51 protein-coding genes (1 of these 51 running past the window's edge) are annotated in these 56,599 nt (G+C 66.6%); 30 read left to right on the plus strand and 21 right to left on the minus strand.

Annotation, left to right across the window (positions count from 1 at the left end):
* The first annotated feature begins 182 nt into the window (after positions 1–182).
* Genes ACGFNJ_RS14740 through ACGFNJ_RS14770 form a run of 7 tightly spaced genes read left to right on the plus strand, consistent with a single transcriptional unit; the run spans position 183 to position 14,158 of the window.
* Positions 183–1,664 carry an acyltransferase domain-containing protein gene (locus ACGFNJ_RS14740; protein ID WP_393447374.1) on the plus strand — a complete coding sequence of 494 codons (1,482 nt, stop codon included), beginning with the start codon at positions 183–185 and terminating at the stop codon, positions 1,662–1,664.
* Positions 1,665–1,672: 8 nt separating this feature from the next.
* Positions 1,673–7,702, plus strand: a complete 6,030-nt coding sequence (locus tag ACGFNJ_RS14745) for an SDR family oxidoreductase (RefSeq protein ID WP_393447376.1) — start codon at positions 1,673–1,675, stop codon at positions 7,700–7,702.
* A gap of 1 nt (position 7,703) precedes the next feature.
* Entirely contained in the window at positions 7,704–9,083 is a 1,380-nt protein-coding gene (locus ACGFNJ_RS14750) for a cytochrome P450 (protein WP_393447378.1), read from the plus strand.
* Positions 9,080–11,530 (plus strand): KR domain-containing protein, encoded by a 2,451-nt coding sequence (locus tag ACGFNJ_RS14755; RefSeq protein ID WP_393447380.1) that lies wholly within the window; start codon positions 9,080–9,082, stop codon positions 11,528–11,530. Before ACGFNJ_RS14750 ends, ACGFNJ_RS14755 begins: the two co-directional genes overlap by 4 nt.
* 3 nt (positions 11,531–11,533) lie before the next feature.
* Entirely contained in the window at positions 11,534–12,925 is a 1,392-nt protein-coding gene (locus ACGFNJ_RS14760) for a flavin-containing monooxygenase (protein ID WP_393447382.1), read from the plus strand.
* A 23-nt stretch (positions 12,926–12,948) separates the two neighbouring features.
* Positions 12,949–13,377 (plus strand): hemerythrin domain-containing protein, encoded by a 429-nt coding sequence (locus ACGFNJ_RS14765; protein WP_393447384.1) that lies wholly within the window; start codon positions 12,949–12,951, stop codon positions 13,375–13,377.
* On the plus strand, positions 13,352–14,158 hold the full coding sequence (locus ACGFNJ_RS14770; RefSeq protein WP_393447386.1) for an alpha/beta fold hydrolase: 807 nt from the start codon (positions 13,352–13,354) through the stop codon (positions 14,156–14,158). Before ACGFNJ_RS14765 ends, ACGFNJ_RS14770 begins: the two co-directional genes overlap by 26 nt.
* Positions 14,159–14,163: 5 nt before the next feature.
* On the opposite strand, the gene ACGFNJ_RS14775 is transcribed toward ACGFNJ_RS14770, so the two are convergent.
* Complete coding sequence (locus ACGFNJ_RS14775) at positions 14,164–14,523, minus strand: hypothetical protein (RefSeq protein WP_393447388.1); 360 nt, start codon at positions 14,521–14,523, stop codon at positions 14,164–14,166.
* A 167-nt stretch (positions 14,524–14,690) separates the two neighbouring features.
* Here ACGFNJ_RS14775 and ACGFNJ_RS14780 point away from each other — a divergent pair, with 167 nt between their 5' ends.
* Positions 14,691–15,719, plus strand: a complete 1,029-nt coding sequence (locus ACGFNJ_RS14780) for an alpha/beta hydrolase (protein WP_393447390.1) — start codon at positions 14,691–14,693, stop codon at positions 15,717–15,719.
* A gap of 215 nt (positions 15,720–15,934) precedes the next feature.
* Here ACGFNJ_RS14780 and ACGFNJ_RS14785 read toward each other — a convergent pair whose 3' ends face one another.
* From ACGFNJ_RS14785 to ACGFNJ_RS14795, 3 genes are all read right to left on the minus strand, one after another.
* Positions 15,935–17,227 carry a type II toxin-antitoxin system HipA family toxin gene (locus ACGFNJ_RS14785; protein ID WP_393447392.1) on the minus strand — a complete coding sequence of 431 codons (1,293 nt, stop codon included), beginning with the start codon at positions 17,225–17,227 and terminating at the stop codon, positions 15,935–15,937.
* Positions 17,220–17,549 (minus strand): helix-turn-helix transcriptional regulator, encoded by a 330-nt coding sequence (locus ACGFNJ_RS14790; protein WP_393447394.1) that lies wholly within the window; start codon positions 17,547–17,549, stop codon positions 17,220–17,222. The genes ACGFNJ_RS14785 and ACGFNJ_RS14790 overlap by 8 nt, the downstream gene beginning before the upstream one ends.
* Before the next feature lie 186 nt (positions 17,550–17,735).
* Positions 17,736–18,749, minus strand: a complete 1,014-nt coding sequence (locus ACGFNJ_RS14795) for an alpha/beta fold hydrolase (RefSeq protein ID WP_393447396.1) — start codon at positions 18,747–18,749, stop codon at positions 17,736–17,738.
* A gap of 243 nt (positions 18,750–18,992) precedes the next feature.
* Here ACGFNJ_RS14795 and ACGFNJ_RS14800 point away from each other — a divergent pair, with 243 nt between their 5' ends.
* Positions 18,993–19,532 (plus strand): hypothetical protein, encoded by a 540-nt coding sequence (locus ACGFNJ_RS14800; protein ID WP_393447398.1) that lies wholly within the window; start codon positions 18,993–18,995, stop codon positions 19,530–19,532.
* Between the two features lie 203 nt (positions 19,533–19,735).
* Positions 19,736–20,182, plus strand: a complete 447-nt coding sequence (locus ACGFNJ_RS14805) for a hypothetical protein (RefSeq protein WP_393447400.1) — start codon at positions 19,736–19,738, stop codon at positions 20,180–20,182.
* A gap of 99 nt (positions 20,183–20,281) precedes the next feature.
* On the opposite strand, the gene ACGFNJ_RS14810 is transcribed toward ACGFNJ_RS14805, so the two are convergent.
* A complete protein-coding gene (locus ACGFNJ_RS14810) occupies positions 20,282–20,812 on the minus strand; it encodes a CGNR zinc finger domain-containing protein (RefSeq protein WP_393447402.1) in 531 nt (176 codons plus the stop codon).
* A 38-nt stretch (positions 20,813–20,850) separates the two neighbouring features.
* Here ACGFNJ_RS14810 and ACGFNJ_RS14815 point away from each other — a divergent pair, with 38 nt between their 5' ends.
* Positions 20,851–21,795 carry a DMT family transporter gene (locus ACGFNJ_RS14815; protein ID WP_393447404.1) on the plus strand — a complete coding sequence of 315 codons (945 nt, stop codon included), beginning with the start codon at positions 20,851–20,853 and terminating at the stop codon, positions 21,793–21,795.
* A 153-nt stretch (positions 21,796–21,948) separates the two neighbouring features.
* Here ACGFNJ_RS14815 and ACGFNJ_RS14820 read toward each other — a convergent pair whose 3' ends face one another.
* From ACGFNJ_RS14820 to ACGFNJ_RS14840, 5 genes are all read right to left on the minus strand, one after another.
* The gene (locus tag ACGFNJ_RS14820) at positions 21,949–22,878 is read right to left on the minus strand and encodes a carbon-nitrogen hydrolase family protein (RefSeq protein WP_393447406.1); all 930 of its coding nucleotides are present in this window, start codon (positions 22,876–22,878) and stop codon (positions 21,949–21,951) included.
* A gap of 66 nt (positions 22,879–22,944) precedes the next feature.
* A complete protein-coding gene (locus ACGFNJ_RS14825; RefSeq protein WP_393447408.1) occupies positions 22,945–23,349 on the minus strand; it encodes a nitroreductase family deazaflavin-dependent oxidoreductase in 405 nt (134 codons plus the stop codon).
* Positions 23,350–23,357: 8 nt separating this feature from the next.
* The gene (locus ACGFNJ_RS14830) at positions 23,358–23,744 is read right to left on the minus strand and encodes a hypothetical protein (protein ID WP_393447410.1); all 387 of its coding nucleotides are present in this window, start codon (positions 23,742–23,744) and stop codon (positions 23,358–23,360) included.
* 164 nt (positions 23,745–23,908) lie between these two features.
* Entirely contained in the window at positions 23,909–24,325 is a 417-nt protein-coding gene (locus ACGFNJ_RS14835; protein WP_393447412.1) for a hypothetical protein, read from the minus strand.
* 69 nt (positions 24,326–24,394) lie between these two features.
* Positions 24,395–24,961, minus strand: a complete 567-nt coding sequence (locus tag ACGFNJ_RS14840; RefSeq protein ID WP_393447414.1) for a TetR/AcrR family transcriptional regulator — start codon at positions 24,959–24,961, stop codon at positions 24,395–24,397.
* Between the two features lie 104 nt (positions 24,962–25,065).
* Here ACGFNJ_RS14840 and ACGFNJ_RS14845 point away from each other — a divergent pair, with 104 nt between their 5' ends.
* The 3 genes from ACGFNJ_RS14845 to ACGFNJ_RS14855 all read left to right on the plus strand — a co-directional run bounded on the left by ACGFNJ_RS14845 (position 25,066) and on the right by ACGFNJ_RS14855 (position 28,749).
* On the plus strand, positions 25,066–26,088 hold the full coding sequence (locus tag ACGFNJ_RS14845; protein WP_393447415.1) for an NAD-dependent epimerase/dehydratase family protein: 1,023 nt from the start codon (positions 25,066–25,068) through the stop codon (positions 26,086–26,088).
* A 158-nt stretch (positions 26,089–26,246) separates the two neighbouring features.
* Positions 26,247–26,876: a flavin reductase family protein gene (locus ACGFNJ_RS14850; protein ID WP_393447417.1), complete on the plus strand. Its 630-nt coding sequence runs from the start codon at positions 26,247–26,249 to the stop codon at positions 26,874–26,876.
* 154 nt (positions 26,877–27,030) lie between these two features.
* The gene (locus ACGFNJ_RS14855; protein WP_393447419.1) at positions 27,031–28,749 is read left to right on the plus strand and encodes a DUF3556 domain-containing protein; all 1,719 of its coding nucleotides are present in this window, start codon (positions 27,031–27,033) and stop codon (positions 28,747–28,749) included.
* A 54-nt stretch (positions 28,750–28,803) separates the two neighbouring features.
* Here ACGFNJ_RS14855 and ACGFNJ_RS14860 read toward each other — a convergent pair whose 3' ends face one another.
* Positions 28,804–28,998, minus strand: a complete 195-nt coding sequence (locus ACGFNJ_RS14860; RefSeq protein WP_393447421.1) for a hypothetical protein — start codon at positions 28,996–28,998, stop codon at positions 28,804–28,806.
* A 222-nt stretch (positions 28,999–29,220) separates the two neighbouring features.
* On the opposite strand from ACGFNJ_RS14860, the gene ACGFNJ_RS14865 reads away from it, so the two are divergent.
* On the plus strand, positions 29,221–30,093 hold the full coding sequence (locus ACGFNJ_RS14865) for an alpha/beta fold hydrolase (RefSeq protein ID WP_393447848.1): 873 nt from the start codon (positions 29,221–29,223) through the stop codon (positions 30,091–30,093).
* A gap of 193 nt (positions 30,094–30,286) precedes the next feature.
* A complete protein-coding gene (locus tag ACGFNJ_RS14870; protein ID WP_393447423.1) occupies positions 30,287–30,937 on the plus strand; it encodes a serine protease in 651 nt (216 codons plus the stop codon).
* A gap of 17 nt (positions 30,938–30,954) precedes the next feature.
* Here the strand turns inward: ACGFNJ_RS14870 and ACGFNJ_RS14875 are convergent, their stop codons facing one another.
* The gene (locus tag ACGFNJ_RS14875; RefSeq protein ID WP_393447850.1) at positions 30,955–31,506 is read right to left on the minus strand and encodes a TerD family protein; all 552 of its coding nucleotides are present in this window, start codon (positions 31,504–31,506) and stop codon (positions 30,955–30,957) included.
* 249 nt (positions 31,507–31,755) lie between these two features.
* On the opposite strand from ACGFNJ_RS14875, the gene ACGFNJ_RS14880 reads away from it, so the two are divergent.
* The gene (locus ACGFNJ_RS14880; RefSeq protein ID WP_393447425.1) at positions 31,756–32,229 is read left to right on the plus strand and encodes an NUDIX domain-containing protein; all 474 of its coding nucleotides are present in this window, start codon (positions 31,756–31,758) and stop codon (positions 32,227–32,229) included.
* Between the two features lie 108 nt (positions 32,230–32,337).
* Positions 32,338–33,564, plus strand: a complete 1,227-nt coding sequence (locus ACGFNJ_RS14885) for a sialidase family protein (protein ID WP_393447427.1) — start codon at positions 32,338–32,340, stop codon at positions 33,562–33,564.
* A gap of 3 nt (positions 33,565–33,567) precedes the next feature.
* On the opposite strand, the gene ACGFNJ_RS14890 is transcribed toward ACGFNJ_RS14885, so the two are convergent.
* Positions 33,568–34,494 (minus strand): G1 family glutamic endopeptidase, encoded by a 927-nt coding sequence (locus ACGFNJ_RS14890; RefSeq protein ID WP_393447429.1) that lies wholly within the window; start codon positions 34,492–34,494, stop codon positions 33,568–33,570.
* Between the two features lie 392 nt (positions 34,495–34,886).
* On the opposite strand from ACGFNJ_RS14890, the gene ACGFNJ_RS14895 reads away from it, so the two are divergent.
* Positions 34,887–35,345 carry a lytic transglycosylase domain-containing protein gene (locus ACGFNJ_RS14895; protein ID WP_393447431.1) on the plus strand — a complete coding sequence of 153 codons (459 nt, stop codon included), beginning with the start codon at positions 34,887–34,889 and terminating at the stop codon, positions 35,343–35,345.
* A 4-nt stretch (positions 35,346–35,349) separates the two neighbouring features.
* Here ACGFNJ_RS14895 and ACGFNJ_RS14900 read toward each other — a convergent pair whose 3' ends face one another.
* The gene (locus ACGFNJ_RS14900; RefSeq protein ID WP_393447433.1) at positions 35,350–36,948 is read right to left on the minus strand and encodes a carboxylesterase/lipase family protein; all 1,599 of its coding nucleotides are present in this window, start codon (positions 36,946–36,948) and stop codon (positions 35,350–35,352) included.
* 164 nt (positions 36,949–37,112) lie between these two features.
* Here ACGFNJ_RS14900 and ACGFNJ_RS14905 point away from each other — a divergent pair, with 164 nt between their 5' ends.
* Together ACGFNJ_RS14905 and ACGFNJ_RS14910 are read left to right on the plus strand one after the other, a co-directional pair.
* On the plus strand, positions 37,113–37,760 hold the full coding sequence (locus ACGFNJ_RS14905) for a TetR/AcrR family transcriptional regulator (RefSeq protein WP_393447435.1): 648 nt from the start codon (positions 37,113–37,115) through the stop codon (positions 37,758–37,760).
* Positions 37,761–37,913: 153 nt separating this feature from the next.
* Positions 37,914–38,846: an anti-sigma factor RsbA family regulatory protein gene (locus tag ACGFNJ_RS14910; protein WP_393447437.1), complete on the plus strand. Its 933-nt coding sequence runs from the start codon at positions 37,914–37,916 to the stop codon at positions 38,844–38,846.
* A 30-nt stretch (positions 38,847–38,876) separates the two neighbouring features.
* Here ACGFNJ_RS14910 and ACGFNJ_RS14915 read toward each other — a convergent pair whose 3' ends face one another.
* The 3 genes from ACGFNJ_RS14915 to ACGFNJ_RS14925 form a co-directional block, all read right to left on the minus strand.
* Entirely contained in the window at positions 38,877–39,659 is a 783-nt protein-coding gene (locus ACGFNJ_RS14915; protein WP_393447439.1) for a crotonase/enoyl-CoA hydratase family protein, read from the minus strand.
* 69 nt (positions 39,660–39,728) lie between these two features.
* A complete protein-coding gene (locus ACGFNJ_RS14920; RefSeq protein WP_393447441.1) occupies positions 39,729–40,397 on the minus strand; it encodes a TetR/AcrR family transcriptional regulator in 669 nt (222 codons plus the stop codon).
* A complete protein-coding gene (locus ACGFNJ_RS14925; RefSeq protein ID WP_393447443.1) occupies positions 40,394–42,139 on the minus strand; it encodes an amidohydrolase family protein in 1,746 nt (581 codons plus the stop codon). Before ACGFNJ_RS14925 ends, ACGFNJ_RS14920 begins: the two co-directional genes overlap by 4 nt.
* Before the next feature lie 319 nt (positions 42,140–42,458).
* On the opposite strand from ACGFNJ_RS14925, the gene ACGFNJ_RS14930 reads away from it, so the two are divergent.
* From ACGFNJ_RS14930 to ACGFNJ_RS14955, 6 genes are all read left to right on the plus strand, one after another.
* Positions 42,459–43,052 carry a TetR/AcrR family transcriptional regulator gene (locus tag ACGFNJ_RS14930; RefSeq protein WP_393447445.1) on the plus strand — a complete coding sequence of 198 codons (594 nt, stop codon included), beginning with the start codon at positions 42,459–42,461 and terminating at the stop codon, positions 43,050–43,052.
* Positions 43,053–43,083: 31 nt separating this feature from the next.
* Entirely contained in the window at positions 43,084–45,039 is a 1,956-nt protein-coding gene (locus ACGFNJ_RS14935; protein WP_393447446.1) for a primary-amine oxidase, read from the plus strand.
* A complete protein-coding gene (locus tag ACGFNJ_RS14940) occupies positions 45,032–46,423 on the plus strand; it encodes an APC family permease (protein WP_393447448.1) in 1,392 nt (463 codons plus the stop codon). The genes ACGFNJ_RS14935 and ACGFNJ_RS14940 overlap by 8 nt, the downstream gene beginning before the upstream one ends.
* A 135-nt stretch (positions 46,424–46,558) precedes the next feature.
* Positions 46,559–48,031: an AIM24 family protein gene (locus tag ACGFNJ_RS14945; RefSeq protein ID WP_393447450.1), complete on the plus strand. Its 1,473-nt coding sequence runs from the start codon at positions 46,559–46,561 to the stop codon at positions 48,029–48,031.
* Between the two features lie 228 nt (positions 48,032–48,259).
* Positions 48,260–48,739 carry a L,D-transpeptidase gene (locus ACGFNJ_RS14950; protein WP_393447452.1) on the plus strand — a complete coding sequence of 160 codons (480 nt, stop codon included), beginning with the start codon at positions 48,260–48,262 and terminating at the stop codon, positions 48,737–48,739.
* 155 nt (positions 48,740–48,894) lie between these two features.
* Positions 48,895–49,269, plus strand: a complete 375-nt coding sequence (locus tag ACGFNJ_RS14955; protein ID WP_393447454.1) for a DUF1304 domain-containing protein — start codon at positions 48,895–48,897, stop codon at positions 49,267–49,269.
* On the opposite strand, the gene ACGFNJ_RS14960 is transcribed toward ACGFNJ_RS14955, so the two are convergent.
* The 4 genes from ACGFNJ_RS14960 to ACGFNJ_RS14975 all read right to left on the minus strand — a co-directional run bounded on the left by ACGFNJ_RS14960 (position 49,257) and on the right by ACGFNJ_RS14975 (position 53,287).
* Complete coding sequence (locus ACGFNJ_RS14960; RefSeq protein ID WP_393447456.1) at positions 49,257–49,724, minus strand: VOC family protein; 468 nt, start codon at positions 49,722–49,724, stop codon at positions 49,257–49,259. The two genes, ACGFNJ_RS14955 and ACGFNJ_RS14960, sit on opposite strands and share 13 nt — an antisense overlap.
* Positions 49,725–49,846: 122 nt before the next feature.
* Positions 49,847–51,238 carry a family 1 glycosylhydrolase gene (locus ACGFNJ_RS14965; RefSeq protein ID WP_393447458.1) on the minus strand — a complete coding sequence of 464 codons (1,392 nt, stop codon included), beginning with the start codon at positions 51,236–51,238 and terminating at the stop codon, positions 49,847–49,849.
* 90 nt (positions 51,239–51,328) lie between these two features.
* Positions 51,329–51,823 (minus strand): hypothetical protein, encoded by a 495-nt coding sequence (locus tag ACGFNJ_RS14970; RefSeq protein WP_393447459.1) that lies wholly within the window; start codon positions 51,821–51,823, stop codon positions 51,329–51,331.
* A 1,008-nt stretch (positions 51,824–52,831) separates the two neighbouring features.
* Positions 52,832–53,287 (minus strand): hypothetical protein, encoded by a 456-nt coding sequence (locus tag ACGFNJ_RS14975; RefSeq protein WP_393447461.1) that lies wholly within the window; start codon positions 53,285–53,287, stop codon positions 52,832–52,834.
* A gap of 369 nt (positions 53,288–53,656) precedes the next feature.
* On the opposite strand from ACGFNJ_RS14975, the gene ACGFNJ_RS14980 reads away from it, so the two are divergent.
* The 3 genes from ACGFNJ_RS14980 to ACGFNJ_RS14990 form a co-directional block, all read left to right on the plus strand.
* Positions 53,657–54,571 (plus strand): glycoside hydrolase, encoded by a 915-nt coding sequence (locus ACGFNJ_RS14980; protein WP_393447463.1) that lies wholly within the window; start codon positions 53,657–53,659, stop codon positions 54,569–54,571.
* A 381-nt stretch (positions 54,572–54,952) separates the two neighbouring features.
* Entirely contained in the window at positions 54,953–55,450 is a 498-nt protein-coding gene (locus ACGFNJ_RS14985; RefSeq protein ID WP_393447465.1) for a DUF4254 domain-containing protein, read from the plus strand.
* Positions 55,451–55,913: 463 nt separating this feature from the next.
* Positions 55,914–56,599, plus strand: the 5' portion of a protein-coding gene (locus ACGFNJ_RS14990; RefSeq protein WP_393447467.1) for a PucR family transcriptional regulator. Its footprint extends 571 nt past the window's final position; the window shows 686 of its 1,257 coding nt (coding positions 1–686); it begins with the start codon at positions 55,914–55,916; the stop codon falls past the right edge of the window.

Consider the following 56,599-nt stretch of genomic DNA (forward strand, 5'->3'; position numbering starts at 1 on the left):
GGGGGGTGGTGTGGGGGGCGGGGGGGGGGGGCCCCCCCCCCACCCCGGGTGGGGGGGGGTTGTGGTTTTTTTTTCTGCCCCCCCCCCGGGGGGGGGGCCCCCCCGGGGGGGGGGGCCCGACTCCGGGTCTCTTCGACTTCTGTTGCCACGGTGCGTTTTTCGACGCTGGAAAGGATTCGATCATGGTGCAGAGAATGGCCGCGCTCTTTCCAGGGCAAGGGGCATATTTTCCGGGTGCGTTGACCGCTGCGCGGCAGCTGCCCGAGGCCGGGCAGGTGCTCAGGGAAATCGACGCAGTCGCGCAGCGATCGACCGGTGAGACTGTCTCGGATCTGTTGTTCTCGCCGGATGCGCCTGCCATCGACGAACTCTTGGCGTCGAATCCGAATCTGTTGCAGTTGGCGATCTACAGCACTTCGGTGCTCGCCCATCGCGTGCTGCTCTCGCGCGGGCTGCGGCCGGATGTGTTGGTCGGCCACAGCTTCGGTGAAATCGCCGCGCTCGTCTGCGCGGGCGCGTTCTCCGTCGCCGACGGCGCGGAGATGATCTGTCACCGGTGCGCGGCGCTGCGCTCGGTGGGCGAGCTGGACGGATATCAGCTCGCATTGGGTACCGATCTGCTCAGGTCGGAGCGGATTCTGCAGTTGATCGGTGACCCGGATGCCGTTGCGGCAGTGGAGAATCACGAGGGCCAGACGGTCATCGCTGGCCCGCGCGCGTCGCTCGACACCGCGCGCACCATCGCCGGTGCGCTTCGGATCGGGGCGGTGACACTGAAGTCGCCGTACCCGTTCCACAGTCCGATGCTGCGCGACGCGGCCTTCGATTTCGCCGGCCGGATCCGGCATATCCCGCAGTACCGGATGGAGGTCGAGGTCTACTCGCCGATCCTGGGTCGCGCCTATCGCAACAGCGACAATCTGGTTACCGCGCTGGCCGGCCATCTGACCCGGCGGGTGCACTTCGCCACCGCGGTGCGGGCAGTCAGCGACACCGGCGTCGGCACCTTCGTCGAGTGCGGTTCGCTCGATGCGTTGACCAAGATCACCCGACGGGTCCTCGGCGACGGACCATCGGTCGTCCCGTTGCTGCTGCCTGGCGCGTCGCTGACGGAAACGCTTGCGTCACTGACCGAGGACCGGGCCGGGTCGCCGACGGACGCGCCTGATCAGGTGCGGCTGGCACTGGCTCCGGGGCTGGCCACCGCCGAGTTCGAACGGCTGTGGACCGCACGCGTCGACCGCATCGCGCGGCTCGTGATCAGTGAATTCTCGGCCACCGCCGAGCCTGCTCGGACCGAACCGCCTGCCGAGCTACCAACCCCGACAACTGATTTCGAGCTCGATCGAGCAGCAGACCCGCCACCCGCCGGAACCGCTCTCGCCCTTCCGGCCGAAAGTGCCGAACAAGCGCGCGCCGTGCCTGCTCGCGACGAGCTCTTTCAGCAGCTGGTCGGCATCTACGCGGAGGCACTGGAGTATCCGCCGGAGGTTTTCGACGAGCACGCCGATCTCGAGGCGGAGCTCGGCGTCGATTCGGTGAAGCAGACCGAGTTGCTGCGCAAGATCGGCGAGACCTATCGGCTCGGGCCGCTGCCCGCGGATTTCAAGATCGGTGAGCACAACACGCTCGGGCGGATCGCCGACCTGATCAGTGCGGCATAGGCAGCGACATGGCAGGGAAATTCGAAGGGAAGATCGCGCTGGTCACCGGCGGCGCGCGAAATGTGGGACGGGCCATCGCCTTACGGCTCGCCGCCGACGGCGCACTCGTCATCATCAACCACTTTCGCTCGCCCGCCGAGGCGCGGGCCACCAAGGCCGACATCGAGGCCGCGGGCGGATGGGCACACATCATTCGCGCCTCGGTGGCGGACGCGGCCCAACGGGATCGGATGTTCGACGAGATCGCCACGGAATTCGGGGCGCTCGACATTCTGGTGAACAGCGCCGCCGACGGCCGCCTCGCCGGCTATGCCGACGTCGACGAGGTGATGATCGATCGGGCGATCGACACGAACCTCAAAGGCGGGCTCGGGTGTGCGCGCCGAGCGCTGCCGCTGATGCAGCACCGGCCCGGCGCGAGCATCGTGAATGTCTCGACGCTCGGCGGCGGTCAGCTCGTAATGGCCAACTACCTGGCCTGCGGGCCCGCCAAGGCCGCCGTCGAGGCGATGACCCGCTATCTGGCCGTCGAGTTCGCCGAATTCGGCGTCCGGGTGAACACCGCCGCCGCCGGGATGTTGGAAAGCCCTGTGGTCGACCAGTTTCCGGACGCGGTGGCGATGCGGCGGGCGACCATCGCCGCGACACCGTTGCAGCGGCTCGGCACGCCGGACGAGCTCGCCGCCATCGTCTCCTTCCTGGCGTCCTCGGACGCGAGCTGGGTGACCGGGCAGGTCCTGCTGGCCGACGGTGGTTTGTCCACCGGCGCCGCGCTGCTGTCCCCGCCGCGTGCCGCTGGCGCGGAATCGGTCGTTGCACAACCGGTCTCGACGACCACGGCCGACGAGGGTGACGGCGCGAACGCGGCCAACGACTTCGACCAGGCGGGCGACCCCGACTACCCGAACGACCTCGACCATGCGGCCGACCTCGACGATACGAACGACCCCGACCACGCGAACGACCTCGACGACAAGGACGATCTCCACGACGCGGACGACCTGAATCCTGCGGGCGACCTCGACCCCACGGACGGCCTGAACCACGCAGATGACCTCAACCCTGCGGACGCCATTGTCGTTGTCGGCATCGGAATTACGGTGTCCGGCGCCAACAACCCGGACGAGTTCTGGCGCGAACTCGTCGATGGCGATGATCGTTTCACCCGTGTCCCGCCCGATCGATGGGACAACAGCACGTTCTACGCACAGGATCGGACCGCCGAAGACAAGTCCTACTCCCAACATTCGGCGTTCATCACCGATTTCGTTCCGCATCCGGCCTTGGCCGCGGAGTTGGCCGCTGCCGGGAAGACGGCGGGTGATATCGAATCCACCACGCTGTGGTTGCGCAACTCGGTGCTGCAGGCAATGGATTCCGTGGTCCGGCGGCCGTCGGACAAGTTCGGCTTCCTGGTCGGGTACACCGCGGACGGCAATCAGCACGCCGAGGAGGCCGTCGTCGTCGCAGGTTTCCTGCAGCGTGCGCGAAAAGCACTGCGACAGATGGGAGTCGATGATCCGGACGGCAAGCTTGCGGCCATCCGGGCGCGGTTGCGCCAGCGGTATCCGCGCAGTGTCATCGATCGGAATCGGGTGTTCCCGCATCAGGTCGGCGCCGGTGCGATGGCAGGCCTGCTACCCGAGGACACCGAGATGATGATGGTGGACACGGCGTGCTCGTCCTCGCTGTATGCCGTGGATCTCGGCATCAAGGGCCTGCTGGAGGGGCGCTACGACATCGCGGTCTGCGGCGGCGCGTTCGCGGTCGGCCCGCGCGGCTCGGTGCTTTTCGCGAAGCTGAACGGCCTGTCGGAGCGTGGCGCGGTGCGCAGCTTCGACGAGACCAGCGACGGCGTTCTGTTTTCCGACGGCGCGGCGACGGTGGTGCTCAAGTCCCTGCGCCGGGCTCGCGCCGACGACGACCGAATCCTGGGCGTCGTCAAGTCTTTCGGCGCGGCCTCGGACGGCAAGGGCAAGGCGATCTATGCGCCCGCTGCTGCGGGCCAGGAGCTCGCCGTCCGGCGTGCACAGGCACAGCCGCAGATGGCGGGGGTGATCCCGGACTGGATCGTCGCCCACGCCACGGGCACGCCCGCCGGGGATGCCGCGGAGTTTGCCACGTTGCGGGCCACCATGATGGGTCCCGAGCCGGTGCGGGTGACGTCGAACAAGTCGGTCATCGGTCATACCGGATGGGCAGCGGGGACCACGTCGCTGGTGCAGGTGCTGCTCGGGTTCTCGAACGAGCTGATTCCACCGCAGCACCGATTCGACCAGACCCCAGCGGAATTCATGATCGATGCCAGCAATCTGGAGATTCCGAAGACCGCCCTGCGCTGGCCCGCCGGTGGGCAGCAGCCGCGCACCGCGGCCGTGTCGGGCTTCGGCTTCGGCGGCACCAACGCGCATCTGGTGCTCGAGGAACCGCCGGTGTCCGGCCGGTGGGTCCGCGGCAGTGGCACCGAGGGTTCGACGTCCGCGGTGCCGACGCAGGGGCGGCTCGCTGTCGTGGCTGTCGCGTCCAGCCTGCCCGGTGCGACCGACCCGGACGCGTGGTCGGCCGCAGCGCATCCCGCGACCACCTTCGGCGACCAGTACCCGCTGCCGACCATCGAGGAGGTCAAGCTGCCGCCTGCGGTGATGCGCGCGATCGATCGCTGTCAGCTGATGATCCTCGCCTGCGCCCGCGCCATCCACGCGGATCTCGGTGCATTCTGGACCGAGCATCAGGCCGAAACCGGCGTGATACTCGGTCATTTCGGGGAAACTCGCAATGCCGTCCTCTATGCGACGCGCTGCTATCTCGACGATGCCGCCGCCGCCTTGCGCGCCGATCCCGGCTTGGCCGGTCAATCATGGCTCGACCAGCTGCTAGACGACGTCGCGGCGGATATCCGGGCGCTCGTGCCCCCGGCGACCGAGAACACTTTTCCCGGCATGATGCCGAACGTCATTCCCGCACGGGTGGCGAACTACTTCGGGCTCAACGGCTTGAACATGACCGTCGACACCGGCTTCACCGCCGCGATGAGCGCGATCGATGTGGCGTCACGGTATCTGCGCACCGGCGAGCTGCGCATGGCTTTGGTCGGCGGGATCAATGGCAACACCACCGACGAGCAGCGGACGCTGCTCGATGGGCTGCTGCCCGCCGGGGCGTGCCTCGCGGAAGGCGCTTTTCTGCTTGCGTTGACCACCGAGGAGACCGCGGACGCGGCCGGGCTGCCGGTCATCGGATTCCTGGAACCGGTGGCCGCGGAGGCCGGCGCCGACGTCGAATGCGGTGCGCGCAACGACTCTGGGCGACCGAACTTCCTCGGCGGTGAGGGCGCGTTCGGCATCATCTCGGCTCTGCGCGCCGTCGCGTCCGACGGCACGGTGGTCGTGCGGTGCCGCGGCGAGGAGGGCGCGCCGGACGCCGCGATTCGTGTCAGCGGTCCGGAGGCCGGTGTCGATCGGCACTCCGGAGCCGTCGGCGCTGCGGTCGTGCCGGGCGTTGTCGTTCCGCATCCTGTCGAAAGTTCCACGCTTGCCACGGATTTCCTCGACCCGACGCAGTTCCGGGACGAGAACGGCATCCTCGCTCCTACTCTCGTCGACAGTCATGGTTGGGGCCTGGTGCCCGAGGCAGGGGTCGCGGTACGCCCGTCGGTTCGCTTCCTTCCCGACGAGCCAACGCTGTTGCTGGTCGAGGATTCAGAGCTGTTGCACGGCATCGCAATACCGGCTCAGACCACCGTGCTGTCGCTGCGGCCCGGTGCGGGTGTCCGGCATGTGCCGGAGTTGACGCAGGCGGCGGTCGCCGAGCTGCTTGCGGAGTGCGGTAGGCCTCGGCACCTGCGGCTGGTCGCCGACCTACCGGATGCGGTGGGTACCGAACGCACGAACACGCTACGTGCGCTGCACGATCTGTGGTTTCTGGTCGCACAGCAGCTCTCGGACGTCCTCGCCGAACCCGATGCGTCCACCGTGGCTCTGCTGACTCGCGCGCTGACGGAGACCACGCCCGCCGCCTACGTCGGTCTGTTCACCGGAGCGGTCAAGGTCGCCGCGCTCGAGCGGCCGCTCAGCACCACGTTCGCGGTGGTGACCGACGGCGACGTCGGACAGGGCTGCACGACGGTCGAGGCGGAGTCGATGCTCGATCGGTCGATGCCGATCGCTTACTACGCCGACGGCGTCCGCTATCGCAGCGCCCTGACCGTGCTCGATGACGTGCTCGACGAAATCCCACGGCTGGAAAGGAATTCGGTCGTGGTCGCCGTAGGTGGCGGCCGAGGCATCACCGCCGAGCTGCTGGTCGCCCTCGCCAAGAACTTCGGCGGCCGGATCCAGGTCCTCGGCACCAGTGCGCTCGATTCGATTCCGGCGCAGTATCTGCGGCTCAGCGACGCCGAATTCGCCGCGGCGAAACGGGAGTACATGCGGCGGCGGCGCACCGAGGACCCGGCGGCGACGCCGCGCGAGCTGAACGCCGAGTTCGAACGAATGGCCAACGTGCGCAAGACGATCCACAATCTTCAGCGCATCAGGGAAGCAGGCGCCACCGCCGTCGAGTATCTCGTCTGCGACGTCAGGGATCGCGACGCGGTCGAGCGCGCGATGACGCGCATCCACGCGTCGGTGGGCCGGATCGACCTGTTGATCAACGCGGCGGGCTTGAATCGGTCGGCGCCGATCTCGGCCAAGGATTTCGCCGAGTTCCGCAGCATCCGCGATATCAAACTGCTCGGCTACACCAATCTCGTCACGGCGCTCGCGACCCGCCCGCCGCGCATGTGGTGCAACTTCGGTTCGCTACTCGGCGCCACCGGCCAGATCGGTGAGGTGGACTACGCGTCGGCCAATGATTTCCTCGGCACCGCGGCGTTGGCGGCGAGCGCGGGCCGGGACGAATTCACCATCGGGTGGACGCTCTGGAACGAAGTCGGGCTCGCCGCACACGAATTGACGAAGGCCTACTTCGACCGGACCGGTCAGTACTCGAACATGTCGATCGACGAGGGTGCGCATCATTTCGTCCGTCAGTTGCACGCGGTCCGGCGCAGTCCGTATGTGGCGCACCTGGGTACCGCGGAATACGGTGCGGTCGACGCCCTGTTGCCAGGCTTCCTCGGGCCGACATCGCGCCCGTTCTATCTCGATCGCCAGACCGCAGGCGGTGTCACGGACGGGCGCTCGTGGGCCGTCTACGAGCGCACCTTCGATCTGGGCCGAGACGACTATCTGGCCGATCACCGGGTGAACGGTGTGCCGACGCTGCCTGGCGCGTTCGTCGCCGAGCTGGCGTTGGAGGCGGCGCGCGCGCTGGTGCCGACGATGCAGGTGTATGCGTTGGAGGACTTGATATTTCATCGATTCCTCAAGGTGCATGCGGCCGATCGGCCCGTGCTGACGCGGATCAGGGCCGAGGTGCGCGACGAGCGCGCCGAGCTGGGCCAGGTGTCGGTCAGCGTCGAGGTGACCTCGGATGTCGTCGCACCCAACGGCACCATGCTGGTGCGGGACCGGGTGCACTTCAGCACCACCGTCCTGATGGCGGCCGCGCTCCCCGCTGCGCCGCATTGGACGCCGTGGTATCCGGCGGCGGAGCGTGCCGTGGTCGACCCCTATCACCAGAGCGGCTCTCCGGTCCTGCTGACCGGTGTCTTCGAATCGACGTCCGACACCAGGCTGCATCCGCTGGGCAACCGTGCCACCTACTGCCTGCAGCTGGCTCCTGGCGACCCGACCTTCTCGCGCTTTCGCGTTCCGGTCGTATTGCTCGACGGCCTGCTGCGGACCGGGGTGTTGTCCGCGGGCGACGACCGTGGGCTGCCGGTCGCGGCGCCACTGCGGATCGATCGGCTCGACCTCTATGAGCACACCAACGACGCGCTCGTCGCCGGCTCAGGGCCGGTCGAGCTGTACGCCGTGGTTCCTGGGCACTCCGCGGCGGAGAACCTGTTCGTAGCAACTCGTCCCGACGGTCAAATCATATTGGCGCTCAAGGGTATTCATTGGATCGTCACCGACTATCTGAAAGAGGTCGATTGATATGGTCGCCATCGACACCGCTACCTCGCTCCGACTGCCGCCCGGCCCACTAGGGGCCCGCCGGATTCCGCAGAACGTGACAGCGCTGCGCAGCAATGCCCCCGGCTTGTTCGAATCGCTGTGCCGGACCTACGGTCACACGGTCCGCTTGCCGCTCGGGTTGATGACGGCCACGCTGGTGTGCCACCCGGACGGCATCAAGCATGTGCTGCAGGACAACAACGCCAATTACATCCGCGGCATCGGCTACGAACGATTCAAGATCTTCATGGGCAACGGGCTGCTGACCGCGGACGGTGAGGCGTGGCGGCAGCGGCGCAGGGCGATGAATCCTATGCTCCATCGGATGGCGATCGACACGATGGTCGACCTGATGGTGTCCACCACCGCGCGCGTGCTCGAGGACTGGGAGCGGCACGGGCCGGACGGATACCGCGGTGACGTGATCCCGGAAATGATGCGAATCACCATGGGCGCGTTGGGCTTGATCATGTTCGACACGGATCTGGACGGTGACCGGGAGCGGATCGGGGTCGCCATGGACACGGCCGTCAAGGCGATGGTCTTCCGCGGCACCCTGCCGGAGTTGCTGCCCCCGTGGCTGCCGTTCCCGTCCAACCTGCGCACCACCCGCGCCAGGGATGCCATGTACGACGTGATCGAGCGGATCATCGAAGCGCATCAGAACGGAGCCCACGCCGACCGGCCGGATCTGGTCAACCTGTTGCTGGCGAGCACCGATGGCGAAGGCGGCCTGCCGCTCTCGCACGCGGAGGTGCGTGACGAGCTGATGACCATCTTCATGGCCGGTCACGAGACAACCGGAATGGGCCTGGCGTGGGCGCTGTACGAGCTGGCTCGTGCGCCAGAGATCCAGCAACGACTCTTCGAGGAGACCCAGCGCGTGTTCGGCGGGCGGGCCCCGGTGACAGCGGATCTCGCTGAGCTGACCTACACCAAGATGGTGGTCGACGAATCGCTGCGGCTCAACCCGCCCATCTGGGTCTACCCCCGTGCGGCGCTGGCCGACGACGAGATCTCCGGGTGGCATGTCCCGGCAGGCGACTGCGTATTCGTGAGTCCGTATGTGACACATAGGCATCCGGATTTCTGGCTGGCACCCGAGCGTTTCGATCCGGAGCGATTCACCGAGGCCGCCAAGAAGAACCGGCCGAAGTACACCTTCTTCCCGTTCGGCGGCGGACAGCGCAAATGCGTCGGGGAATCGATGGCCCTGACCCAGCTGCACCTCACGCTGGCGATGCTGGTGTCCCGCTTCACGATCCACCCCGTGGCAGGCGGCGACGTGCACTTGTCGACGGCGGTGTCGCTGCGCCCGGTCGGCGGCATCCCGTTGCGCCTCATACCGAGGAATCCATGACGCGCGGGCGATCGAACGGCTCGACCGCGCCGAAGCACGACCGTGAACCGACAGCCGGGCCCGCCGATCGTTCGGTGCTCCCCGTGCGCCGATTCGTCTGGCACCCACGGGAAATCGCCGCGGCACCGCCCGAGCCGAGCCCGCAGCTGCGCGGCCGTCGGATCGTGGTGCTCGGCGGGAGCGACACATCGGCCGAGCGAGTCATGGCGGCCTTGGCGGGGGCCGGTGCGGCACCGGCGCGGCTGGCGCCGGCGCACGAGGGCGCCGACGTTGCCGAGTTCTACCGGACGGCCGGGCGGATCGACGGCATCATCGATCTGAATTACGAACGGCCCTTCGACCTTTCGCCGACCGGTGACTGGAATGCCCAGCTGCTGCAGACGATCGAGCTGTTGCAGTACACCTACGACGACTGGCGCGCCGAATCGGGTGCACAGCGCCTGTTCTATGTCGCCGTGACCCGAATGGACGGGCGGCACGGCTATGCGGACGGCACCATCGCCCAACCGCTCGGCGGGTTGTGGGCGGGTTTGGCGAAGGGGCTACCAAGAGAATTCGACAATGTGAACGTCCGAGTGCTGGACCTTCCGGCCGACGGCGCGCGGATCGCACCACTCGACGACGAGATGGCCGGCCTGATCTGCCGCGAGCTGTATCGGTGGGGCTACTTCGAGATCGGCCACCACGCAGGCAGGCGCTACACCCTGGCCGCCGATCAGGTGGACGTGCCAGACCCGGTGGTAGCGCTCGGCCCCGGCGATGTGGTCGTGATGTCCGGTGGCGGGCGCGGCATCGGCTTCGCGCTGGCGCGCCGCCTGGCGCAGCGGCACCGCTGCCGGGTGATCATCAGCGGCAGAAGTCCCATGCCGGATCCGGACGACCCGGTTGTGCTGTTGTCGGACAACGACTTCCGTCACCATCGCGATCGCATGCTGATCGAGGCGGCTCGGCTGCGGACGCTCGGAAAGACCCGCGCGGTGCTGGCGCGCGCCGACTGGAACCGGCAGCTCGCGGCCAGGTTGGCGGCAGCGCGGGCCGAAGGGCTCGACATCAGTTATCACCGTTGCGATGTCACCGACCCGGCGCAGGTGCGCGCGTTGCTCGCGGCGGCCGGGCCCGGGCTGGCCGGTGTGGTGCACAACGCGGGCGTGGACGCTCCGGTCCGGCTGCCGTCCAAATCAGCGGAGGTGATCAGCGGGACAGTCGGCGCGAAGGTCACCGGGCTACTGAATATCCTTGCCGCGCTGGCGGATTACCCGGCAATTCGGTTCTTCAGCACGGCCGGATCACTCGCCGGGCGCTGGGGCGGAATGGTCGGTCAGCTCGAATACGGTGCGGCCAACGACGCGCTGAGCCGGATCGGGCTGTGGGCGGCCAGCGCGGCCGACCAGCCGGGGCGCCCCCTTCGCGTCCCGGTGGCCACGATGTGCTGGCCGACGTGGGAACGCCTCGGCATCATCACCAATTACGAGGCGACCCTGGCCTACATGTCGGCGATGCAGGTCGATGAGGGGTTGCAGCACTGGGAAAGCGAGATCCTGGCAGGCAGCACGGGCGAACTCACTTTTGTCGGCGAGTTCGGCAAAGCCTTGCTGCCGACGTTGCTGCGCGGATATCCGCCGGCGACCGACCTGGCCGGGATCGAGCGTCTCGCCAACCGTCTACTCTTCCTTGGCAATCCGATCCGGTTCGTCAGCGGATCGCTGCTGGAGACCGAGGTCGAATTCACCGCGGACCAACTCCTCGCCTGTGGCGACTTCCGCGTGGACGCCAGTCCGGCCGTACCGCTCAGCGTGCTGCTCGAATTCCTACGCTCACTGGGCGATTGGGTGCAGCCGGACGGCGACGCGCAGCCGCTGTCGGCTATCCGGGACGTCAGGATCGATCTCACCGCCACCCGTGCGCACGGCAACGCCGCCCGGTTCCTTGCCAGCGCGCAGGGCCGGTGGGCCGCCGACCGCATCTGGGAGGTCCGTGTCGAGGTTCGGCGGGACACGGTGTTGGTCGCGACGGCGACCCTGCGCTATGGAGATGGTCCCGAAATATCCTCCGCGCCACTGGCTCTCGTGAGCGACATGCGCGTCGAGCCGGGCCGCACGGTGCGCAGGCTCGGCTGGCACGGCCAGGTCTTCCGTCTCGGCCGGTGGGCAGCGGGCGCCCGGTCTGCCGAGGTGGACGCCGACCGGATGCGTGACCTGGTGCTCGGCGTGCCTGCGCCGCTGCCCGAACTACCGCTGAACCAACTGGAAACGCTGCTGCACGAGGCATATTCGCGCTGCCTGCCTGATCCGGCGCGCTTGCTCACGATCGACTCGATCGAGATTCCCGGCCCGCTGGTCGGCTCCGCAGGCCAGGTCACGGCCTACGGCGACACGTCGACCGCGTACACCCCGGAGGGCAGGGTCCGGCTGGTCGCCCATGGAATTCGTTACGGAAAGGACGGTTAGACCGTGGAAACACTACTCGAGCCGACGGTGGCCGACACCGTGTGCGAGGACCGCTCGGATCGCTACTGCGTCATCGGCGCGGGCGCCGCAGGGCTGACCGCGGCGAAAAACCTGCTGGAGTACGGCATTGCTGTCGATGTGATCGAACGGGCGTCGGATGTCGGCGGCACCTGGAACCCCGGTTGCCCGACCAGCGCCGCGTACCCGTCGATTCACCTGATCACCTCGAAACCGTTCATCCGGTACACGGACTTCCCGATCCCGGACGACTACCCGACCTACCTCGGCCAGCGTCACATCATGTCCTACCTGCGTTCCTACGCAGACCATTTCGGCGTGCGCGAGCACATCGAGTTCGACAGCTCGGTCGAATCGGTGGACCGGGTCGATGGCGGGCCGGAATGGATCGTCCGGGTCCGCACCGCCGACGGCGTCTCGGAGCGCAGGTACGGCGGCCTGGTCATCGCGAACGGACACAACTGGTCGCCACGCCAACCGGAACTGCCGGGCGTCTTCCACGGCCTGACGATGCACTCGGCGGACTACAAGGGCCAGGATGTGTTGCGCGGCAAGCGGGTTCTTGTCGTCGGCGCGGGCACCTCCGGATGCGATATCGCGGTGGAGAGTTGCCAGAGCGCCGCACAGACGTTCCTGAGCGTCCGGCGCGGCAACTACATCTGGCCGAAGTACATGTTCGGCATCCCGACCGATGCCTACTACGAACTCGTCCTGAAGTTTCACATGCCGCGCCCGCTCGTCCGCGCCATGGGCAAACCGCTGCTGCGGTTGAACAGCCCAGGCAATCCGCTTCGCTTCGGCCTGCCTCGACCCGAACACAAGTTGCTGGAAGAGCATTTCGTGATGAACTCGACGCTGCTCTACCACCTCGGGCACGGCGAGATCGGCGTCAAGCCGGACATCGTCGAATTATGCGGTGACCGTGTGCGTTTCGCGGACGGCTCGACCGAGCAGATCGATGTCATCGTCTATGCCACCGGCTACCGTCAGGCCGAGTTCCCTTTCATCGACCGTAAGCACCTGAACTGGTCCGACGGCCCGATCCCGGAACTGCACCTGCACGCCTTCCATCCGGAATACGACAATCTCTTCGTGATCGGCTATGTCCAAATCTCCACCGGCACTTGGCCGATCATGGACTATCAGTCGCAGATCATGGCCAGGTACCTGCATCTGCTGAAGACCGATCCGCGGCGGGCCGCGCGGTTCCGCGCCGCGAAAGCGAATCCGGTCCATGGGCCGGAGTTGAACGGCGGCATCGACTTCTACCGGTCCGAACGCCACTGGTTGCAGGTCGAGCACGTGTCGTACCGGAAGCGGTTGCGCAAGTTGGCAAAACAGCTCGCGGTCGCTCCGGTCGTGCACACGCCGCGGTAGCCACGGTCAGGGGAGAGCAGCGAATGCGGGTGGCGCGCCACCTCTTCCTGGTTCTCGAGCTGCTGCACCATCACCACGAGGGTGAGGATCGGCGATTGTGGCCCGCGCTGGCACCCCGAATACCCGCTGCTGCCAAGCACTATTTGGACGATGTCATCGCCCAGCACGACCGGATCGCCGTCCTCGTCGACCGGGTCGAGCGTGAGCTGACAGTGTGGGCCGGGGAGTCTGTTCGAACAACCGGTCCGGTGCTGCGTCGTGCATTGGCAGATCTCCATGCGGGGCTGGCCGAGCATCTGCACACCGAGGAGGAACACCTGCTGCCCTTGGCCCCCGGCCGGTTGCCGACGCGGAGCGACCTTTTCGCGATATCACGTGGCAGCTGGTGTGGTTGTGACCGGTGCGGTGCTGCAATACGGTCGGTGCATGCAGCTGACTTACCGGGACGGTGAAGGGGTTTCGTTGCACGCCGAGGTGGTCGGGAGCGGGGACGAGCGGCCGCTGGTGCTGCTGCATGCCGGCGGGCCCGATCATCACAGCCTGTTGCCGCTGGCGGACCGGCTCAGCGATCGGTACACCGTCATCCTGCCCGACGTCCGCGGCTACGGTCGGTCTGTCTGCCGGGATCCGCAGTGCCACACCTGGCGCCAATACGCCGAGGACGTCAAAGATTTGGCCGATCACCTCGGTCTGTCCAGCATCACGCTCGGCGGCGCAGGCCTCGGCTCGACCATCACCGCGCGCGCCGCGATCGCCTTTCCCTGGCTGGTGTCGGCGGCGATCCTGATGGGCGTCGAGGACATCCAGGACGACGCGGCGGTGCACGCCGAGGTCGAGTTCCTGGACGCCTTCGCCGAACGGGTCACCACCGACGGCATCGAGGCCGCCTGGGCACCCATTCTCGCCGCGATGCCTCCGGTCGTCGGCGCGATGGTCCGCGACGCCATCCCCCGCTCCGATCAAGCCAGCATCGCCGCCGCAGCCGCCATCGGCCGCGACCGCTCGTTCCGCGACGTCGCCGAACTTGCCGAAATCGCCGCCCCCACACTCATTTTCGCGGGCACCGACCCCCGGCATCCCACCGCTCTCGCCGAACGCGTCGCCGCAACCATCCCGCATGCCACGCTGGCCGCGGCAACCGTCTCGGACGAACTGCACTCGCCAGAGGAACTCGCCGAGTCCTTCGCTCCGGAAATCCGCAAGTTCCTCGAAACCCTGACCCGCCCGGCCTGAACGCGCTACCGCAGCCACCGCAGTGCGGCAGCCGCGGTGTCGTCCGGGCTGTTGTTGAACGCGATGGCCGCCGCCGGCGCATGTACCCGCACCAGATTCACCACCTTCTCGAAGAATTCGAGATACGGCTCGTGCTTGCGAATACCGCCACCGACGACTACGCAGGCGTACTCCTTACTGCGCAGTGCCGCCACGATCGTCTCGTCGGCATCCTCGTCGACGGCGATCAAACACGTGTCGGCCTCGATGCCGTGCTCGGCGAACTGTGCCTGCCCGCGCGCGATCGCCGCCAACACCGGCTCGGGATCCCACTCGGTAAGTTTGGTGGGGTCGAGACCGATCACGAGTACGCGCCCAAGTGCCATGGGTCCTCCTTACCTCAGGCCGCCCCGTCTTTCCCGGCTTTCGGTGACGATGCTCTCTAGACGAAACTGAGGTGTAACGGTTTCACCTCGCGGACAGACGGAGTGGTGGGGAACTGGGGCGGCAGTGTGCCGGTCGAGGCACAGTCAGCAAAGGGAGTAGTAGACAGATGCGTTTTCGATTGCCGGGACAGTCGGCATGGGCAATGCGGGCCACCGCGGTAGCGCTCACCACCATGGTGTCGGTGGCGTTGCTCGGCGGCACCGCCCACGCGGAACCGGCAAAGCCAACGAAGCCGTCGGCCGTGACCTCCATCACGAAGGCCGGGCGCAACTGGCAGCTGAAGGTGTACTCGGCCTCGATGGACAAAGAGTTCAAGGTCGAGGTGCAGCGCCCGGCGGACGAGTCGAAGCCTGCGCCGAACCTCTACATGCTCAACGGTCTCGACGGCGGCGAGGGAACAGCCAGCTGGAACGCGCAGACCAACGCGCTGGCGTGGCTGGCCGACAAGCCGGTCAACGTGGTGCAGCCGATCGGCGGGCGCGGCACCTACTACACCGACTGGCAGAAGCCAGACCCGAACCTCGGCGTGAACAAGTGGAAGACCTTCTTCACCGAGGAGCTGCCGCCGCTGCTGGACAAGGCGCTGCAGTCCACCGGTCAGAATGCGTTGGTCGGCTTGTCGACCTCGGGCACGTCGGTGCTGCAGTTGGCCGAGGCCAAGCCGGGTCTGTGGAAGTCCGTCGCCGCCTACAGCGGTTGTGCGCAGATCGCCGACCCGATGGGTAAGCAGTTCGTCAAGATGGCGGCCGGGCTGTGGGCAGGCGGCGACACCGAGAACATGTACGGTCCCGACGACAGCCCGCTGTGGGCGGAGAACGATCCGGTCATCAACGCGGAGAAGCTGCGCGGCACCCTGCTCTACATCTCGAGCGGCAGCGGCATCCCGATGCTGGAGGACGTCGAGTACTACATGAAGCAGGCCCCCGGACCCATGGGCGCCGTCAATCTCGGGCTCGGCGTCGGCATCGAGGCGGCCGTCAACGGATGCACGGCCAACCTGAAGAACCGGCTCGATTCGCTGGGCATCCCGGCGACCTACCAGTTCAACCCGGTCGGCACGCACTACTGGCCGTACTGGGAGGAAGCGCTGCACAAGTCCTGGCCGCTGCTCGCCGAAGGAATGGGCCTGAACTGAGCATCGGTGCCGGCCAGACGGCTCCCCACTGCCGAAAAGGCCAGCTCACCGCACCATGATGGTCGCGCCCCCGAAGGAACTCCTCGGGGGCGTTGCCCTTCTTCGAGGACGCCGAGGTCGGTGCCACCTCATCAACCCCGCCGTCGACGAAATCCGTTCCGCCATACACAAAGCCGCCCACTGACGCGGAGACAGCCCTGGACCGCGATGCCTCGCTAGTTGGAGCCTGGTCGTCCGATGACCTTGCGGACGTCCATGGTGTCGATGGTCGTGGCGTGCGCGGCCACGGCGTCGACGAGTCGGGTGCGAAGCAATGTCAGTGAACTATCACCGATAGCCCCGCCTGTCTCGGCCAACGCGTCGGGCAACGCGGAGACCAGCTCACGGGTTCGTTCGATCAATCGATCAGGGTCCGTACCGGCCTTCTGCGCGAACTTCGCCACATGGTGAAGAGCGACATCGCCGAACCTTGCGCGACCATCGATCGGCATCGCCACGCGACTCAGACCCGACCTCGAATTCCGAAGGTAGGGTAGTGAACTCGCGACGTCGTAGACTGGCGCGAGCGTGACATCGACGCCGTTGAGGATGACCGAATAATTCTTGGCGTGGGCATCGGGCGCGCCGAGTAAGTATTGCGCGACAACGGCATCGGCGAATCGATCGACGTCACCCTGTGTCGCCTCCCTGGCAAGCAAGTGCGCGATCTCAGTGGCCGACGGTCCGCCGTCGGCGGCGTACTTGCGCTCGGGTCGCACGGAGAGCGCTTGGCACATGTCCTCCTGATGCAGCCGCAGCACACTTCCATCAGCGCGGCGCAATCGGTCGTACCGCTCGACGACAATCGCGGCGACCCCATCGAACTCGATGAACTCCGATGCGGCAGTGGCGACTCCGACGGCATCCAGCGCACGCAGGCATAGGTGCTCGTTGAATGCCTGCCCGGAGAAGTGGGCAATCCCCGGTTTGATGATGTGGGTACTCGCGGCGTTGCCGTGCGCGTACGCCCACTGCCCGTCTTCGGTGCGCACCACGGCAAACTTGGACTGCGCTCCCGCCAAACTCCATCGTTCATCGACGCGCGTCCATGCCTGCGGTGTTGTGCGCAACTCCCGCAATCGCTGCCCGATCTGGGCATCAGTGACGATCTCCAAGGTGCCAGGCCTGGTCAGTACATCCTCGACATCCTTCGGAAGTATCAGCTGCACAGCGCCTGCACAGTCACGACCGATGTGCTCCAACAGCGCAGTGGCACTTCCGATCTGCGCATCGAACTCGCGAGCCAGGCTGTCCAGGACGTTGGCGTCATCGGGGAGCAGGTTCATCAACCATGGTGCGACAACGCGATGGTCATATGTGCGTCCGGCCACCAGCGGCATCGACAGCGACAATGGGGTCGCCTCGATGTTCTCGGCATAGTCGTCGAGATACGTGAAGCGGGACCGACCGGCATCATGCGTTACCGCCCCGATCAGCGACCCGTTCAAGACCACGACGAGATCACTCATCTGACCCCGAAGCCTGGGGGTTGGATGATGGTTCAGTGCGCCGGATCCGGCTGAGCATGTCCTGGATGGCCAGCTGGTCCGCGGAAGGCGCCGTGCGCTGCGACACGGGTACTGCCACCAGCCGTAGTCCTAGTGCGGTGGCGATCTGGGCGACCCGGGTGATTTCTCCGCGCGGGCTACCGCCCTCGACGCGACTCACGAGCTGTCGAGAGACGCCGGCCAACTCACCGAGCTGTTCCTGGGTCAACCCGGCTTCGACACGAGCCTTACGGAGCATCGCGCCGAGTTGCACCAGCTGACGCCGGGTCCGCGGCTGGGTCATGATGTCATAGTACTGCAACCTCAATACCATGTCATGGATCCATAACATCGATGTATCTAAGGCATCCAACAAGGCACTGATGAGATGGTAAATCCAGGCAAAGATGTTATGGATTCATAACATCACCACTGTGTTATGGATCCATAACATCGAGCTCGTCTGCACGATCGGACGAGACGTAGATCTTCAGCGGATGGTGTCGAGGAAGGTGGCGGTGTCGGCGGCTATTTCGGTGGGGTACTCGCCGTTGATGGCGTGGGAGGCGTTGGCATAGACGCGGACGGTGGCGGTGCGGAGGGTGGTGCGGGCGTGGTCGGCGGCGGCGGTGGCGTCGTGCATGACGGACTTGCCCGCGAGGATGGCGAGGACGGGCATGGGGAGGGAGCGCAGTTGGTCGGCGCCGAATTCGGTGGGGGTCGGCAGGTGTAGCGCGTAGGTCTGCATGCCGGATTCGATCATGTCGGCGACGGGGACGTCCTCGACCGGGGCGCCGCCTGCGGTCCAACTGTTGAAGCTGTCGCGCCAGCTCTTCGGAAACCAGCGCACCGAGGCGGGGATCGAACGCAGCACGGCCTGAAAAGACATGGGCGCGAACGTCATCACCGGGTCGAGCACGATGAGTCCGGCGATCTTCTCCGGTTCGTGGATCGCGAGATTGGTGGCGGTCCAACCGCCGATCGACACGCCGAACAGGTGTAATTGCTTGTCCGGCAATTGCTTCAGCGCCTGATGCAACCAGCGGGCCTGGTCTCGATCGTCCTCGATGGGGCGCGTCTGGATGCTCTTTCCCGGTTCCCCGAGCAGGTCGATGGTGTAGACGGTGCGCAGCTTCCGCAGCGCGGGCAGGTTGTCCGCCCACATCGGTGTGGCAGCCGAGCGTCCAGGCAACAGAATGAGCGGCGCCGCAGTCGGATTCGCACCGTCGAAGCGATACATCCGGACCACGCCGTAGTCGGTCCGCAGATCCAGCGTCGCGTCCGGCGTCGGCATCGCCCGCATCGCACGGTCATAGGCCTCGAAGAACCGATCGTGCCCGGCCGCCGAGGTGAAATGGCCGACCGGCGACGCGTCGCGAACCGCGAGCCACCCCACCAACCCGACCGCAACGATCGCGGCACCGCCGGCCAGCAGCCTGCGCGGCCACCTCCGCCGTGATGGCGCGACGTCGGACTTCTCCTCCGGCTGCACAGGGGTGGACATGCCGCGAGCCTATCCAGCCCACCGCCACGGAGTCGCGTCATTTCCTGTCCCTGACGCGTCGCCCAGATAGGCATTCCGGGCAAATCCCCCAGCTACCGAGGGACAAAACCATACCGAAAATTTGGTTTGAACTGCGAAAACACCGTATGGACAGCAAATGACCCGCTAGCGCATCATGGTCACTACGTCCGGTGCCGTTTGTCGGGGGAACGTCAAAGGAAACCCGCACGGATTGGAAGACCCATGTTCATCAGGAAATTGGTGGCGACAGCAGTATTCGCCATTGCGGCCACGGGCATCACCATGGCAACGGCACACGGGGAAGCACAGCTCGCCGATATCAGCGTGAGCGGAATCGACGGCTCGGTCGGCTACACGACCACACTCGCGGCAGACCATTCGAATGCCCTGATCACCCTCGCCTCCGGCAAGTTCGTCCTGACCGAGGACGCGGTGCAGGTGGTCGCGGACGACGGCGCGGTCGTCGGCGCGATCCCGACCACGCTGCGCGTCGATGCGGGCCGGGCATTGACCGTCAGCCCGACGCTGAACAGCGACACGTCGTTGACCCTGACCCCGACGAGCGGACCGACAGCCGCGGCAGTCAGTTCGCAGAACCTGCCCTTCATGCACACCGTCGGCGGCGGCGGAGCCATCCTCGCCGGTGCGGTCGTCGGCTGCGTGGTCGGCATCCTGATCGGGATCTGGTTCTTCCTGGTCGGCGCGATCATCGGTTGCGCCATCGGTGCCGCCATCGGTGGGTTCATCGGCGCGGTGTCGTGAGTGTCCGCGCCGGAGCCGCTTAGCTCCGGTGCACAGAAGTTCCCCACTCGAACACGGCAGGCCAGGTCTGGAAAACACCAGATCTGGCCTGCCGCTCCGGTTTACGGAAAAGACCCGAATCGCTGCCCGCTGAAATAGGGGCACGGCGCGGCCGTCTGTAGCGTCGGCCCTCCCATCACTACGACGAGGGCGAGGATCGACTCATGTTCAAGATCGCCAGACTTGCCGTGGCCGCCACCGCGCTGACGGCCATCGCGCTTTCCGGTGCGGGCACCGCGTCGGCCGCCGACAGCTGGATCGTCACCTACTGCCGTGGCATGAGCCCGAATGTGGTCGACGTGCCGTACTCCGGGCAGATCATCGGGTCGCAGTACAACTCGCCCGGCGTGCCGACCTTTACCATTCACGCGGGTGGCAGCGTTTGGGGCGGATACGGCACCGAGGTCACCCTCAACTGGACCAACCTGGCGACCGGCGCCTCGGGTTCGGAAACCCAGCGTGGCTCTGTCGGTTTCGTGATCGGCAACGGCAGCACGATGTACTTCCGGCCGCCCACCGGCGGCGGTCCGGTGCGCACGGATTTCACGGTCCGCAACTCCGGGCTGCTTCCGCAGGAGGTCAATTGCTCAGGGGTGTCCGAGATCGCCTAGGCGAACAAGACACTCGATACCTGCCGAAGGCCCGGTCACCTCGACCGGGCCTTCGTCGTTGGCAGAGCCCAATTCCGCAGCTCCGCACCGTCGGTGCGCCTACTTCTGCCTGGCTCGATAGGCAGCGACGGCATTGCGGTTTCCGCAGGCCGTGCTGCAGTAGCGGCGAGATCGGTTGCGCGACAGGTCGAGAACGATCCCCTCGCACGTGCTGTCGGCGCAGAGCGACAGCCTGCTCAGCTCGTCGAACCGGATCACGTCGACCATCGCCATCGCGGTCTCGACGGCGATGCGCACCGGTAGCGGCGCAGAGGCCGGGGTCGCGTGGATGTGGTAGTCGACGTCGCCGTGCCTGGCCAGCTGCGGCACCGCCCGGTGCTCGGCCAATGTCTCGTTGACCAGCTGCACGGCCGATTCGCGGTCGCTGGTCAGCATCCGGCGCAGCGGGGCACGCAGCGCGCGGACCGCGGCGAGCTCCTCGGCGGTGCCCGCGTGCACACCGGTGTAGCCGTGTCGCACGAAAAACTCTGCCAGTTGGGTGATCTCGGTCAAGGTGTCCGGTTCCTCCGCCGAATTCACCAACTCCACCGCGGCGACCAGGGACGCCTCCGTGTCATGGTCAAAAGTCATGTTGACATATTACTCGATCGACCTTAGCGTCATTAGTCATGACGACGATGACTCATGACACAGCCGTTCAGCGGCGACTGCGGTCCGGATTGATCTTCGCGGTGCTCTCCGCATCGTCGTTCGGGCTCTCCGGACCACTGGCCCGCGGACTGATGAACGCGGGCTGGAGTTCGGCCTCCGTGGTGGCGGTGCGCGTCCTGCTTGCCGCCGCCGTGGTCATGCCGATCGCGCTGACGCAACTGCGTGGCGACTGGGGGCTGTTGCGCCGCAACGCATCCCTGATCGCCGTGTACGGGCTGGTCGCCGTCGGCGGCACCCAGCTCGCGTACTTCAACGCCGTCGCCCACATGGAAGTCGGGGTGGCGCTACTTATCGAGTACACGGCGCCGATCGCCGTGGTCGGCTGGCTGTGGTTGCGGCACCACCAGCGACCGGGGAGCGCGACCGTCGCGGGCGCACTACTCGGGATCACCGGCTTGGTCCTGGTCATCGACCTGCGCGCGGGAATGTCCACCAGCTGGATCGGCATCGCGTGGGCCCTCGCGGCCATGGTCGGTGCGGCAGGGTACTTCGTGCTGTCCGCGCACGGTGACGGCAGCCTGCCCGGCACCGTGCTCGCCGCAGGTGGGTTGCTCATCGGCGGGCTCGGACTGCTCGCGGCCGGGGCGGTAGGCATCCTTCCATTGCACGCGACCACGAACCCCGTTGTGTTCGAAGGTTTCACGGTCGCCTGGTGGATTCCGGTGCTGGCGCTCGGCACCGTGACCGCGGCGCTCGCCTACGTCTCCGGGATCGCCGCGACCCGTCGGCTCGGCTCCCGCCTCGCCTCGTTCGTCGGCCTCTTCGAAGTCCTTGCGGCGCTGGTCTTCGCGTGGGCCTTGCTCGGGGAAGCGCCTCGCGCGATCCAATTGCTCGGCGGTGCACTGATTCTCACCGGCGTCATCCTCGTTCGCCGCGGCGAGCCCGACGACTCGCCCGCCTAACCGAGCGGAAAGCGCCCCTCCCGAACTGATCCGCACCCTTTCCGTGGATCCGCACCGCTTCTAGCAGCCCAGAAGCAGTGCGGATCCTCGGAGAGGGTGCGGACTCGGCGGGTGCGGCGTCTGTGAGACGCGGGGAGAGGGCGGGGGTGGTCGTTAGTCGTCCAGGAAGGTTGCCGGGGTGCGGCGGCGGCGGTCTACCGTGACGGCGAAGACGTCGGGGCGGGAGTAGTGGCCGGCTGGGTCGAAATTGTGGCGCTCCCTGGCTATTTCAGCGGGGTCGAGGTCGGCGATGACCAGGCGCTCCTCGCCGACCACCGGTTCGACCAGCCAGTCGCCGTTCGGGCCTGCGACCGCGGAGCCGCCGTCGTAGCCTGCGGGCTTCCCGAGTGCGAGCAATTCGTCACGGAGCGGGAAACCCGCAGGCACGTCGGCATAGTCGAGCACGGCGCCGACCGCCAACGAGTACACCCGGCCCTCCATGGCCACGAACCTGGTGATGTCCTTGGTGTTACGGATCGAACCGGGCCAGGTGGAAATGTGCAGGGTTTCACCGTCGGCGTAGAGCGCATGCCGGGCCTGCGGCATCCAGTTCTCCCAGCAGGACAGCCCGCCAACCCGGAAGGCGCCGACCTCGTGCGTGCGCAGACCGTGCCCGTCGCCGATCCCCCAGACCATCCGCTCCTCGTGCGTCGGCATCAGTTTGCGATGCGCGCCGACCACGCCCCGAGCCGGATCGATCGCCACCAGGGTGCAGTACACCGTGCCGCGCACCCGCTCGGTGATCCCGAGGTAGCAGAAGACGCCGAGGTCACCGACGGCCTCGCGCACCGTCGCCACCTGCGGGCCGTCGAGCGCGACCGCGGCCTCCACATAGCAGGCATAGGCGGCCTTCTGGACCGGATCGTCGAACCGCGCCCCGCCGGTGTCCGCCACCCAGATCGGATAGCCGGACAGAAACGTCTCCGGAAACGCGACAAGTTCCACCCCCGCCGCCGCAGCCTTCGTCAACCATTCGACAACGATCTTCGTCCCGGCCGTCGGGTCGAGCCAGGCCGGTCGCGCTTGAGCCGCAGCAATCCGCATCCCCCGATGCTAGTGCCGCCGCTCGCCGCCGAACACCCACTCGCCGGTCTCCGTCGAGACGCGCGGCTACCCAGATTCACTTGAGTCACTGGATGTTTCGGCCCGTGCCTCGAGATACTCGGGTGCATCGACAAGGCGCAGGATCCGCCGACTGAACCCAGAAGACCAACTCAGAGTGGGATCGTTGACCACCACGGGCTCGACCAACCGCACTCGCCGCCCCCGCATCTCGATCTCGAACTCCCCCGCCGCCAGCACATTCCGCACCCAGTCCGCACCTCGCCCATAAGTGAGCGCAACGCAGTACCGCTCACCGCGCCGAAACACACTGACCGGCGTCCGATACTCCCGCCCCGAGTTGCGCCCCCGATGCACCACCAACACCAGATCCCGCGCCCGCCCAACCAACAGCCGCGCCGCCCGATTGGTAATCGCCCGATTGAATGTGGCCAACGCCCGCGGTAAAGGCATGTTCAGCCCTAGCCCGGCTGGCCTTGGATGTCGGGATGGGCGCGGGGAATCCACTGCTGGAGGGTGGTGTCCCAACCCAGAACCTTGCCGCGGAGGGAGGATTCGGTGAGGTCTATGTCGAGCAGTGCGAGGCGGGCCTCGTCGGGCAGGTCCTCGGTGACGAGGATCGCGGCAGCTCCTGGTCCGCCTTCGATGTCGAGAATGGCGGCGAGGTCAGAGGTTTCGGCGTCAGTCCGGCCGAACCAGCGCTTGCGGATCGTCCGCGGCAACTGGACGACGCCATCGGCGGTGTGCGCGGCGAGCGATTCCAGTAGGGCTTTTCCGTAAATCGCGACCACCGGGCCCAATAGTGCGGCGACGGTCGACAATTCGGGCAGGCCTCCCGGATCCGGCATGCTGGGTGGGCCCTGCGACGTAGTCGGCCGCGCCACCCAGGGCGGCACGGCGTCCCGTTCTGATCCATCCACGATGAGCAATCCCCCGATCATGTTGATGCAGGCCTGATCCTACGTCAGTGGATGTTGGCGCAGGGTCTGTCGTAGCGAGATCGGGCTGTTACTCATTCCGAGGTCAGTTGTTGGGCAAGCCGTTCCAGGCCGCCCTTGATGAGCTGTCCGTATCCGTCGTCGGCCAGTGCGCCGATCGTGTCCTGTGCCTGCTGGAGATGCTTTCGGGCGAGGCCGACGTCGCCGAGTTTGCGATAGCACTCGCCGACGTTGAGGTGCAGCGACGGGTACAAGCCGGCTACCGAAAGCGTCACGCCGGCTTGTGCTACTCGCTCGTCGGTGACGAGATCGGCGGCGGCAAGCGCCCGTAGGTCCCAGACCAGCTCCTCGTGCACGTCGTCTTGCACGTCGGCCATCGCGTGGGCAAGGACGCACACATGGAGCGGGTCGCCTTGCTCGCCGCCGATGTCGTCCCAGATCTGCGTGAACAGGTCGCGGGCGGCGGCACGCTGGCCTTGGTGGTGGTGCAACTCGAGTTCACGCGAATCGTAGCTGCGCGGATGAGGTCAAGGGCCGCTCCGCGGAGGCATGATCCTCCGTCAGGGGGTGTTCGCCCGGAGTCCGTCGATGATGAGGTCGAGTATCCGGTTGATCCTGGCTGCGCCGCCGGTGGCGGGGTCTATTCGCCACAGGACGCTGAGTTGCAGCAGGACGTCCTCTGGATCGAGGTCTGGTTTGAGGGAGCCGTCTTCGGCACCCGCACTGAGCAATTGAGCGATGGCGGCGACGAAGGGGCGGTAGTACTCGTCGTCGAGGCCGCCGTTGGTGGCGGCATGGATGACCTCGGCGGCACCGAATTTCCGCTGGGCGTAGCCGGCGACCTCGGCGAACCACAGTCGGAGTGCGTCGAGGGGTGGGTTGGCGCCCAACAGGGTTGGCGCAAGGTCGATCAGTTCGCCGATCTGGTGCTGATAGAGCGCGAAGATCAGGGCTTCCCGATTCGGGAAGTGGCGGTAGAGGGTGCCGATGCCGACGCCTGCGCGTTTGGCGATCGCGGTAAGCGAGACCTCGGTCGATTCGGCGAAGGCCGCAAGGGCAGCGGCGAGGATCCGCGCGCGATTGTTGCGGGCGTCGGTTCGGGTCGACTCTGGTCTTGCCTGCGTCATTCGGGTCCTTCGTGCCTCGCTTGCGAAACGGAGGGGGCTCCGTTACCCTGGAAACCGGACCGGAGGCCCCTCCGTTTCATTGTGGCACACGGAGGTGAATCCGCATGGCCGAGCTGGTACTGGTAACCGGAGGAACCGGCTATGTCGCCGGATGGTGCCTCGTCGAGCTGCTCGGACGCGGCTACCACGTGCGCACCACCGTGCGCGACCAAGACAAGGCGAACGCGGTCACCTCGGCAGTCGCCGCCACAATCGACCCGGCCGGACGGCTGAGCTTCGCGGTCGCCGACCTGACCGCCGACCACGGCTGGGACGCCGCGATGACGGACGTCGACTACGTGCTGCACGTCGCCTCACCGCTCGGCATCGCCAGCACCGGCAGCGCAGACACGCTGGTCGCCACCGCACGCGACGGCACGCTGCGGGTGCTGCGCGCCGCGACCGCGGCCGGAGTGCGCCGGGTGGTGATGACCTCGGCGGCGAACGCGGCAAGCCCGTCTTCCTATGCGACAGAAGGCATTACCGACGAAACACTGTGGACCGACCCCGATGATCCGACACTGATCCCCTACCGCCGTTCGAAGACCGTCGCCGAGCTCGCGGCGTGGGACTTCATGCGCGACAACCAGAGTCGCACCGAGCTGACCACCGTCCTGCCCGGCGCGGTCTTCGGCCCTGTGCTCACCGCCGCCAATACCGGCTCGGTCAGCATCATCGCGCGGATGCTCTCGGGGACCATGCGCGGCGTGCCGCGTATCGGCTTCGAGATCGTCGATGTCCGCGACCTCGCCGACATCCATATCCGGGCAATGACCGCACCGGGTGCTGGCGGCGAACGATTCTTGGCGACAGGCGATTTCACCTGGATGCGGGACATGGCGCAGACCTTGCACAGCAAGCTGGGCGAGCAGGGCAGCGCCGTCGCCACCCGGCAGCTCCCCGATTTCGCGGTCCGGCTCTTCGCCCGCCTGGCCGACCCGTCGCTGCGCGAGATCACCCCCGCCCTCGGCCGACGTAACCGGCACAGCATCGAGAAGGCCGAGCGTGTCCTCGGCTGGCGGCCACGCCCCGCCGAGCAGGCGGTGCTCGACTGTGCGCGCAGCCTGATCGCCATCGGCGCTGTGTAGTCCGACCCCCTGCGGCGCTGTGTAGCCCGACCGCCTGCGGCGCTGTATCGCCCGCGCCGAGTAGCACCAGAACCCGTGCGACACCGCGTCGTAAGCCCGCAACGCCGTGTCCTCTTTCCGCCAGCGTCCGCACCACACCGAACGGCATCGTTGGCCCCATGCATCGCGTAGTTGATCTCAAGGTCCTGTATTTCGGCACCCCGGTCGTGTTGATCAGCACCCGCAACCCGGACGGGACGGCGAACCTGGCACCGATGTCGTCGGCGTGGTGGCTCGACGATCAATGCATGCTCGGGATGAACACCGGCGCACAGACCACCATGAACCTGGCCCGGGAACGCGAGTGCGTGCTGAACCTGCCGTCCGCGGACCTGGTCACCGCCGTCGACAGGCTCGCCCTGCTGACCGGTTCGCCGGAACTGTCACCGCACAAGGTCGACAAGGGCTACCGGCACGAGCCGGACAAGTTCGGCGCCGCCGGGCTCACGCCGGTCCCGTCGGATCTCGTCGCCGCTCCTCGGGTGGCCGAGTGCCCGATCCAACTCGAATGCGAACTGCTCTCGGCCGTACCGTTCGGCATCGACACCGACGCCATCGCCCACACCGTCCGGATCGTGCGCGCACACGTGGCCGACGACCTGGTCCTGCCTGGCACCCACTACATCGACCCGGTCGGATGGGATCCCCTGATCATGAAGTTCTGCGAATTCTTCGGCGGCGGCGCACAGGTGCACCCCTCCCGGTTGGCCGAAGCGTGGCGGATGCCGCATCCGGAACCGAGTCGCTGAACCGTCGGTCCCGGTGACCGGGACCGCGCACCGCACTGCGCCGGAAACGGTCTGAGCGGCAGCTTCGCTCGCTATCGTCGAAGATCAGCGTCGCGCGCCCGCCAGGCACGTCGTGTCCGCGCCCGCGCGCCAGCACGGAATCGGAGTGTGCCTGATGGGATTTCGCGAGCCCGAACTGCCGGTGGTCGACATGACGGAGTGGAGCAAGGGCACCCGCGGCGAGCGGATCCGTCCGATGGCGCGGCATTGGGCCGAGGTCGGCTTCGGCACCCCGGTCATGCTGCATCTGTTCTATGTCGGCAAGGTCGGCCTCTATATCCTCGGCGGCTGGCTGATCGTCCTGTCCACCAAGGGCATCGACGGGTTCACCGCCGTCGGCGACTGGTGGTCGGAGCCGATCGTCTTCGAGAAGGTGGTGCTGTACACGCTGCTGTTCGAGGTGATCGGGCTCGGCTGCGGGTTCGGGCCGCTGAACAACCGGTTCGTGCCGCCGTTCGGCTCGATCCTGTATTGGCTGCGGCCCAAGACCATTCGGCTGCCGCCGTGGCCGAATCGAGTGCCGCTGACGAAAGGCTCCAGTCGCACGCCGATGGATGTCGCCTTGTATGCGGCGCTGCTGGTGCTGACCGCGATCGCGTTGCTGTCCAACGGCACCGGGCCGATACCGGCGCTGGACACGACGGTCGGGATCCTGCCGACCTGGCAGATCGCCGGAATCCTCGGCGTGCTCGCGGTACTCGGGTTGCGCGACAAGGTGATCTTCCTGGCGGCGCGCGGCGAGGTCTACGCGCCGCTCACCGTCGCGTTCCTGTTCACCGCCGCCGACCCGCTGATCGCCGCGAAGATCGTTTTCCTGGTGATCTGGATGGGCGCGGCGATCTCGAAGCTGAACAAGCACTTTCCGTTCGTGGTGTCCACGATGATGTCCAACAGCCCGGTGGTGCGCCGAAAGTCGCTCAAGCGCAAGTTCTTCGAGAACTTCCCCGACGATCTGCGGCCCGGCAGGCTGTCACGTCTCGTCGCGCACGCCGCCACCGCGGTGGAGCTGGCCGTCCCGGTGGTGTTGTTCTTCGCGCACGGCGGCTGGCCGACGGCGATCGCCGCGTTCGTGATGGTGTGTTTCCACCTCGGGATCCTCACCGCCATCCCGATGGGAGTTCCGTTGGAGTGGAACGTCTTCATGATCTTCGGCGTCGGCACGCTGTTCGTCGCACACGCCGATCTCGGCCTCGGCGAGTTGACCCGACCGGTGCCGGTGGCGCTGCTGTTCGTGGTGGTCGCGGGCACGGTGATCGCGGGAAACCTGTTCCCGCGCAAGATTTCGTTCCTGCCAGGCATGCGCTACTACGCGGGCAACTGGGACACGACGCTGTGGTGCGTGAAACCGTCGGCGGCCGCGAAGATCGACGCGGGCATCGTCGCGATCGCCAGCATGCCGCAGGCGCAGCTGGAGCGGTACTACGGCAAGGACCGCGCCCAGATCCCGATGTATCTCGGCTATGCCTTCCGCGCCATGAACACGCACGGGCGCGCGCTGTTCACCCTCGTGCACCGGGCGATGCCTGCGGGCCGCGAGGACGAGTACGTGGTCACCGAGGGCGAGCGCCTCTGCAGCACCGCCGTCGGCTGGAACTTCGGCGACGGCCACATGCACAACGAGCAGCTGATCGCCGCGATGCAGCAACGCTGCCACTTCGAACCGGGCGAGGTGCGCGTCGTCCTGCTCGACGCCCAGCCGATCCACCGGCAAACCCAGGAATATCGCCTGGTAGACGCCGCCACCGGCGAGTTCGAGCGCGGTTATGTGAAGGTCGCCGACATGGTCACGCGGCAACCGTGGGCCGACGATGTTCCCGTGTACGTCCACCCTTGACGGCCGGGCAGACCGGATGAACAAGACCGCCGCACAGGAGAACCGGTCAGCGCGTCACTGGCGATGCGCCGCGTCGTACCACTGATGCGGAACCGACCAATCCCAGCACTCCACGTCCTTGGCGTCGGCGGGATTGGCGCCTGCCCACTCGACGTAGCAGCGAGCGGAGCCGCCGACGCACGCGCCGATGAGGATGAGGCCACGGACCAGGTGGCGCCACATGGGGCGTATTGATACGCGTCGCCGCATTGCGACCTCCTCGGCACGACAGGTGGTTCCCAGCAGAGGCATTAGCTCTGATCAGGGACGATACCGGCGAGCCGCGGCGAACGGAGGTAAATGCGGACTTCTGTCCGGTGAACGGAATTCGCGAGGAAGGAGACCCGGCTCACAACCCGTGGTCAGCGGGCTATGACGCCCGTTCCGCGCCGACCCCGCACCCGCTGCCCGTGCCGTAGTGTCGCCGCTGTGATGCCGAGCGAAGTCGAGCAGTGGCGCGCGGGCGGGCGACAGGTGCGCACCCGGGCGGGCACGCTGTTCGTCCGGTCCGCCGCGGGCGAGGGGCCGACTGTCGTTCTGCTGCACGGCTACCCATCGAGCTCCTTCGACTTCCGCGACATCGTCGGCCGACTGGGCGGCCGCGCCTGGCTGACCATCGACTTCCTCGGCTTCGGACTGTCCGACAAGCCGCGGCCACACCGCTACAGCCTGTTCGAGCATGCCGACACCGTCGAAGAGATCGTCGCCGCGAGCACCGCGGGCCCGATCGTGCTGCTCGCGCACGACATGGGCACCTCCGTCGCCACCGAGCTGATCGCCCGCGACATCGACGGGACGCTGACCTGCACCCTCGACCGCGCGGTCCTCAGCAACGGCAGCGTCATCCTGGAGAAGGCGAGCCTGCGGCCGATCCAGCAGATCCTGCGCGGCCCGCTCGGACCGGTGGCGGCGCGGCTGGCGAACCGTGCGGTGTTCACCCGCGAGTTCGCGCGACTGTTCTCGGCCCGGCACCCGTTGACCAAGACCGAGGCCGCAGCACAGTGGGCGTTGCTCGCGCACGAGCGTGGTCATCGGATCGCGCATCTGCTCACCGCCTACCTCGACGAGCGCGTCACCAACGCGGCGCGCTGGCACGGGGCGGTCCGCGACTGGGACAAGCCGCTCGGCTTCCTCTGGGGGACTGCGGATCCGGTCGCCACCGTCGCGGTTCTCGACGGTCTGCGCACGTTGCGCCCGGCGGCTCCGGTGCTCGAACTCGCTGGCCTCGGCCACTATCCACAACTGGAGGACGCCGAAGCGTTCGCCGCGGGCGCGAGAACATTGCTGGCGATCGATGGATCCTGAACTCCGTCGTGGTTGATTCGACTGCCACATAACCTGTTTGGCTGCGGTCAAGCAGGGAATGTCGCGAACAATCGGTGCGCAGGCATCGGTACAGCGATCCATACACAGGCATCGGTACAGCGATCCATACACAGGCATCGGTACAGCGATCCATACACAGGCATTGGGACAGCGATCCAGAGGAGTCATACACGTGACACGAAGCGCCCTAGTTTTCGCCGCCGCGGCCGCCGTACTCGGCGCCGCACCCGCTGTCGCCACCGCCGAAGCGCCGCCCGCGATCGGCGGCGGCTCCGGCATCACGATCGACGAGCGCGTCGGCTGCACCTTGACCACCATCGGCCGCGACAGCGCGCAGCGGCTGGTCGGCTTGACCGCCGGACACTGCGGCCAGCCAGGCGCACGCGTAGCAGCCGATATAGCGCCGAGCTATGGAACAGTGGGTCGGTTCGTCCACTCCGATCCCCGACTGGATTACGCGGTCATCGAATTCGATCCGCAGCGCGTCACCCCGATGAGCCACGTCGGCGGCACCACCATCACCGGAATCGGCGCCCCCGCACAGTTTCCCGCGATCGCGTGCAAGCGTGGCAGCACCACCGGGACGAGCTGCGGCGTGGTCTGGGGCGATATCCGGTCAACCAACACCGAGACCTGGACCCAAATGTGTGTGATGAAGGGCGATTCCGGCGCACCGGTGATGCTCGGCACCACCTTGGTCGGCATGGTGAACGCCTACTACGGCATCGGCTGTTTCGGACCGGAAGTCGGCACCAATATCCACGCAATCATGTCTGACCTGGACGCCCGCGGCGATATCGGCACCGGATATCAGCCGCTGTAACCGGATTTCGTCGCAGGTTACGGCAGGTAGGGCGCGAGCTGCGGCACGGCTTCGGCCACGTGATGCGCGTACAGGCCTGCGCCGATCCCCACGAAATGCCAACAGGGTTGGGCCCGAACGAGTTTTCCGAGCACCACCCCGGTGTGCGGACCATTACCGATTGCGCACCTGGCGATTTCGGTGCCGGTCATGGTGTCGAGCAGCCGGTAGTACACGTTGTCGATCTGCGCGAGGCTCTGTCCCGAGTAGCTGGTGACGAGAAAGATCACGCTCGTCACCTGCGGGTCGAGCTTCGCCACATCGAGGGTGATCACCTCGTTGTCACCGCGCCCCTCCCCCGTCGGGCTGTCGCCGCTGTGGCTGACCGCCGCGTCACGCGAGCCGAGCTGCTCGTGGTACACGGCGTCCACCAACTGATCGCCGGCGAAAAGCACTGCCGCCGAGTTCAAGTCGACCCGGCGCTCCGCGTTGATCGTGCCGTCGGATTCGGACCATATCTCGGCGGGATCCCAGCCCACCGCCATGGCGACGTGCTCGAGCGCGGTGCCAACGGAATCGACCAACGGCATGGACACCGGGGTCCCCTTTCTCGGGGGCGACCACGGCACTCGACTACCGCAACGCCTTGTTCTCGGATCTACACGGGCCGCTTGCTCCGGTGCCGCTGCTCCCGCCGCGCCTGCTCGCCGTCGAGCGGCTCGTCATCGTCGACGATGCCGGGGCAACTGCCCGATCGAAGCCGAAACAGCCCGCACCAGCCGCATACCCGCCGACACACACTCCAATCGGCCGCCGCTCGGCCACCTACTGTCGTTGGCATGGCGACCCCTGACTTCATCCACACCATCCGCGCCACCGCAGGCCGCCAACTGCTGTGGCTCCCCGGCGTCAGCGCGCTGGTCTTCGATGACGCCGACAGGCTGCTGCTCGGCCGCCGAGCCGACACCGGCAACTGGGCGATCATCGCGGGCATGCCCGAACCCGGCGAACAGCCCGCCGCCTGCGCGGTGCGAGAGGTCTACGAGGAGACCGCTGTGCGCTGCGTCGCCGAACGCATCGTCCTCGTCCGGGCCATGCCGCCACACACCTACCCGAACGGCGACATCTGCCAGTTCATGGATATCGCCTTCCGCTGCCGCGCGATCGGCGGCACGGCCGCGGTGAACGACGACGAATCGTTGGAGGTCGCGTGGTTCGACCTGGCGGATCTCCCGCACCTGCCCGAGCACGACCTGCTGCGCATCCGGCTCGCATGCGCGGACGGACCGGCCTGGTTCGATCCCGCGCCGTGAACCATGACGGTGCGCCGAATTCGGACAGGAGTTCGGTATTCTGCAGCGAGTTTTCCCCGCGTGCATTTCCGAGCGACATCGTTCTGCCGAACTTCGAGGGGAGTATCCGTGCATCGGCTCGGTGCGTTGATGATCGTTGCGCTGTGCGCGCTCGGGTCGGCCCCATCGGCCACCGCCGAGCCTGCGATATCGGCGGTCGCACCGACCCGTCAGCTGCTGTATCCGGAAAGCAGCTTTTATCCACGCCTGATTCGGCTGCAGCACAGCGGCGCGGCCAACGGCACCATCGTGGCCAGCGTCAACACGCTGCAACAGCACGGCGCGATCATGGCGAGCACGGACGGCGGCAAGACTTTTCAGCAGCGCGGCACCGTCACCGACCCGATGGCGGCCAAGGGTGGGCAGCTCTGCTGTTCGGCACTCTTCGAACTGCCGACGGCGATCGGCAATTTACCGGCGGGCACGCTGCTGTGGGCCGACACCGTGTTCTTCGACCTGTTCGAGGTCGTGCTGCGCCACGTCGAACAACGACTGTGGGCCAGCACCGATCACGGCGCAAACTGGAAGTTCGTGTCCACCATCGCCGAATCCAACAGCGTGTACTCCCCCACCGACTGGGGACCCATCCTGCCGAGCGCCTGGGAGCCGAGCTTGTCGATGGCGGCGGACGGGCAACTCGTCGCCCTCTACTCCGACGAAACCGATAACCTCAGGCACAGCCAGAAATTGGTGCAGGTCCGCTCGCCCGATGCCGTGCACTGGGTGAACCAGAGCGACACCGTGGTCAGCGATGTCCGCACGGTCCGGCCGGGCATGGCCAACGTCATCACTCTGCCGGACGGCACCTATTTCATGAGCTACGAGATCTGCAACACCGACCGGATTCACCAGTGCCTGGCCTACTTTCGTAGATCCACCGACGGCTGGAACTACGGCGATCCGCGATTCCTCGGCACGATGGTGCGCACCGGCGCCGACGGCGGCTACACCCAGCACGCGCCCTTCCCGGCATGGAGCCCGGGGCCCGGCCCGAACGGCACCATCCTGCTGTCCGGCCAGATGGTGTCGAGCGTGGACGGCACGATGACGGCGAACACCGGCAGAACCATCCTGGCCAACGACACCTTGGGCGAAGGCCGCTGGTACGAAATCCCCGCACCGGTCACGATCGACGACATCACCGACGCCCCGTGCAAGAACTACAGCTCGGCGTTGTTGCCGGCACCGGACGGCAACTCGGTGCTGGAAGCCGCGACCGATCTCGACGGCGACGGGGCCTGCCTGGCCTATTACGCATCTGGCCCGCTGAACGGCCCTGCGGTGCCCGACAAGTAGCGCCTATTTGGCGATGGTGAAACTGGACCCGCTCTTGGCGAGTTTGCCCGGGTGCACCTCACCGTTGGTCGCACCGATCGAGTAACCCACTGTCTTGTAGGCCGACAACGGTTTTCCGTCGAGCTTCACATTGCTGAATTCGACCGGGCTGAACGACGGCAGCGAACTGTTGAGCTGGCCTTCGAGAATGACTTCCGCGGTCTGCACGGGTGCGTCGGTCTTCGCGACGGTGGTTTTCGTCCATTTCTGGGTCTTGTTGGTCAAGGTCATCGTGTAGGCGGCGCCGTCGAAGCTCACCTCGGCCGCGATCTTGTCCCCTGGCGCCGACGAGACGTCTTGATAGATCACCGGATTCGCCGGATACGCTTCCCACAGCGCCATCCGGTACACCTCCTGCGTGCAGGCCGCAGCGCCCTGAGCCGAGCCGGTGCCGAGGACTCCGCACGCTCCCGTCGCAGCGTTGCCCAGGTGCACATTCGAGGTCTGGGCGGCCCGGACGGCGTTGCGGAACCATTCCGGATTGTTGACGATGGTCGCGCTCGCCAGGTTCACGATCGCCAGGCCTGGCAGCGAGGCGATCGCGCCTGCCGCGCTCACACACATCGCCTCGGTGCCGGTCTGCATCAACGGCAATGCGGGCTTGCCGTCGACCAGCGTCCCGTTCAAACCGACCCAGGCCACGACCCGCTGAATCACGCCGGTGTCGGTGCACGACACCTCGGGCTCGACCCATTCCGCGGAAATACTCTTGAATTTCCCGAAGACCACGTACCCCGCCCAGTTGGTGCCACGGACGGTGGCCGGACCCCCGTCCGGCGCCTTACTCGGCGGCGCTTTCGGTGCCATATTCGGCGTAGTTGTCGCCGTCCCGGCATCGGGGTGCGGCGCGTTCTGCGCTATTGCCGACGACGGCGAAATCAGCACTGCCACGAGCGCTCCCACCACCGACGCGGTGATACGCCTTCGAATTCGCGTCCGACTCGGGGATGTCTTCATGAACAGCAACAATAGCCGAAAAGCATGGCAGACACCTCGAAGCGCGCGCCAGCATTTACGCAGGTAGCAACCACTTTTCGCGACGTGCAGCGGCAGCTGACCTGCATCACAGCATGATCACCCTTCCGCGTGTCGCTCGGACACAGCGCGTCCGGTATGCGTGCCCTTACCCAGATCACCGCCGACCAAAACTCAGCGTTCGAATCGAATTCATTCTCGATCACTTCGGAGTGGCAGCATCGCGGCATCGAATATTAATGATTTCCTGAATTGGCACTACCGGCTTCGAGGTTTCAACCATCGGATACGGAAGGACGGAATCGCCGATGCGGTATGTCATTCCTACGATTGCGGCAGCCGTTTGTGCGGTGTTTCTCGGCATGGCTCCCGCACATGCCGTCGCCACCGATTGCCATGCGCCGGACGCGCCGGCCATCTGCGCGAAACCGTCGGCGCTCACGAATGCCTACTCCGCCGGTTCGACGCTCTCGATCCCCAAGGCCACGGTCAGAGCGATCGCCATGGGCATCGTGCCGCCCCATCATTTCTGGGCGTTCGACAACATCATCACGCGCGAAAGCGGCTGGAATGTCTTCGCGCGCAATCCGGAAAGCGGAGCCTACGGACTGGGCCAGGCGCTACCGCCGGAGAAAATGAGCACGCACGGGCTCGACTGGCCGTTCAATCCGGTGACGCAGATCCGCTGGACCTATGACTACATGAACAAGCGTTACGGCAGCCCGATCGGCGCCTGGGATTTCTGGCAGGCCCATCACTGGTACTGACCGATCACCGTCCCTGCGCCGAAACTTCCTGCCAGAGCCCACAGCGATGTTCCTTGGCGACATCTGTGGTGGCGAGTGCGTCCGGCTTCAGTACCAGCGACTGATCGCCCGTGTGCCGCGGCCAGTCGGGCAGCCCGCGGCCGTTCGGATCGCCCGCGCGCACGAACGCCGACCAGTACCGAATCATCTTGTCCGACAGGTCACGCTGCGCCTGGCTCGCGGGCGCGCGCTGCGCACCCATGTCGAACAGGTACGGCAGCTCGAACGCGTGCGACGCACCGAGCGGGAACGGCGTCGGCAGCTCGAAGATCGGGGCGGCGTTGCGGTCTGCGAATTCGTAGGCATAGACCGGACCGGTCCGGATCATGGACTTCGACGCGTCGGCGATCGGGCACGCGAAGGTGTTGTCGGTGAGCACGGCCGACCAGGCCAGCGCGGGCTGCGGATAGCCGGTCAACGGGTACTGCGCGGCCACCGCGTCGGCATGCGCGCCGAACTCCTGGAGCAGCCGCGGGTATTGCTCCGCCGTGATGGGCGGGTCGAGCGCGAACAGGGTGCCCTCGTCGCTGTTGAGGCCGATCAATACCGGCACCTTGGCCGCCTTGCCCGCCCGGAACGCGGCAAGCGGCGCCTCGGGCAGCAGGGGTTGCCCGAAGATCGGCCCAGGTAGTTCCGGCCCGGATCCGGTGTACCGCAACGGTGTCGCCGCCACTTGCTCGGCGGGCACCGCGCGCAAGCACTGCGCCGCCGCCGGTTCGGCACATCCGAGCGTCTGGGCGTACTGCTCGCTGGCGGTGACCGCGGTCTGTCGATCGGCCTGCAGCTGGCACGGCCCGCTCTGCAGGATCGCGCCGTGGAAAAGGCGATCCGAGGCGGGCGACACCAGGTGATCGCACACCGACATCGCACCCGCCGACTCCCCGGCGATGGTCACCTTGGCCGGGTCGCCGCCGAATGCCGCGATGTTGTCGCGCACCCAGCGCAACGCCGCCTGCTGATCGAGCAATCCGAAATTGCCGACCTGGCCGTTGTCGTACGCCAGTGCCGGATGCCCGAGGAAGCCGAGCGCGCCGAGCCGGTAGTTGATCGTGACCACCACCAGGTCACCGGCGTTCACCAACCGGGACGGGTCGTACAGGTTGCCGCTGCCACTGGTGAACGCGCCACCGTGAATCCACACCATGACCGGCCTGCGCTGCGCGGCGGTGGTGCGCGGCGTCGACACATTCAGGAACAGGCAGTCCTCGCTGCCGCTGAGCTGCCCCTGTCTGAACGCCCGCTGCGGGCACTGCGCTCCCGGCTTCGTCGCGTCGCGCTCCTGCGACCAGATCGCCGGGGCCACCGGCGGTTTCCAGCGCAGCTCACCCACTGGCGGTGCGGCGTAAGGAATTCCGGAGAACACCCGCGCACGCTCGGTCAGCATGCCGCGCACCGGCCCCGATTGTGTATCGACGACAGCCGATTCGGTCGCTGGTCGTTCCTCCGCGCCGCCGCAGGCGGTCGCCGTGCCGATAGCCGCGACGACGACGGCGAATACCGCGGCCAGCCGCCGCAGGTGCGCGCCGCGGGTCGTCTTGCCGGAGTCGGGACGGTCAACTCTCATCGCGAAATCTCCCTGTCGACCCAACTCCCACATACCCCCTGGAGTCTACGGGCGGCGTGCCCCTTATCTTCTTTGTCGGCCGGTGGACGTGCGCTTGACGACTCTTCCACCTTCCCAACCACACCGCAACCGATCGGTCGCACTTATTGGGATAGGATGTCGACATGACGAACAGGCTTCCGGTCGCCGATGGGCGCCGCGCGCGCGGTGAGCGGTCACGGAGCACCGTGCTCGACACCGTCGTCGCCCTGGCGTCCACCGACGGCCTCGACGGGCTGAGCATGGGTCAGGTCGCCGCGGCCGCGGGCGTCAGCAAATCCGGCCTGTTCTCGCTCTGGCGCGACAAGGAAGAGCTGCAGTTGGCCGCCGTCGAACGGGCCAGGCAGCAGTGGGTGGACCTGGTGGTGCAGCCCGCCCTCCAAGCACCGCCCGGAATCCTGCAACTGTGGCGACTGCACGAGTCGCGCCTGGCGTTCTACACCGCCAAGGTGCTGCCCGGCGGTTGCTTCTTCGTGGCGATCCAATCCGAGTTCGACGACCGGACCGGACTCGTACACGACCTGCTCCGCCAACACGCCAAGGAGTGGGACGAGTACGTGCAGTCGATCATTCGCGGCGCGATCGAGGCCGGACAGCTGCGGCCCGACACCGACCCCGGCGTCCTCTCCTACGAAATCGACGCACTCGGCTTCGCCGCGGTGACCCGGGCCCGCCTGCTCGAACCCGACTCCGCGTACGCCCAGGCGCGCGCGGCCGTGCTCGGAATATTGCGGGCTTGTGCGACCGATCCGTCGATTCTGCCGGAGTCTTGATCCCGCCAGCGATCCGCGAACTGTGTACTGCGACAACGATGTCGCCGATCTCGGCAAGCCCATCGCGGCTGGTTCCGCACAGTGGGCCGTTGGGGCGTAGTGTTTTCCACAGAGTTTCCCTGCCGCGACTGGGCAGAAGAGGTGATGCGAACGGTGCAAGCTCGGACTACAGACCCGTTCGTCCATCCGGCGTTGTTCTACAGCGACAGCGCGGAGTACCTCGCGGGCACCATCGGATTCATCAGAGCAGGTCTCGCCAACGATGAACCGGTCGCCGTCTCGGTCCCCGGCCCCAATCTCGCGCTGATCCGCGCCGAACTCGGCGCCGATGCCCAACACGTCAAGCTCATGGACATGACGGTCGAGGGCCGCAATCCCGGCCGCATCATCCCCGGCGTGCTGCGCGCCTTCGCCGACACCCACCAAGACGGTCGAGTCAGGATCATCGGCGAACCCATCTGGGCGGGCCGCTCGGACACCGAGTATCCGGCGTGCGCTCAGCACGAAGCGCTGATCAACGCCGCGTTCGCGGGGCGCGAAGTCTCCATCCTGTGCCCCTACGACACCGAACGGCTCCACCCGACCGTGCTGGCCGACGCACACGTCACCCACCCCACCCTGATCGACCGCATCGGCGAACGTGCCAGTGCCGCATACGATCCCGACCGCATCGTGGCCGCGTACAACCAGCCGCTGCCTGCGCCGCGTTTCGGTGCCGAGACCATCGCCTTCGATGCCACCGCCCTCGCGGCCACCAGACATCGCGCCGTCGACTACGCACGCGAGGCAGGCATGGCCGAGGAGCGCATCATCGATCTCGAACTGGTCGTCGCGGAGACGACGACCAACTCGGTGGTGCACGGCGGCGGCAGCGGCACCCTCGCGCTGTGGGTCGAGGGCACGCACATACGGTGTCAGGTCCGCGACGCGGGCCACATCACCGATCCGCTGGCCGGTCGCCGCCCGCCGGAGCCGTTTCAATTCGGCGGCCGCGGTTTACTTTTGGTCAACCATCTGAGCGATCTGGTCCGCATCTGCACCGGCGTGGACGGCACGACCGTGCAGATGGATCTCCGTCTCGCTTGACCGGGTGTCGACCAATTACCTTCCGGCAGTTCACTTGCCGGTGAAGTTGGCCTTGCGTCGCTCGATGAACGACTGAATACCCTCGGCGCCGTCGGCGGTGGCGAAGAGCTTGGTGACATCGCCGACCAGGTGCTCGGCCGCGGCCGCGTTGCCTTCGTCGCGCGCCCGATGTGCGGAGGCGAGGATGGTGCGCACGCCCAATGGCGCCGAGTCCTCGGCTATTTCGGTCGCCAGCGTCCGCGCGGCGGCGAGTGCCGTCGCGGCGTCGGGGGTCACCTGTTGCACGAGCCCGATCCGGTAGGCCTCGGCGGCGTCGAACTCGGCGCCGGTCAGCACCCAGCGCATCGCATTGCCCCAGCCTGCCTCGCGCCAAAAGCGCAGTGTCGCACCGCCGAACGGGTAGATGCCGCGCTTGACCTCCAGCTGACTGAACCGGGTGCCCTCGGCGGCGATCCGGATGTCGGCAGCCAGCAGCAGCTCGATACCCAGCGTCATGCACCATCCCTGCGCCACGGCGATCACCGGTTTGGTCCAGCGGTAGTCCAGCCGCCACGGATCGACACCGTCGTCGGGGTAGGTGATCGCGCCGCCCGCCAGGGCAGGCGCGACGTCGACCAGGTCCAGACCCGCGGTGAAGTGCTCGCCGTGCCCGAACAGCACACCGACGCGCAGATCGTCGTCGTTCTCCAGCAGCGCGTAGGCGCGCGAGAGCTCGCCGAGCATCTCCAGGGTGAAGGCGTTGCGCTTGTCCGCGCGGTTGAGTCCGATGAGCAGAACGTGTCCGTCGCGTTCGACGGTGACGGTGTCAGCCATGCGGCCCAGTCAACCGCAGAATTATGGTGTATGCAATAACGGAGAACGGTATGGCCTGGTCAGCGACGTTCATGAGCTCGTTTCGACCTGGGTCGACGCCCCCGTCAGCTGCCGGAAGACCTCGGCGATGTATTCGATGCGGGCATCCTCGAGCTCGGGGCGCGGATAGGTGACGCGGAAGATCGCCTCACCGTCGAACATGTGCGCCATCGACGTGGCCAGCAAGCGGGCGACCTCGGCGGGCACCAGCGGCGTCAGCGCCGCGATCGCCACGCTCTCGACATCGTCGATCAGCGCGCGGGCGACCGGAGCGAGCCTGGCCCGCAGCTCCGGTTCGGTGCGCGCCGCGACCAGCAGTTCGAACCACACCGCGTTCGTCTCCTCGCGGATCCGATTGCGCCCACGGTGCAGGATGTGAGTGAGATCCAGTGGACGGCCGTTATTTTCGCGTTGGCGAAGATTGTCGAAGGCCTGCATGTGCCGACGACCGACCTCCTCGGCCGCGGCGACGACCAAGTCAGTGCGCGAGTCGAAGTGCCGGAAGATGCCGCCCTTGGATACGCCTGCGCGGCGGCTGATCTCGCCGAGCGAGGCGTTGTGGTAGCCGACCTCGGCGATGGCCTCGATGGTGGCCTCGACGAGCTTGGCGATGGTGGCCGCACGCCGCTGCGCCTGCGTGCGACGCGGCGCCGGCGACGCCTGCCTGGTGGCCGCCGACCGCTTGGGTTGATCGCTCACCGGGCCTTGGCCTCGAGGAATCGTCCGGTGCGCGTGGTACCGAGAACCGGTGCCGCCGTGCCGTTTCCGAAAACATAATTGCCGCCGACGAAGACGGCCGAGACAGCGCCGTCGTTGCGATTGACCATGCGGGAAAGGTTGTCATACTGGGCGACCGGACTCTCCGCGTAGTCATCGAGCGAGGCGTCCAGCTCGGCCGGATCGATGATCACCAGATCGGCACGGTCGCCTTCGCGCAGATGCCCGGCATCCACTCCGTACCAGTCGGCCAGCTCACCGGTCAGCCGGTGCACGGCACGCTCCAGCGAGATGAAGCCACGACCCGCCCGCTCGGCATCGCGGGCATGCCGCAGGAACCGCAGACCGAAGTTGTAGAACGCCATGTTGCGCAGGTGCGCACCGGCATCGGAGAAACCGAGCTGCACACCGGGATCCGCGCCGAGCTTGGCCAGGAACTCCGGACGATGGTTGGAAATGGTTGTGCGCCAGCGCATTTTGGTGCCATGCGCGAGCACCAGATCGAGGAACGTGTCCACCGGGTGCAGGCCACCGCGATCGAGACCGACCTGTCCGAAGGTCTTGCCGATCACCGAATCATCAGGGCAGGAGACGATCTCGGCATCGAAGAAGTCACGGTGCCAGACCCGCACGCCGAACCTGGCTTCGTAGTCCTTGCGGAACCGGCGGCGGTAGTCCTCGTCGCGCAGCAGCGCGTTGCGTTCGATCTCGTCGGCCAGATGCAGCGCCGCCGCGCCGGATCCGAACTCCTCGAAGATCACCAGGTCGATGCCGTCGGCGTACACCTCGAACGGCACCGGCAGGTGCTGCCAGCGGAAATCGCCGCCGAGCGCGTTCAATGCCCGCGCGATCGGCCCCATGATGTGCACGACCGCCGGCGTCGCCTTGATGTCCGCGGCCGAGAGCAACGTGGTCTTCAACCGCTTGCGGAAGATGCCGAGGGTGCTCAGCGTCATCGCGGCGAGACTACGCGGCGAGCCGACGTCGGGGCCCGCCTGCAGCACTCGATCGCGCCGCCGCAGAATCGCGTTGAGGCGACGGCGCTCCTTTGCCTTCGCGTAGGTCGACGGCAGCGTCCGCGATCGGCAGGTCTCGCCGTCGAGTTTGTCGAACATCAACTGCTGGGCCGACATGCCGACGAATCCGGCATCGAGGGCCTCGTTCAGCGCCGCCTCCATCGCCGCCATTTCCTGCGGCGTCGGGCGAACATCCTTGCGGGTGGCCCGATCCAACCCCATCTGCGCGGTGCGGATATCCGAATGACCGAGCATTGCCGCGATATTCGGCCCCAACGGCAGCCGCTCCAGCGCGGCGACATACTCGTGCGCCGAGTTCCACGTCTTGAGCTCGTCGATGGCCTCGATGACGTGCTTGCGCGGGATCGCCTCGACCCGCCCGAACAGATCACCGGCATCGGTGCCGCCGACATGCACGGTCGACAGCGAACACGACCCGAGCAGCACCGTGGTGATGCCGTGCCGCACCGACTCCGTGAGCCCTGGCGTCTTGAGCACTTCGATGTCGTAATGGGTGTGGATGTCGACCATGCCGGGCACCACCCACTTGCCCTCGGCGTCGATGACCTGCGCGCAGCCGGTCTCGTCGAGCGGCGCGACCGAGACCGCGACGACCCGATCGCCGCGCAACCCCAGGTGCCGGATGGCCGATGCCGAACCTGTGCCGTCGAACCAGCGGCCGGCCTTGATGATCGTGTCGTAGCTCACTCCAATATTGCAACCGATCGGTTGCTAACCGTCAAGACTCGATGGCTATCGATCAAGACCGGTCATATAGCGATCCGATTGCCGCAATTCCGGTCAATCCTCGCATCGGTCGCGACATTTGACGCATATCACTCCTCATCAGCGAAATCTCACAGCAGGCGGTTGAGAGGAATGATTTGCCCCGCCGTAACTCAACGCTCTTTCGACAGAAATCTGCGGCTGCCAGATTTATTTCGGACAACCGTAGGAACAAGGGAGCGCGGATGGTCGCGAGTGATGCACCGGTCACCGACCGTTGCCGCAGTCCGAGGTGGAACCGATGCCCAAGCTGGTCGATCACGAAATGCGACGGCGGGCCATCACCGCTGCGGTCTGGCGGCTCATCGCCGCGCGCGGGATCGACCGGGTCACCATGCGCGATATCGCCGCCGAGGCGGGATTCGCGAACGGCTCACTGTCGCACTACTTTTCCGGCAAGGACGACATACTGCGACTGGCGTTCCAGCATGTCTTCGAAGCCACCAATATCCGGATCGCCGCGCGCCTCGGCCGGGCGAGCGGCCTTGCGGCGATCCGCGTCTTCTGCCGAGAAGTGTTGCCCGTCACCGACGAAACCCTGTTGGAGGCGCGCATCGCGACCTCGCTGTGGCAGCGCGCGATGTACGACGCGCAGATGTACGACATCAATGCCCGCGCCATGCGGGAATGGCGCGCACTCCTGACCGAATTCTTCGGTCAGGCAAGACAAGCCGGCGATATCGGTGCCATCAACGTCGGCACGGTAGTCGAGCAATTATTGAACATGATGATGGGCGCACAGATCCTCGGCGTGCTCACGCCGGACATCACCACCGCCCGGCGGCAGCTCGACATGCTCGAGTCCTTTCTGGACGCACTCCCCCACCCCGCCTGAACACCACAGGGCGCACGCACCGGAGGGCCGCATGCCCACACGCACACCACAAGATCCCGATCATCCGCTCTCCTTGGCTACCGAGGACGAGATCGCCGCGGTCCGCGCCATCGTCGACGCGGCGGGATTGATCGCTGCGACAACACGTTTCGTCTACGTCGGACTCGAAGAGCCGGACAAATACGCGGTATACGATCGGCCGGACGACGCGCCGCTGGATCGCCAGTTCCGCGTGCTGCTGCACGACACCGAACGCCCGATCGCCATCGATCTGGTGGTGTCGCTCGGCAGCCGGACGGTGCGCACTTCTCGCACCCTCGACCCCGCCGTCGACGGCCAATTGCCGGTACTCGACGAGGAATTCGAACTGGTCGAGGCGCTGCTGGTCGACCACCCGGACTGGCTGACCGCGCTGGCGGCACGCGGGCTCGACGTCGCCGAGGTGCGGGTGGCGCCGCTCTCCGCGGGCGTCTTCGACTACCCGGACGAGACCGGCCGACGCATTCTGCGCGGCTTGGCCTTTCACCAACAGCATGCGAAGGATCATCCGTGGGCCCACCCGATCGACGGACTTGTCGCATTCGTCGATGTGCTGAGCCGCGAGGTCCTCCGGGTGCTCGACACCGGTCCGGTCGCCGTGCCGCAGGAATCCGGGAACTTCGACGACCCTGCCGTCACCGGCCCGCCGCGCACCACCCAGCGGCCGATCGAGATCACCCAGCCCGACGGCCCGAGCTTCACCGTGCACGGCAACCGCGTCGAATGGGAAAAGTGGTCGGTGCGAATCGGTTTCGACGCCAGAGAGGGTCTTGTCCTGCACCAGATCGGTTTTCGCGATGGCGACCGGGTGCGGCCGATCCTGCATCGCGCCTCGATCGCGGAAATGGTGGTGCCCTACGGCGACCCGTCGCCCGTGCGATCGTGGCAAAACTACTTCGACACCGGCGAATACCTGGTCGGCCGCTACGCGAACGCACTGGAGCTCGGCTGCGACTGCCTCGGCGATATCACCTATTTCGACACGGTCATCGCCGACGAAGCGGGCAGGCCACGCACCCTGCGCAACGCGATCTGTATGCACGAAGAGGACTTCGGGGTGCTGTGGAAGCACACCGATCTGTGGACCGGGTCGCGCGAGGTCCGCCGCCAACGCAGGCTGGTGATCTCCTTCTTCACCACCATCGGCAACTACGACTACGGCTTCTTCTGGTACCTGTACCTCGACGGCACCATCGGCTTCGAGGTCAAGGCCACCGGCGTCGTCTTCACCGCCGCCTATCCCGGCGCCGACCACCCGTATTCCTCGCAGATCGCACCGGGTCTCGGCGCGCCGTATCACCAGCATCTGTTCAGCGCGCGTCTGGACATGATGATCGACGGGCACCGCAACCGCGTGGAAGAGGTGGAGAGCGCTCGGCTGCCTATCGGCCCAGACAACCTGCACGGCAACGCCTTCACGCTGCGGCGCACCACGTTGACCCGGGAATCGCAGGCCCAGCGATCGGCGGACAACCGGACGGGACGCGCTTGGCACATCAGTAATCCGCAGGTGCGCAACCGACTCGACGCCCCCGTCTCGTATGCGCTGTACCCGGAGGGCAAGGAAACACTGCTCGCCGACGACGACTCCTCGATAGCCAAGCGGGCCGCGTTCGCCACCAAGCACCTCTGGGTCACCCGCTACGACCCACAGCAGCGGTATGCCGCAGGCGATTTCGTCAATCAGCATCCCGGCGGCGCTGGGCTGCCCGAGTACGCGGCCACGGATCGGGCCATCGACAACGAAGACGTGGTCGTGTGGCACACCTTCGGCCTCACGCACTTTCCGCGACCGGAGGACTGGCCGATCATGCCGGTCGACTACACCGGCTTCGTGCTCAAACCGGTCGGCTTCTTCGACCGCAATCCCACCCTCGACGTGCCGCGCGCGGGCGCAGGCCACGCCGACCCGTCGACCAGTTGCTGCCACGGAGCCTCCGATGACTGAAACATCCACTGCCACTGCCCGATTACGTGGCTCGATCGGGGTGTCGGGCATCGTGTTCCTCGTCATCGCGGCGGCCGCGCCGTTGACCGCTCTCAGCGGCGCATTGCCGCTCATGATCGGTCTCGGCAATGGAGCAGGCGCACCGACCGCCTACCTGGTCGCCGCCGCGGTGCTGCTCGTCTTCAGCGTCGGCTACGCCGCGATGAGCAGCCATGTCGACGACGCGGGCGCCTTCTACGCTTACGTTCGCCATGGTCTCGGCACCGAGATCGGTTTGGGCGCAGCAGGATTAGCGCTGCTGACCTACACCGCCATTCAGGCTGGCATCTACGGACTCGCGGCGTCGACCGTCGAGAATCTCGTCGTCCACTACGGTGGCCCCGAACTGCCTTGGTACCTCTACGCTTTCGCGCTGATCGGCATCGTTGCCGCACTCGGTTACCGCAACATCGAGCTCGGCACCAAGGTGCTCGGCGTACTGCTGATCGCCGAAATCGGCATCGTCGTCGCCCTCGCCGCCGTGGTGCTCGTCCGAGGCGGCGCACACGGCGTCGACACCGTCTCCTTCACACCGTCCGCGTTCTTCGACGGCTCGCCCGGCGTGGCACTGATGTTCGCGATCGCCTCGTTCATCGGGTTCGAGGCCACCGCGATCTACGGCGAGGAAACCAGGGACCCACGGCGCACCATCCCGCGCGCCACCTACATTGCGGTCGGCACCATCGGCGTGTTGTACGCGGTGGTCAGCTGGGCGGTCGTGCTCGCGTTCGGCAGCGACGGCGTCGCCGCGGCGGCAGGCGAGGATCCCGAGGGCTTGACCTTCGCCGCGGCGCGCATGTTTCTCGGCGAGGCCGCCGCCGACGCCATGTCGATCCTGTTGGTGACCAGCCTGTTCGCCGCCGTGCTCGCGATGCACAACGTGGTGTCGCGCTACGGCTACGCGCTGGCCCGCGACGGCATCGGCCACCACGCGTTCGGGCACATTCACCACCGCCACGGCTCCCCGCACAAGGCGTCGCTGGCGCAGACCGGGTCCGCGCTGCTCGTCGTCGCCGTGTTCGCCTGCGCGGGCGCCGACCCGGTCCTGCACCTGTTCACCTGGATGGCAGGGCTCGCCACCGTCGCCATCCTGGTGCTGATGCTGCTCACGAGCATCGCGATCATGGCCTTCTTCCGCCGCACCGGCGTCGATCGCCGCCGGTGGCACACGGTGTTCGCGCCCGCGCTCGGCACCGCCGGATTGTTTCTGGTGACAGCCCTGGTCATCGACAATTTCAGCACGCTGGTCGGCGACTCGACCGTGGTCGCCACGATCCTGCTCGCCCTCGTCGCAGCCACGTTCGTGGCCGGTGTGGCGGTCGCGCTGGCCCGCCGCACCGGATAGTCACCGGCAACGGTCGCCGCACAATCGGCGCGGCGCGCACCCCAGACAGTGGCGCGCGGCCGGGCTTCGGGACACACTTGATCCCGTGAATCGCATGTCATTCGGCCTGATCGCCGACGGCAGGGGTGGTCCGCGATGACCACGCTTGCCCGCGGCGAGAACCGACCCGCCCCCGCCGATCGGATGACGGTCACCGTCGCCTGCACCGTGGGAGTGGACGTTTCGGCGCTGCTCCTCGGCCCGGACGGGAAAGTTCGCTCCGACGCCGACTTCGTCTTCTTCAACCAGCCGGTCGGGCCGGGGGTCACCTATCGGCACGGCAGCGGCCGCGGCGACATGGTGGACGTGCAGACCAGCGCGCTACCCGCGGACGTCGACAAGGTGGTCGTCACCGCAAGCCTCGACGGCAGCGGGCCGGCCACCTTCGCGGGGGCAGGCTCGCTGCAGGCCACCATCGGATCGGATTCGGGGGCACTGACTTTCCCGATGTCGGGTCTGACCACCGAGACGGCGGTCGTCTGCGTGGAGATCTACCGGCGCGGCGGCGCATGGAAGGTGCGCGCGGTCGGCCAGGGGTACGACAACGGCCTGGCCGGTATCGCGACGGCGTTCGGCGTCGACATCGACGACGAGCCTGCGCCGCCACCCGCCGCCGCACCACCCGCATCCCCGCCCGCCGCCGCGGCGCCCGGGTACCCGCCTGCCGCCCCACCCCCCGCGTATCAGCCTGCAGCACAAGGATATTCACCCCCACCACCGTCCTATTCGCCTGCACCGCCGCCGCCGCACCAACAGCCCCCCGCATACCCATCGGCACCCGCCTATTCACCGCCCGCCGCGGCACCATCACCTCAGCAAGGAGCACTGCCGATGCAGAGCGAACTCTTCGACCCGAGCCACGCCGAAGTGAACGGGGTCGGCATCCAGAAACAGGGCGGCAAGATGGTCAAGGTCGCCGTCAACGGCGAGGTCATGGCGCGCGCCGGATCGATGGTCGCCTACCAGGGCGACATGCAGTTCAAGGCGCTCGGCTCGGGCGGCATCGGCCGGGCGATCCAGCAGCGGCTCACCGGCGAGGGCGTTCCGTTGATGAACGTGTCCGGCCGCGGCGATCTGTTCCTCGCCGACAGCGCCGCCGACGTGCACCTCATCGATCTGGACGGCACCGACGGCCTCACCATCAACGGCTCCAACGTGCTCGCCTTCGACACCTCGTTGTCCTACAACATCCAGCGGGTCCAGGGCGCCGCAGGCGTCGCGAGCAACGCGGGCCTGTTCAACTGCGTCTTCACCGGACGCGGCCGGATCGCCATCACCACGCACGGCTCGCCGGTGGTGCTCAATGTCGATCAGCCGACCTACGCGGATCCGCAAGCGGCAGTGGCCTGGTCGTCGAGCTTGCAGACCGGGATCAAGCGCAACGATTCGTTCGGCCTCGGCAGGCTGATCGGCCGCAGCACCGGCGAGGGCCTGACGCTGTCGTTCTCGGGTCGCGGCTTTGTCATCGTGCAGCCATCGGAGCTGCCGCCCGGCGGATTGCTCGGCGGCACCGGCGGCGGCCAGCAGGCCGGACAGAGCGGCGGCGCCCTCGGCGGATTGTTCGGCTAGTTAAGTTTCGCGCGCCGCGATTGACCATACGCGCGGCGTCCGCGATGATCGCACCACCTCGAATTTCTACGGCGTTATGCGATGAGGTACTCCTATCCCCCTGGCATTTCGATACGCAGTGTGGCGGCAAGGCGAAGAGAGGTCGGTAATTTGAACAACAGCAACCGTTTGAGAAAATGGTCGGCGAGATTCGTGGTGCTGGTCGCTGCCGCGGCAGCCGGACTCACGATGACGGTCACCGCTCAGGCCGAGCCGCTATGGCCTGGCGGCCCGCTGTGGCCGGGCGGTCCGGAGGTGCCGGTCGGTCCTGACTTCGGCACCCCCGCGCTCGTCAAGCCGCCGCCGCCTGCCCCGGTCCTGGCACCGTGCACCGCCGCCAAGGCGCGGGCGTGCATGCGGCTGTCGACCAAGCAGGTGTGGCTGATGGACAACGGCAAGACCACCTACGGCCCGCAGCCGATCGAGATCGGCAGGCCAGGGTACGAAAGCCATGTCGGAGTCTTCGACGTCGACTTCAAGCGCAGGCACTTCTGGAGCACGATGCACAACGCTCCGATGGAGTTCGCCGTCTTCTTCGACGGTGACATCGCCACCCACATCGGACCGCTGGACTCGATGTCGCACGGCTGCATTCGGATGAACCCCGATGCCGCCGAGGAGACCTTCAACTGGCTCGAGCCCGGCGACATCGTTCAGGTCGTGGAATGAGCTGTTAAGTCCGCCTTCAAACACGGGATGCCCACACGGGCATCCCGTTTTTGTTGCCCGCCTGCGCGTCTGCGCCCCACGTGACCGGTCCTCTGTCATCCTCGAGGCAACAATCCGGGCCACGCCCGGCAAGCGCGCCAGGAAGCGAGTCGATCGTGCGGGTGGTAGCCGAGATTCTGGTCGGGTTGGTGGCGGCGCTGCACGTCTACATCCTGATCATGGAGATGTTCCTCTGGACGACGCCGCGGGTGCGGGCCGCCTTCGGCAGCACCGCCGAATTCGCCGAGCAGACAAAGGTTCTCGCCGCGAATCAGGGCCTGTACAACGGTTTCCTTGCGGCAGGGCTGATCTGGGGGTTGATCGCGTCGGACCCGGTCGGGTGGGCGGCGATGATTTTCTTCACTGCCTGCGTCGTCGTCGCGGGTTGCTATGGCGCCGCCACCGCGAGCCGCCGCATCCTGGCGGTCCAGGCGCTGCCCGGCGCGGTGGCGCTGGTCGCGGTGCTGCTCGCGGGCAGTCAGGCATCCTGAGGCGTGCCCGCGCCGGTCAGATAGTAGGTGAGCGCGGGAGCGCCGACCCACTGCTCGACGATTTCGACCAGCAGGCCATCGGTGGTCCGGTGGTAGCAGACGCCGGGTTCGGTGGCGCTCTCGTGCACCGTCGCCGTGGCTTGCAGCGGGAACCCCGCCTCGGCCATGCGCAGCGATTCCGTCCTGGTGTCGTCGGCGAAGAAGCCGACGTGGTGCAGGCCGGTCTCCGACCAGATCGAGTTCGGAACCTGTTCCAGCAGTTCGAAATACGGCGGGCCCTGCTTGGAGAAGGTCATCATCGGACCGATCGCGGGGGCGCCGAAGGGCGAAACCTGACGCCCGCAGCGGACCGGTTCCAACCATTCCAGGCCCAAGAGTTCGGTCAGTTCGTCCATCGCCTTGCCCAAATCGGCCACGACCACGCCGAAGTGATATCCGGGAACGAGAATTGGCATCGCTGTCTCCTCACGGTCGAGTGCCGGGACGCACCCGACACCCTTCGCGAACGGTCGTACGGTGGATTGTCAAGAGTGCCCGGCGACGGAAACGCAGAACACCAATCGGTCTGATAATCGCGCTAGGACACCGGTCTATCGCAGCTCGCGGGTGGGTCGACGAGCTCACATGGCGCGGGCGGGCGGGGACGATAGCCCGCGGGGAGGTCACTCGCGCCGATCACGGCCTGATAGGTGGCGACGGCGTCAGTAGGACGGCGAGTCAGCGTCGGATCCTTCAGCACATCGACGGTGTAGAGGCCGAATCGCGGGCTGTAGCTGCCCCATTCGTAGTTGTCGGTGATGCTCCAGTAGTTGTAGCCGACGATCCGGATACCGTCGGCCTTGGCACGCTTGATCCAGTACAGCGTGTCGAGCAGATGGCAGCTGCGGGTGTAGCGACCCTCGTGGCTTGCGCAGTCTTTGCTCTGCGCGCCGTCGTCACCGTCCGCGGTCGGCATGCCGTTCTCGACGATGTAGATCGGCTTGTCCTTGTTCTTCCCGAAGAGGTTCCAATAGCGGTGCAGCGCATAATAAATGCCCTCGGTGCGCAGCGGCAGGTTCCACATGCCGGGGTCACCGACCGCGGCGATGGAACGCACGGTGGCGATCGGCTGCGTCTTCGGCGGTTCGTAGCCGAAGTAGTAGTCGAGGCCGATGTAATCGAGCTTGTCGCGGATCTTCTCGATCACGCCGCCGTTGGCCTTGTCGTCCTCACCCGCGACGTAACCCATGTTGCTGGTGACTTTCGCGTCGGGCTGCACCCGGTGGATGAAGTCGTAGATCCTGTTGTGCGCCTCGGCAATCCGGTCCTCCATCAACGCCTGATCGGTGCCGTTGTGCCTGACCTCGTGCATGATGTAGGCGACGGGTTCATTGATGGTGACCCACAACGGTTTTCGGTAGGCGAAGCGCGTGACGACCTTCTCCATGTTGGCCATCCAGTCGTTCACCATGTCCGGATGGTTCCAGCCGTCGGGACACGGCACACCCACGACATCGGTGCGCTTGCACGCCCATCCCGGGTACACCCAGTGATCGAGGGTGAGCATCGGGGTCATGCCCGCCGCCACGATCGTGCCGATCACCTTCTCGTAGAATTCGAAACCCTTGGCGTCCCATTCGAGCCGGTTGTTCGGTTGCAGCCGGGCCCACTCGATGCCGATCCGGAACACCTTGACGCCGAGCTGCCTGGCCAGCTCGATGTCGGAGGCGTACTGGTGAAAGAAGTCGACCGAGTTGCCGTAGTCCTCGGCGCCGAGCGCATGCGTCTCTGCATACCGTCGCCAATTGCTATCGGGCGCATAGCCTTCCGACTGGAAGCCGGAGGCAGCCACCCCCCACAGGAAGTCGCGCCCGAACGCGACATCACCCGCCGCTGGCCCCGGCGGAACGGCGACGGCCACCCCGGGCACCAGCAGCGCAGCCATCGTGGCCGCGAACGCCACCGCGGCCCGGCGAGTGCATGTGCGCATGATCGCCGAACATAACCGGCCGATAGCTGAATTTCTCGCATCGACGGTTCCTGTGGCGAGTCCGAAGCAGCACCGACGGCGACACTGCCGTCAGCCACGTCCGATGCGGTCGATGACCTGGAGCTCGGGTGCGCCGTATGCCGCGTTGCTCGCGCAGGTGGCTTCCTCCTCGGCGTCTGCGGCGGCGTCGGCGACCCCGATGTCCTCGGGGGCGAACGCGGCGGCTTTCGCGGCGACGAGCGCGCTGGTGGCGGCAGTCTGCATCGCGACGGCGACGTCGGCGGTGGTGACCGCGTAGTAGGTCGCCTTGGTGGCGTGGTTGGCGGCGACGTAGGCGTTCCACGCGGCGTCGCGGGCGTTGGGTGCGGCCGCCGCGGCGCGGGCGGAGCCGTGCGCTCGGGCGGCATGCTCAATGGCCTTGTCCCGGTTGACAGCTCGAGCGCAGGCCGCGCTGGCGCGATAGGCCGCACTGCTCGCGCGAGCGCTGGCTTGCACCAGCAGTTCCCGTGCGCCGACGACAGGCTCTGGTTCGAGCACCGCGGTCGCCGACCTGCCGGGTAGGAAATGAATGACCTTGCCTACCACGGGACACCGCCGATGCCGGCGAGTGCGTTGGTCGCGAACCTCTTCGATAAATATGTCATAGCGAATCTCCTCAATTGTCCTACGTATCCGGAATCCGAAAAGCCCACGCTCAAAAATGCGAACCCCTCGAGTGCCCGAATTCGAACCGGACACCGCGAGGGGATACGCGACGCACTAGCCGACAATGCCAAAGGTTAGAAGCCCGATCAGGTTCTCCAACAACGCAGTAACGACGCCAACCACATCGAAGAGGCCACTCAACATAATGATTGCTCCCTGGACAGGTGTATGTCACGAGCACGAGCCGGATCGCGAAGTAGGCTAGCGCACCGGCGCCGGGGAGGACAAAACACCTGCGCCCCAGCGCGACTCCCGGCCGGCGGGCCGGCGCGATCGCATCGTCGCAGCTAGCACGAATCCGCCGAAAACGACCGAAATCCGTTCCATCCGCACGTACTTCGGCAACGAAGACACTATCGACGCATGCCAGGCACTGCCAGCGTTGGACACCCGACCGGGATGTCCCGCCGACTGGAGTCGGCTATAACCACCCGGCCACTGCGGTAGTCACGTTTTTGCGAAACATCGATAACCCTTGTGGTTTCGCATCAACACCTGTCGACCGACCGCGCACCGAAGCATGTCGGCACTACGGCATATTCAGAAACGCCGATGCCGCAGATCGGGAGACTCGGTGGTGGGTGGGAGAATTCGAGGCGAACACACTCGATGTCATTTTCGGCGACGCGGCCTCGATAAATCGCCACACCATGCCGTGACGATGAGGCCCGGGGATCACCCGGACCTCACCGGACTGTGTACAGCGATAGCGAGCCGCAGGGGCGACCACGACTCACTCTGCGGAACTGTCCCGAAATGCGCGGGACGCACCAATATTAACCACCAGCCCGCTATTTCGTGGCGATTCCGGATGGAATGACCACTCGACCGTGGCGACACCCGCGAAACGCACTGTTGCGTACGCATCCGACCGGCTCGATATCGTCCCTATTTCTCGGCAACGGTATGGCCGGTGAGCGTGTCGTAGGCGGCACCGGCGGCGAGGAGGGCCTGGCGGGTATCGACCTCGCGGGCCGGGTCGGCACCGCTCGGCACAGTGCGCCAGTCCACCCAGGCGCCCGCCAGCGCGGCGACCGCCGCGCCGACGCCGTCGACGTCGGGGATCGCCTCGGTGATCCCTTCGATGAGGTAGCGCCGCAAGGTGCGGGCCGCGCGCTCGATCCCCTGACTGTTCGCCTGTCTCGTTTCCGCGCGGCGGGGCCCGACCGCGGCCCGATGGCGGTGGATCCACTCGTCGACGGCCGCGAGCAGGCAGGCGGCCCGCAGCACCGGCGCGGCCGGATGCCGTTCGGGGACAACGTCATGCATCGCGTCCAGCAGTTCGCGGGCGGTCGGTACAGCGCCTGGCCGGTCCCGGTTCGGCCGATCGACGGGCTCATGCATGGTTGCTGCTCCAGATATTCGGCTTTCGGCAAACGCGGGACCGCACAGGTGTGTGCAAGGGGCACTGACCGTTGGTGCTGGCACCGCCGGGGGCGAGCGGATCCGTTCGCCCGACTAGAGAGTCGCATGCGCGATGACCGGCCGTCTTGGGCTGGACTCCAATGCCGTATCCGTAACTTGTTCTCCGACACAGCATTCGATGGCAGCGGTGCGCAACCCGTTCAGCACGAGCCCGCCGCAGACTGCTTCGTACCTGCCGACCCGACCGAGACGACCGTCCCAGCCCAGCCCAGGCCACCCGTGGGCACCGCCCGCAGGGGTACGGCGTGTCGGCTAGCGAGCCGCTATCACCGCTGGATAATCCGATGCGTGACAGCTATAAGTCGCAGGTCGGCGCTGGCGCTCGCGGCGGGGATACCGTTGAGCATGCTGGCTCACAACCATGCCGCCGCGGCGCCCGCGATGCGCTACACGATGAGCGCGTTCACCAACGCCAACGAAACCGATTTGTACATCTACGAATCCGCCGACGCGCTCGACTTCAAGCTGCTGAGTGGGCCCGCCTACCGGCCGCCCAACGGATCATTGTTGCGCGACCCCAGCATCTTCCGGAATTCCGACGGCGTCTACTACCTCACCTGCACCACCGCGTGGGAGGGCCACACCATCGGCTTCGCCAGGAGCACCGATCGGGTGAACTGGAATCACATGTACGACATCCCCGTTCTCATCCCCGGCGTGACCAACACCTGGGCCCCGGAATGGTTCGTCGACGCCGGGGGCCGGGTGAACGTGATCGTCTCGCTGGCCGTCGAAGGCCGCTTCACCCCGCACATGATGACGGCAACGACGCCGGGATTGTGGACGTGGAGTCCCCTCACCCCGGTTGCCGGGCTGGCCGCCCGTGACGGCGCCGCCTTCGGCTACATCGACACCACCATCATCTCCCGCGACAACCGCTATTTCGCGTTCACCAAGAACGAGGAGACCAAGTTCATCGAGCTCGCCGTCGCAGGCAACCCCATGGGCCCGTATGCCTTTATCGAACAAGGCAATTGGGCGAACTGGGGTGGGCCGAGGGAGGGGCAGTGCGTGATCGCCCTGCCCGACGGGAGCTGGCGCATCTACTTCGATGCCTACAACCCCGACACCCTCGAAGCGGGCAAGTACTACTTCAGCGACAGCAGCGACGGCTTCCACACCTGGACCGAGCCCCGCGAACTGCCGGGCCTGTCGGGCACGATCCGGCACTGCACGGTCTACCCGGAGCTGCTCCCCGGGTGAATCCGGCGCCGACGCCGAGCTGCTCGGATTGCCGGAGCATAACCAAAGAGGCCAAACACCGGACGAATTGACCTGAATCCGTCTTCCGGAGCCTGCCGGCACCGACCATGCTGATAGGTGCATCCGGCACCCGGGCGCTCTGCTCCCTTATCTCGGGTACGCGCAGAACGGCCAGCCGAGCCAGAGGATTACGGCTGGTCGCCGGGGGTCGGGTGCACCTCGACCGTCGTCAGGGAAGGCTGCCGTGCCAACGCAACCGGACAACCGAGAGCTGGGGGCCGCGCGGCAGTGCGCGCGAACCACGTCCCCGCCGCCTGTCGCCGATACTCGAGCCGTGGTTGTTTGCCGAGCGCATCCGCCGCACCGCGTCGACCGCGACACGTGACCGTGCAGACTGCCGACGGGCCCAGACCGCGGACCCTGCCGATCGGGTCGGGCGGCGTGCGGCCGATGCTGCCCGACTGGCACGAACTGTCCGCGGCGCTGCGCATGCAGACCGGTGACCGCCCCGGTGATCACCTCATCACGCAACTGGCGCGCGCCTTGGCGCAGTTGCATCACACCCGCCGCGCCCAGCCCGAGCGGGCCGCCGAAATCGACTACCGCCGAGGGGAAGTCGTCACGGTCATCGACGGGTGGGTGGCCAAGCAGCTGGCCCCGCGGCGCGCCCAGGACCGCGGCACGGCCTCGCTCGGCCGCGCCGTCGACCGCATGGCCGCAGCCCAGATTCTCGCCGATCACCTGCTGATGACCGCCGACGATGTCGCCGAGCAGCAGGTGCACGCGGCGTGGTCCCGGCTGGCCGCGCTGGCCAACGACTGGACCGACCTGATTCATGAATTCGACACGCGCCGACCGCGTGCCATCGAGCGCCGATAAACATGCCTCGACTTCACGACGGAATAGACCAGAAGTATCCCGATAATGGTGGCAGTTCCGTGGTATCGACGAGCGGGTCGACGCGAAGCAATCCGATGAATTCATCCACGGACCCATACCGCGTCAAAATGACCTCCAGCAGGCGCCGCGCAGCTTCGTCCGGTTTCATGAGCGGGTTATGCCCATGGGTGCACAACACAAACCGACCCGTAGGTCTTTTTATTGGGCGTTCGTGTACTGATCGACGATCCGTCCATTATGGCCCTCCGCGTGTGGGGTCGGTGCTGATCGGAATTGCCACAAGACCGTCCCACCCTTCGGGGACCTGCACAGACTACCCAGCGCGAGTGTGCAAAACCGTATTCGCACAGTGTGCGTCGCGCAATTTTCAGACGGAAATATCGCGGCACCGATCCCCTCGAATGTGCCGCACAGCGGCACCCAGAGCAGCAGAATGTGGCCTATGACCGCCCTGGATCAGGAGGCCCTGGATTGGCTCGTCCAATTCGGGGCGCAGGCTCGCAACGACGAGCAGACCCAACTGTTGGTCGACCTCGTCGACGGGAAGATCAACGAGGTCAACGCGCACCTGCCAGGCGACGCCGAACTCGGCGAACAACTGCACGCCGCGACCCGCGCACATTGGCGCAGCTTCCTCGCGATGGTGAGCAGAGAGGTGTTCGAGGTCCATCCGCCCGCCGAAGTGCTCGCGCTGTCGCGCACGGTGGCGCGGCGCGGGTTCGGGATCGACGTGGTGATGCGGACCTACCGGGTCGGGCAGGCCATGCTCTGGCAGTTCATCACCGACCTCCTGAACAAGGCGATCGAGGACGACCAGCTCCGCAGCGCGGTGCTGCTGCTGTTCTGGGATCGGGTGCTCGAGTGGACCGACACCTGCGTCGAGGCCTCGGTCGCGGTCTACACCGACGAGCGCGAGCAGTGGCAACGTGGCGCGCTCGCACGCCGATTCGGGCTGGCGGGCTCGATTCTGCGCGGCGACACCGTCGACATCGACCAGGCCGAGGCGCAGCTCGGGCACTCGCTGCGCAGGCAGCAGACCGCGATCGTGCTGTGGGCCGACGAGTCCGCGTCCGTGCCGGAACCGGTGCGCACGTTGGAGAAGCTCGGCACCGACATCGCCGCGCACCT

The organism is Nocardia sp. NPDC049149 (genome assembly GCF_043197455.1).
GTDB lineage: Bacteria > Actinomycetota > Actinomycetes > Mycobacteriales > Mycobacteriaceae > Nocardia.

Excerpts from the sequence above, each read along its gene's own strand:
- ACGFNJ_RS14740 (WP_393447374.1), top strand. The coding sequence starts at position 183 with ATGGTGCAGAGAATGGCCGCGCTCTTTCCAGGGCAAGGGGCATATTTT.
- ACGFNJ_RS14745 (WP_393447376.1), top strand. The coding sequence starts at position 1,673 with ATGGCAGGGAAATTCGAAGGGAAGATCGCGCTGGTCACCGGCGGCGCG.
- ACGFNJ_RS14750 (WP_393447378.1), top strand. The coding sequence starts at position 7,704 with ATGGTCGCCATCGACACCGCTACCTCGCTCCGACTGCCGCCCGGCCCA.
- ACGFNJ_RS14755 (WP_393447380.1), top strand. The coding sequence starts at position 9,080 with ATGACGCGCGGGCGATCGAACGGCTCGACCGCGCCGAAGCACGACCGT.
- ACGFNJ_RS14765 (WP_393447384.1), top strand. The coding sequence starts at position 12,949 with ATGCGGGTGGCGCGCCACCTCTTCCTGGTTCTCGAGCTGCTGCACCAT.
- ACGFNJ_RS14770 (WP_393447386.1), top strand. The coding sequence starts at position 13,352 with ATGCAGCTGACTTACCGGGACGGTGAAGGGGTTTCGTTGCACGCCGAG.
- ACGFNJ_RS14775 (WP_393447388.1), bottom strand. The coding sequence starts at position 14,523 with ATGGCACTTGGGCGCGTACTCGTGATCGGTCTCGACCCCACCAAACTT.
- ACGFNJ_RS14780 (WP_393447390.1), top strand. The coding sequence starts at position 14,691 with ATGCGTTTTCGATTGCCGGGACAGTCGGCATGGGCAATGCGGGCCACC.
- ACGFNJ_RS14785 (WP_393447392.1), bottom strand. The coding sequence starts at position 17,227 with ATGAGTGATCTCGTCGTGGTCTTGAACGGGTCGCTGATCGGGGCGGTA.
- ACGFNJ_RS14790 (WP_393447394.1), bottom strand. The coding sequence starts at position 17,549 with ATGACCCAGCCGCGGACCCGGCGTCAGCTGGTGCAACTCGGCGCGATG.
- ACGFNJ_RS14795 (WP_393447396.1), bottom strand. The coding sequence starts at position 18,749 with ATGTCCACCCCTGTGCAGCCGGAGGAGAAGTCCGACGTCGCGCCATCA.
- ACGFNJ_RS14800 (WP_393447398.1), top strand. The coding sequence starts at position 18,993 with ATGTTCATCAGGAAATTGGTGGCGACAGCAGTATTCGCCATTGCGGCC.
- ACGFNJ_RS14805 (WP_393447400.1), top strand. The coding sequence starts at position 19,736 with ATGTTCAAGATCGCCAGACTTGCCGTGGCCGCCACCGCGCTGACGGCC.
- ACGFNJ_RS14810 (WP_393447402.1), bottom strand. The coding sequence starts at position 20,812 with ATGACTTTTGACCATGACACGGAGGCGTCCCTGGTCGCCGCGGTGGAG.
- ACGFNJ_RS14815 (WP_393447404.1), top strand. The coding sequence starts at position 20,851 with ATGACGACGATGACTCATGACACAGCCGTTCAGCGGCGACTGCGGTCC.
- ACGFNJ_RS14820 (WP_393447406.1), bottom strand. The coding sequence starts at position 22,878 with ATGCGGATTGCTGCGGCTCAAGCGCGACCGGCCTGGCTCGACCCGACG.
- ACGFNJ_RS14825 (WP_393447408.1), bottom strand. The coding sequence starts at position 23,349 with ATGCCTTTACCGCGGGCGTTGGCCACATTCAATCGGGCGATTACCAAT.
- ACGFNJ_RS14830 (WP_393447410.1), bottom strand. The coding sequence starts at position 23,744 with ATGCCGGATCCGGGAGGCCTGCCCGAATTGTCGACCGTCGCCGCACTA.
- ACGFNJ_RS14840 (WP_393447414.1), bottom strand. The coding sequence starts at position 24,961 with ATGACGCAGGCAAGACCAGAGTCGACCCGAACCGACGCCCGCAACAAT.
- ACGFNJ_RS14845 (WP_393447415.1), top strand. The coding sequence starts at position 25,066 with ATGGCCGAGCTGGTACTGGTAACCGGAGGAACCGGCTATGTCGCCGGA.
- ACGFNJ_RS14850 (WP_393447417.1), top strand. The coding sequence starts at position 26,247 with ATGCATCGCGTAGTTGATCTCAAGGTCCTGTATTTCGGCACCCCGGTC.
- ACGFNJ_RS14855 (WP_393447419.1), top strand. The coding sequence starts at position 27,031 with ATGGGATTTCGCGAGCCCGAACTGCCGGTGGTCGACATGACGGAGTGG.
- ACGFNJ_RS14860 (WP_393447421.1), bottom strand. The coding sequence starts at position 28,998 with ATGCGGCGACGCGTATCAATACGCCCCATGTGGCGCCACCTGGTCCGT.
- ACGFNJ_RS14865 (WP_393447848.1), top strand. The coding sequence starts at position 29,221 with ATGCCGAGCGAAGTCGAGCAGTGGCGCGCGGGCGGGCGACAGGTGCGC.
- ACGFNJ_RS14875 (WP_393447850.1), bottom strand. The coding sequence starts at position 31,506 with ATGCCGTTGGTCGATTCCGTTGGCACCGCGCTCGAGCACGTCGCCATG.
- ACGFNJ_RS14880 (WP_393447425.1), top strand. The coding sequence starts at position 31,756 with ATGGCGACCCCTGACTTCATCCACACCATCCGCGCCACCGCAGGCCGC.
- ACGFNJ_RS14895 (WP_393447431.1), top strand. The coding sequence starts at position 34,887 with ATGCGGTATGTCATTCCTACGATTGCGGCAGCCGTTTGTGCGGTGTTT.
- ACGFNJ_RS14900 (WP_393447433.1), bottom strand. The coding sequence starts at position 36,948 with ATGAGAGTTGACCGTCCCGACTCCGGCAAGACGACCCGCGGCGCGCAC.
- ACGFNJ_RS14905 (WP_393447435.1), top strand. The coding sequence starts at position 37,113 with ATGACGAACAGGCTTCCGGTCGCCGATGGGCGCCGCGCGCGCGGTGAG.
- ACGFNJ_RS14915 (WP_393447439.1), bottom strand. The coding sequence starts at position 39,659 with ATGGCTGACACCGTCACCGTCGAACGCGACGGACACGTTCTGCTCATC.
- ACGFNJ_RS14930 (WP_393447445.1), top strand. The coding sequence starts at position 42,459 with ATGCCCAAGCTGGTCGATCACGAAATGCGACGGCGGGCCATCACCGCT.
- ACGFNJ_RS14935 (WP_393447446.1), top strand. The coding sequence starts at position 43,084 with ATGCCCACACGCACACCACAAGATCCCGATCATCCGCTCTCCTTGGCT.
- ACGFNJ_RS14940 (WP_393447448.1), top strand. The coding sequence starts at position 45,032 with ATGACTGAAACATCCACTGCCACTGCCCGATTACGTGGCTCGATCGGG.
- ACGFNJ_RS14945 (WP_393447450.1), top strand. The coding sequence starts at position 46,559 with ATGACCACGCTTGCCCGCGGCGAGAACCGACCCGCCCCCGCCGATCGG.
- ACGFNJ_RS14950 (WP_393447452.1), top strand. The coding sequence starts at position 48,260 with ATGACGGTCACCGCTCAGGCCGAGCCGCTATGGCCTGGCGGCCCGCTG.
- ACGFNJ_RS14960 (WP_393447456.1), bottom strand. The coding sequence starts at position 49,724 with ATGCCAATTCTCGTTCCCGGATATCACTTCGGCGTGGTCGTGGCCGAT.
- ACGFNJ_RS14965 (WP_393447458.1), bottom strand. The coding sequence starts at position 51,238 with ATGCGCACATGCACTCGCCGGGCCGCGGTGGCGTTCGCGGCCACGATG.
- ACGFNJ_RS14975 (WP_393447461.1), bottom strand. The coding sequence starts at position 53,287 with ATGCATGAGCCCGTCGATCGGCCGAACCGGGACCGGCCAGGCGCTGTA.